Source organism: Bifidobacterium sp. LH_417, from assembly GCF_056357035.1.
On sequence record NZ_JBKEVI010000020.1, the window covers coordinates 1 to 50155 of the forward strand.

Genomic DNA, 50155 nt, shown 5'->3' on the forward strand with positions numbered 1-50155 from the left:
GAACTGGGTTAGGCCACCGGCTTCGGGTGCTGCCCACTTTCATGACTTGACGGGCGGTGTGTACAAGGCCCGGGAACGCATTCACCGCGGCGTTGCTGATCCGCGATTACTAGCGACTCCGCCTTCATGGAGTCGGGTTGCAGACTCCAATCCGAACTGAGACCGGTTTTCAGGGATCCGCTCCATGTCGCCATGTCGCATCCCGCTGTACCGGCCATTGTAGCATGCGTGAAGCCCTGGACGTAAGGGGCATGATGATCTGACGTCATCCCCACCTTCCTCCGAGTTGACCCCGGCGGTCCCCCGTGAGTCCCCAGCCGAACTGCTGGCAACACGGGGCGAGGGTTGCGCTCGTTGCGGGACTTAACCCAACATCTCACGACACGAGCTGACGACGACCATGCACCACCTGTGAACCCGCCCCGAAGGGAAACCCCATCTCTGGAGTCGTCGGGAACATGTCAAGCCCAGGTAAGGTTCTTCGCGTTGCATCGAATTAATCCGCATGCTCCGCCGCTTGTGCGGGCCCCCGTCAATTTCTTTGAGTTTTAGCCTTGCGGCCGTACTCCCCAGGCGGGATGCTTAACGCGTTGGCTCCGACACGGGACCCGTGGAAAGGGCCCCACATCCAGCATCCACCGTTTACGGCGTGGACTACCAGGGTATCTAATCCTGTTCGCTCCCCACGCTTTCGCTCCTCAGCGTCAGTAACGGCCCAGAGACCTGCCTTCGCCATTGGTGTTCCTCCCGATATCTACACATTCCACCGTTACACCGGGAATTCCAGTCTCCCCTACCGCACTCCAGCCCGCCCGTACCCGGCGCAGACCCACCGTTAAGCGATGGGCTTTCACACCGGACGCGACGAACCGCCTACGAGCCCTTTACGCCCAATAATTCCGGATAACGCTTGCACCCTACGTATTACCGCGGCTGCTGGCACGTAGTTAGCCGGTGCTTATTCGACAGGTACACTCAACCCGAAGGCCTTGCTCCCTGCCAAAAGCGGTTTACAACCCGAAGGCCGTCATCCCGCACGCGGCGTCGCTGCATCAGGCTTGCGCCCATTGTGCAATATTCCCCACTGCTGCCTCCCGTAGGAGTCTGGGCCGTATCTCAGTCCCAATGTGGCCGGTCGCCCTCTCAGGCCGGCTACCCGTCGAAGCCACGGTGCGCCATCACCACACCGTCAAGCTGATAGGACGCGACCCCATCCCGTACCGGTAAGACCCTTTCCCAACACACCATGCAGCATGCTGGAGCATCCGGCATTACCACCCGTTTCCAGGAGCTATTCCGGAGTACGAGGCAGGTCGGTCACGCATTACTCACCCGTTCGCCACTCTCACCCGGAAGCAAAGCCCCCAGGATCCCGTTCGACTTGCATGTGTTAAGCACGCCGCCAGCGTTCATCCTGAGCCAGAATCGAACCCTCCACAAAAAAAACTTCATGAAGAGAACCAAACAAATGACTCTCAAAAAGAAAAAAGACGGAACATCCTATAAGGAAGGACGTTCGCACAAAAACCCCGACACCCATCAAACCCCCTCGGGTACTCGCGAAAACGAGCGGGCATCGGACTGGCAATCATTGACTATAAAGAAGTAAGTAGTACAACACACTCTTGAGTTCTCAAACCACCACACACAGCCAACCCCGGAAACCAACCACACAAAGGGGAAGAACCAGAAGCTGACCGGCAGCAAGAGATAAACATACACCACACCGCGCCACACCGCAAACCAGCATCACAAAACCACTCCGGAACCATTGCAAACACAAGCAACCACCGGCGTGTCGAAAACCACACAAACACCCTATGTAACCACCAGCCTACCCAGCCAGACACCACCACACACACCCCAACCACCACAATTCACCCACAACCAACCACACATTCACCGAACACGCCCCCTCCGGCGGGGGCTCCCGGCGAAGCCGGGTGGGGCCACCGGACGACCGCACCGGGCCGCATGCCCGGACCTCGCGACCGGACCACCATCCGACGCGCTCCGCGCGCCACCTCCCGCCCGCAGGAGGAACAAGGCTGACCATGCACACCACGGCACCCAACAACAGCGCATACGAAAAGATCCCCGGTTCCTAAAAAGGAACCTGGGATCTTCAATACGTCACGGCATCATGCCGAAACGACATCACGCCATGGCGATGACGTCACGCAACCACGTTCGGGTCGACCGGGATGCCGGGGCCCATCGTGGAGGTGATGGTCGCCTTGGTGATGTAGCGGCCCTTCACGGTGGACGGCTTGAGACGCTTGACCTCGTCGGCGACGGCGCGGAAGTTCTCATCCAGAGCGGACTCCTCGAAGGAGGCCTTGCCGATCAGGAAGGAGAGGTTGCCGTTCTTGTCGACGCGGAACTCGATCTTACCGGCCTTGATGTCCTTGACGGCCTTGGCGACGTCCATGGTCACGGTGCCGGTCTTCGGGTTCGGCATGAGGCCACGCGGACCGAGCACACGACCGAGGCGGCCGACCTTGCCCATCATGTCCGGGGTGGCGACGACGGAATCGAAGTCGAGGAAGCCGCCCTGCACCTTGGCGATGAGCTCGTCGTCACCGACGATGTCGGCGCCGGCCTCCTGGGCCGCGGTGGCCTGCGGGCCACGGGCGAAGACGAGGACCTTGACGGTCTTACCGGTGCCGTGAGGCAGGCTCACGGTGCCGCGGACCAGCTGGTCGGCCTTGCGCGGGTCGACGTTCAGGCGAAGCACCGCTTCGACGGACTCGTCGAAGTTGCGGGCCGGCATGCTCTTGAGCAGCGCGATGGCCTGGTCGGGGGTGTACAGGTTGTTGCGATCGACCTTCTCGGCCGCCTCAAGGTACTTCTTGGAATGCTTAGCCATCTGTCCTTCTCCTTATCAGTCGGTCACCGTGATGCCCATGGAGCGGGCGGTACCTTCGATGATCTTCATGCCGGCCTCGATGTCACGGGCGGAGAGATCGGCCATCTTGGTCTCGGCGATCTCGCGAACCTGCGCCTTGGTGACGGAGCCGACCTTGTGGGTCAGCGGGTTCTCGGTGCCCTTGTCGATGCCGGCGGCCTTCTTGAGCAGAGCCGCGGCCGGCGGGGTCTTGAGGATGAAGGTGAAGGAACGATCTTCGTAGACGGTGATCTCAACCGGGATCACCTGTCCCATCTTGTCCTGCGTCTGGGCGTTGTACGCCTTGCAGAAGTCCATGATGTTGACGCCGTGCGAACCCAGCGCAGGGCCCAGCGGCGGGGCCGGGTTGGCCTTGCCAGCCTGAATCTGCAGCTTGATCAGCGCGGAGACTTTCTTCTTGGGAGCCATGTTATGGTTCTTCTTTCTATAACGCGGTGCAATCGGTCGCCGTCCGTCCGCGCGCGTCGTCAACGCGATGCGCGACCGTCCGCACGGTCTCCTCCCGCAACTTATATTGCTGTGCTGTGCTAGCGGGTCTCCCCTCCAGACACAAACCATCCCATTATGCGCCGTCGTCGCGACATCATCGACACGCGTCTTCCCTGCGTCGCCGTCACCGCATCCGTCACGCCGCCATCATGTCACCGCCGACACCGCCGACACCGCACGTCGCACGTCGCACGCGAAAGGGCCGCCGGGAGCGCGATGCTCCCGACGGCCCCTGACGTGCGACGGCGGCGTGACGCGCGAACGTCACGTCGTTGCGCCGCTACCGGTCGTCACCGACGTGCGCGACTCACTTCGCGCCTTCGTGCTGGACCTGCGCCTTGCGCACGGACTCCTCGGCGGACGCGATGATGTCCTCCGCGGAGAGCGGCTTGAGACGGCACCACAGTTCGAACGCGATGCCGATGACCAGCATGACGATGCCGGTCCACAGGTTGATCGCGATGCCGTTGGTGTCGGCGCCGTTCATGTTCGGCGCGACGATGCCCACGATCGTGACGATCACGCCGTAGATGATGAACAGGATCGCGATGAGCCGGCGCAGATCGTTGTTACGCGCCGCCTTGACCGCCTGATCCTTCTCGGCTTGAGTCAGCAGGCTCTTGCCTTCGGTCTCTTCTGCCATTGCAAACTCCTTAGAACGTTCCTACGTTGATGGGTCAACCCGAGGGTTTAGAAGAACGGGATGTAGAAGACGAGACCGAGCACGAAGATCACGGTGCCCAGGATCAGCGGCTTCTTGTACCACGGAACCTTCACGGTGGCGACGTCCTTGCCGGCTTCCTTCGCGGCGCGCTTGGCGTCCTCGAGCTCCTCGGCGGAGGCCTCCTTGAAGTACTTGATGCCGTTGGTGCCGAAGGTCAGGCCCTCGAGCTCCTCATCGGACTTCGCCTTGGTGAACGGCGTGATGACCGCCGCCACGATCCAGGTGGCGAGGCAGGAGATGATGGCACCGTACCAGGTCTCGGCGGTGGCGGAGCCGAAGATCGGGTTGCCGGCCGCGACGGACTGCAGGTAGAGGATGTAGGTGACGAGCGGGGCGATGATGCCGCACACGTAGCCGACGGTGCCGGCGACGTTGGAGACGCGCTTCCACACGAGGCCGAGGATGAACACGGCGAACAGCGGGGCGTTGAAGAAGCTGAACAGCGTTTGCAGGTACGTCATGATGTTGCCGAACTGCGACGCGATCCACGCGGTGAACACGGAGATGAACACACCGATGACGGTGATGATGCGGCCCATGTTCAGGTAGTACTTGTCGTTCTGGCCGGGCTTGACGTAGTCCTGCCACAGATCGTAGGTGAACACGGTGTTGAACGAGGAGACGTTCGCGGCCATGCCGGCCATGAAGGAGGCCATCATGCCGGTGATGGCGACGCCGAGGACGCCGTTCGGCAGGTACATCTTGAACAGGTACGGGATGGCTTCGTTGTACTGCAGGACCGGGTGCGCACCGGAGAACAGGTTGCCGACGGTGGCGGCCGCGATCATGCCCGGGATGATGATGATGAGCCAGATGACCATCTTCGGGATGGCGCCAAGGATAGGCGTCATGCGGGCGGCGGTCATGCTCTTCGCGGCGAAGGCGCGCTGCACCTCGGTGAAGTTGGTGGTCCAGTAGCCGAAGCCGAGCACGAAGCCGAGGCCCATGAGGATGGAGAACCAGTCGCCGCCGACCGGGTTGGTCACGTTGCCGAGACCGGTGCCGGCCCAGGCGTGGACAGAGCCCGTCCAGTCCTTCATGCCGTCGAGCTTGGCGGTCAGGCCGCTCCAGCCGCCCACATGGGACAGGCCGATGACGGTGACCGGGATGAGGGCCGCGACGATGACGAAGAACTGCATGACCTCGTTGTAGATGGCGGAGGTCAGACCGCCCAAGGTGATGTAGGCAAGCACGAAGACGGCGGAGACGATGATGGCGGTCCACTGGCTCCAGCCGAGCATGGCCTGAAGAATCAGGGCCATGGCGTACAGGTTGATGCCGGCCTGCAGGATGGTGGACACGGCGAAGCACAGCGACACGATGATGTGCGCGCCCTTGCCGAAGCGCTGGTACATGAACTCAGGCACCGAGCGCACGCCGGAGCCGTAGTAGAACGGCATCATGAAGATGCCGAGGAACACCATGCCCGGCACGGCGCCGATCAGGTAGTAGTGGATGGTCGGCATGCCGATCTGGGCGCCGTTGGCGGCCATGCCCAGGATCTCGGTGGCGCCCAGGTTGGCGGCGCAGAACGCGAGGCCTGCGATCCACGCCGGCATCGAACGACCGGCGAGCAGGAAGTCCTCGGAGGATTTCTGCTGCTTGTGAATCGAATAGCCGATCCACACGATCATGGCGAAGTAGATGATGAGGATAAGCCAATCCACCCAGCTCAGCGACAGGCGAATCGCGGATTCCCCGGCAGCAAGATCAATCATGCCGCTCCCTCTTTCCTAGAGTTGTTCTTCCTCGAACACAGGCACCGGCAGCCGCCGAGGCAACGTCGATGTTTGCGTTATCGGGACGGTAATATAGTCCGATTTACACAAAATACAACTCGTTTCGCACAATTCAACGGCAAAAAGAGAACATTTACTGACAAATCGAAACGGTTCGACACTTCGTCGCCCTATGATTCCGCGGCTCTCCTGCGGCTCTCAGCATTGTGGCGCGCGTAGGCCCGCGCGACTGTGATTCCCCTCACACCCTCCCGCCGGAGGGTGGCGCGCGCGACGGTGTGGCGCGTCGTCGCGGTCGTCGTCCTCATCCTCTCCCGCCGGTGAGGCGGCGCGCAGCGCCGAAGGGTGGTCGGCGATCATGTACCGCCGTCATGCCCAGCCGATACCGGTGACGTCGTTGACGCAGCCACCCCCACCCGGCTCACACCGGGAGCCCCGCCAGCGAGGGCGAAGGGATCGCGGCAGGCTAGACGGGAAGTGGAGCACATGAGGCATGGCCTCCCCATTCTCCTCCCGCTGGCGGGAGGTGGCGCGTAGCGCCGGAGGGTGGCCACGGGCCGGGTAGACCACGGTTTTTGGTGTTCTTCGATTATGATGTGCATGGTCTCGCGCGGTTGTGATTTTCATCTTCCTCCCGCTGGCGGGAGGTGGCGCGTAGCGCCGGAGGGTGGTCAACGGGCTGGAATCCGGTGCGTTCGTCGTTGCTGGGCCGGTCGGTTCGGGCACGTGTGAAGTGCGTGCGGAGTACGGTGTGCACACGCCGCACGCGGCGCGCACGCCCCCATCCCCATGTCTCCTAGCGATTCTGCTCCACAACACGCGCCGGAGAACCTGTTGTGGAGCGGCATTCCGCCGCTTGCCCCGTACAACCCCCCGTTTTCGGCGTTCCCGGCCCGTAAAGTGCGCCACTACTCCCCGCAATCCCGGTTCCTGCTCCTGTTGTGGAGCGGGCCTGCTCCACAACAGCCGCCGGTATCGTTCCCACCGCATGTTGTGGAGCGGACGGACCCTCAAATCGCGCCACAACTCCCACGAACCGCCTTCCGCGGCCGTGTTGTGGCGCACCACCGCGCCACAACACCATCCCCGCACGCCATTGTGGAGCATCGCCGCATTCCCATGGCGCGGACTGGCGCGACTTCATGGAGCATCGCGATCTCATGACACGATCCCCGCACGCCGTTGTGGCATACCACCATCCCCGCGGCTGCCCCACGGCGCGGATCGGCGCAACGAGCGGAGCATCGCTGTCCCCCGCGGTGCGGATCGGTGCGGCGTCGTGGGGCATCTTGGTTCCGTGGCACGTTCCCCGCTCGATGTTGTCGCGATGTTGTCTGGAGCACCCCCGGGGGTGTGGGTCGGCGCAGCGGGTGGAGTCCGAGAACGCCCCTTGGCCCGGAGCCGGCTGTCCGCATCGCTCCAGGCGGTCGTTCCCGGCTCACGAATCCCGGAGGCGATCGGCCGCGTCCGGAATCCGGGACGGCCGGGGGCCGCCAGGAGTCCCGGATTCGGGAGAACGGCCCTATCGTCCGTAATCCGGGACGCTGGGAGAGGCTTCAGCATCCCGGATTACGGACGATGCCGCTTATCTCCGGAATCTGGGACGCTGAGAGCGGCTCAGCATCCCGGATTACGGATGAAGCCGCTCATCTCCGGAATCCGGGACGCTGAACGCAGCCCAGCGTCAGAAATCCCGGACGACACCGTTGTTCTCCGGGATTTGCGACGCCGGAGCGGATATCGACGCGCATCGCCTTGCCGAGGCGGATACGGCGACTCCCTGCCGGGAGGGGAGGCGGAGGCCCCGGACCGCGGGCCGGTCCGACGGGCGGTGCGGAAACCGGATTCCAGAACAGGACGCCACATTGGGTTCCTACGACCCCGGACCGGATCCTCGTCGCGTAACGTCATGGGACCTTCAGGCCCGTTCTCTTCGATGGCGGACAATACGGGACGACGGGGCGAATGCGGGGACGGCCTCCATCGTCCCGACGCCTTGGGCTCGGAACCACCCTCCGGCGCTACGCGCCACCTCCCGCCAGCGGGAGGGGATGGCATGCCGCGATTCCTTTGCCCCCGCCGGCGGGGGGCTCCCGGCGTGAGCCGGGTGGGGGTGGCTGCGTCAACGACGCCACCGGTATCGGCTGGGCGTGACGGCGGTACGCGATCGCCGACCACCCTCCGGCGCTGTGCGCCACCTCCCGCCAGCGGGAGGAAGATACGAATTACAACCGCACGAACCGGTGCCACAAACTCGGCATCACCGGACCTAGCGCCACACCCGCGACCACCCTCCGGCGCTGTGCGCCACCTCCCGCCAGCGGGAGGAAGGAACGGAATCCCCGACATTTCACACCCGCGACCACCCTCCGACGCGAAGCGCCACCTCCCGCCAGCGGGAGGGAGTTAGACAGCAACGACGGCAACAAAAAATCCCCGCGCGAGGCGGGGATTTCTCAAGTCTGCGGACACGCCGGCCCAGAAGAAACGCGGAAGGCGCTCAGTCGCCGAGACTCAGTCGCCGAAACTCAGTCGAGCTTCTGCACCTGGTTGAAGCCAAGCTCCACCGGCGTATCGCGGCCGAAGATGGACACGAGCACGGTGAGCTTCTGCGTGGTCGGCTCGACGTCGGAGACGACGGCGGCCATGGTGGCGAAGGGGCCGTCGGTGACAGTGACCTGATCGCCGATCGCGTAGGAGACTTCGACGGTGCGCTTCTTGGCGGCGGCGGGCTTGTCGCCGGCCTTCTTGAGCGCCTCGGAGGCGATCATCGGGGCCATCATCGCAACGACTTCCTTGCGGGACAGCGGCGCCGGGTCCTTGGTGGGGCCGACGAAGCCGGTCACGCCTTCGGTCTCGCGAACGATGCGGCGGGCGTTCTCGTCAGGCCACATGCGGATGAGCACGTAACCGGGAACACGCACGCGGGTGATGACCTTCTTGCCCTTTTCAGTGTGTTTTTCGACTTCCTCCATCGGCACTTCGATCTGGAAAATCGTGTCTTCGAGGCCGAAGGACTGGATGCGGGATTCGACGTTGGTCTTGACGCGCTTCTCGTAGCCGGAGTACGTGTGCAGCACATACCACTTGCCTTCGAGGGTGCGCAGGGACTTGGAGAACGCTTCGACGGCGGCCTGACCGGCATCGGTGGCTTCGGCCTGCTCGGATTCGTTGGTCTCCTGCTCCTCATCATCGTCGAGGGAAACAGCAGGGGTTTCGATGGAGGCAGCCGGAGCATCGTCAGTCTCGTCGGACTTGTCAGACTCTTCAGCCGTAGCGGTTTCAGCGGCCGCAGCAGCCTCGACCGTATCGTCGGAGGTGATAGCATCGACCGCCTCGGCGGCCTGATCGGATTCCGCGGTCTCGGCAGTCTGCTCGACCGGAGCGGTCTCCGGCAGATCGGGCAGCGCGTCGAGGTTATCGAGATTCACTTCATCACTCATGCGTATTCACCTTCGGGTTCGTTGTCGTTCACGTAAAGACGATCAGCCGAACATCCAGAGCGTGAGCTTGCTCAGACCGAAGTCCATGCCGGTGACGAGAGCCATCAGCAGCAGCACGAAGATGAACACGGCCAGCGACCAGAAGAACAGTTCCTTGGCGGTGGGGGTCACGACCTTGCGAAGCTCATCGATGATCTGCTTGATAAACAGACCGATGCGCATAAAGACGTTCGGCTTTACGGCCTTTTCGCTCTTGCTAGCCTTCGCCATATTCATCCTTCGCTCAGGGTATTCGTAAGATCCTTGGCAGGGAAGGCGGGACTCGAACCCACAACCTACGGTTTTGGAGACCGTTGCGCTACCAATTGCGCCACTTCCCTAGGTGAACAATCACCTTGCGCGGCGTTCCCGAGAGAACGCTTCGCCCGGCGAAAACCGCCAAGCAGATATAGTAGCGGCTCGTCCGGAATCCGTCAATTCGCGATGTCCACATACAGAGAATCCCGTGGGAAAACCACGGGATTCCAACGATGTTACGGCATGTCGCGCACGTCAGCCGCGTGCCGATCACGCGTCACACGCACACCGACCGCACACCAACCGCACACCGATCACGCCTCGACGTACGCCTTCATGCGGCGCATACCCTCGGCGAGCTGGTCGTCCGCCAGCGCGTAGGAGAAGCGCAGGTAGCCGGGCGCACCGAACGCCTCGCCCGGGACTGCGGCGACATGCGCCTCGTCGAGCAGCGCGGCGGCGAACTCGGAGGAGGAGTGCGAGACGGTACCGTTGGGGCCGAGCGGCTTGCCGAGCAGCGCGGTGATGTCGGCGAACGCGTAGAACGCGCCGGTCGGCGTCGGGCAGTTCACGCCTTCGATGTCGTTGAGCGCGGCGACGATCGCCTTGCGACGCACGTCGAACGCCTCGCGCATGCGGTACACGGCGTCGAGCGGGCCGGAGACGGCGGCGATGGCGGCGCGCTGGGAGACGTTCGCCACATTGGAGGTCATATGGCCCTGCAGCTTGGCGGCGGCCTTGGCGACCGGCTCGGGCGCGATGAGCCAGCCGACGCGCCAGCCGGGCATCGCGTAGGTCTTGGCGACGCCGTTGAGCACGATGAGCTGATCGCGCACTTCGGGCACGGCCGCGCCGATGAACGTGGTGTGCGCGTCGTCGTAGTTGAGGTGCTCGTAGATCTCATCGGAGATGACCCACACGTGGTGCTCGATCGCCCACTTCGCGATGCCCTCGATGGTTTCGGGGCTCCACACGGCACCGGTCGGGTTGTTCGGGGAGGTCACGATGATCGCCTTCGTGCGCTCGGTGCGCGCAGCTTCGATCGCCGCGAGGTCCGGCTCGAAGCCGCGGTCGGCACCGGCGAACACCTCGACCGGCTTGCCTCCGGCGAGCTTGACGGCCTCCGGGTAGCTGGTCCAGTACGGCGTGGGGATGATGACCTCGTCGCCTTCGTCGAGCAGGATCTGGAACGTCGAATAGACCGCCTGCTTGCCGCCGTTGGTCACGACGACCTGGTCGGGCGTCACCTCGTAGCCGGAGTCGCGCAGCGTCTTGTCGGCGATGGCGCGACGCAGCTCGGGCAGGCCCGGCGTGGGCGTGTACTTGTAGTTCTTCGGATCGCGGCAGGCGGCCGCCGCCGCATCGACCACATAGTCGGGCGTCGGGAAGTTCGGTTCGCCGGCGCCGAAGCCGATGACATCGAGGCCGGCGGCCTTCATGGCCTTCGCCTTGGAGTCGACGGCGAGCGTGGCGCTCGGGGTCACGTGATTGATACGGTCGGAGAGAGTCTGCCAATCAGCCATAGTCATGGCTCCCACAATAAACCCGAAGGGCGAAAAAGGGAACAGTCCGGCGGATGCCCGACCGATACCGCCGCGGTGTCCGGGTACCCGCCGCAGTGTCCGGGTACCCGCCGGACCGCCCCTCACCTCACACGAGCACGAGATTGTCGCGATGGACGAGCGGGTGCGCGTACTCCTCGCCGAGGATGCGCTTGAGCTGCGTCGTGTTGCGTCCGAGCATCCGCGGCACCTCCTCGGAGTCGTATCCGGCGAGTCCGCGCGCCAGATGCGTGCCGTCCTCCGCGTCGATCCACACCGGATCGCCGGCGGAGAACGCGCCGCGCACCTCGACCGCGCCGGCGGCGAGGAGCGACGCGCGCCCGCCGCGCACGGCCTCCCCCGCGCCGGCGTCGACGATGATCGTGCCGCGCGGCTCGGCGGCGAAGCCGATCCACAGCCGTCGCGTCGACCCGCGACGCTTCACCGGCGCGAACGCGGTGCCTACCGGATCGCCCATCAGCGCCGGTCCCGCGTTGCCCGCGCAGGTGAGCACGGTGGGGATGCCGGAGACGGCCGCGACGCGCGCCGCCTCCAGTTTGGTGACCATGCCGCCGGTGCCGACCTTCGAGCCCGTGCCGCCGACCTTCACCTCGCCGAGCGCGTCCACGACGTTCGGCACGTAGGCGATGCGCTTCGATCCGGGTTCGCTCGGCGGCGCCGTGTACAGGCCGTCCACGTCGGTGAGCAGGACGAGTGCGTCGGCGCGCACGAGGTTCGCGACGAGCGCCGACAGCCGGTCGTTGTCGCCGAAACGGATCTCGTTCGAGGCGAGGGAGTCGTTCTCATTGATGATCGGCACGACGCCCAGATCGAGCAGACGGTCCAGCGTGCGCTGCACATTGCGGTACTGGGTGGCGCGGATCGTGTCTTCCGCGGTGATGAGGATCTGTCCGACGCGCACGCCGAACCGGCCGAACGCCGCCTCGTACTGCGCCATGAGCAGGCCCTGGCCGACGGCCGCGGTCGCCTGCTGCGTGGCGACGTCGGTCGGCCGCGCGTCGAAGCCGAGCGGGCCGAAACCGGCGGCGATGGCACCCGACGAGACGAGCACGACGCGCGCTCCCATGAGCTGTGTCGACGCGAGCGCGCCGACCAGCGCGTTGAGTTTCGTGACGTCGAGATGGCCGTCGGCCTGCGTGAGTGAGCTGGAACCTACCTTGACGACGACGGTTTCCGCTTCGGACACGCGGCGGCGGATCTGGGCCTGTGACGGTGTGGACATGGTTGCCGTTCTACTCGTCCTGTGTTTCGGAATCCTCGCCGCGACCGAAGAGGCTCTTCTCGTCGTGACGGTCGTCGTCGATGGACGGGTCGGCCCAGTGGCCGGCGGCGCGTTCCTTCATCATCGCCTCGCGCACGGCGGCCTTCGCGTCCATCATCGCGTGGTATTCGCGACGGCGTTCCGCGTTGGTGCGGCGACGGGAGCCCGGCTGTTCGGCGTCGAGACGCAGATCCTGGCCACGCGCGCCCAGCGGGGCGCCATCGAGGCGTTCCGCGCCGGCGGCGATGGTCGGATCCCAGTCGAAGTCGACCGCACGGTCGCCCTTGCCGATGCGCACCTCGTCGCCCGGCTTGGCGCCCTTGCGACGCAGCTCGTCCTCGACGCCCAGCTTGGCGAGACGGTCGGCGAGGTAGCCGACGGCCTCGTCGTTGTCGAAGTTGGTCTGCTGCACCCAGCGTTCCGGCTTGCGGCCGGTGACCTCGAACCAGAATTCGCCGAGCTTGTTCTCCTTGCGTTCGACGGTGAAGTCGACCGGGGTGCCGTGCTCGTCGGCGGAACGGCGGCGACGGCCGCGCGTCTCCAGCGGCTTGATGACGACGCGCGTCTCCTCTTCTGCCTGCTCGCGCTTGGCGACCTCGTCGCGCATGTCGGCGACCATGTCGGCCAGGGCGAAATTGAGCTCCTTCAGCCCCTCGTGCGAGGCGGTGGAGATGATGAACACCTTCATGCCCATCTTCTCGAATTCGGGCTTGACGAATTCGGCGAGCTCCTTGGCCTCCGGCACATCGGCCTTGTTGAGGATGATGATGCGCGGACGCTCCGGAATCGGGATCGCACCGAGCGGCAGTTCCAGCGAGCCGGCGTATTCGGCGAGCTCGTGCTCCAGCGCCTCGTAGTCGCTCATCGGGTCGCGACCATCCTCAAGCGTCGCGCAATCGATGACGTGCGCGATGATCTCGGTGCGTTCGATGTGGCGCAGGAACTCGAGGCCCAGGCCCTTGCCCTGGGAGGCGCCCGGAATCAGGCCCGGCACGTCGGCGATCGTGTAGCGCCGGTCGCCGGCGACGACCACGCCGAGATTCGGCACGAGCGTGGTGAACGGGTAGTCGGCGATCTTCGGCTTGGCGGAGCTCATCGCGGCGATGAGGCTCGACTTGCCGGCGGACGGGAAACCCACGAGCGCCACGTCGGCGATGGACTTGAGTTCGAGGATCACGTCGCGTTCCTCGCCGAGCTCGCCGAGCAGGGCGAAGCCGGGGGCACGGCGGGTGCGGTTCGCCAGCGCGATGTTGCCGAGACCGCCGGCGCCGCCTTCCGCGGCGATGAAACGATCGCCCTCATGGCGCAAGTCGGCGAGCTCCTCGCCGGGGTGCTTGGGGGCGCCCTGCGCGCCCTTGGCCGTGAAGATCACGGTGCCGCACGGTACGGGCAGGATCAGATCCTTGCCTTTGACGCCGTCCTTGTTGTCGCCCAGGCCCATCGTGCCGCTGGGCGCCACACGGTGCGGCATGAAACGATAGTCCAGCAGGCTGGTCGCGTTGCGCGTCGCCTCGAAGATGACGGAGCCGCCGTCACCGCCGTTGCCGCCGTTCGGGCCGGCCAACGGCTTGTACTTCTCACGGCGGATGCCGGCCGAGCCGTTGCCGCCGTCACCGCCCTTGACATGGACGGTCACTCGATCCACAAAATCACTCATAACTGTTAACCCTATCCTGACCCTTGGTTCGGGGCCGTTCCTGCTACGCCGGATACTACGCCGGATACTACGCCGGCCGTTACGCCGGATACGAAAAAGCCGCGTCCTTACGGGCGCGGCTTTCCGAAACGCTTGTCGCCGAAATGGCTTGTCGCTCAGGCGGCGATGACGTCGACGACCTTGCGGTCACGACGGACGCCGAACTTGACGGAGCCGTCGGTCAGCGCGAACAGGGTGTGATCCTTGCCCATGCCGACGTTCTGGCCCGGGTGGAAGTTGGTGCCACGCTGGCGAACGATGATGTTGCCGGCGACGACGGCTTCACCGCCGAACTTCTTCACACCGAGGTATTGAGGATTTGAATCGCGACCGTTACGCGAGCTGGAAGCACCCTTCTTATGTGCCATGATCGTTTCCTTTCGGTACTAATTAAGCTTTAACGGAAAACCTGCTGTCAAGAACTCAGGCGATCTCGGTGACCTTGACCATCGTCAGCTTCTGACGGTGACCCTTGCGGCGGGCGACGCCGGTCTTGTTCTTGTACTTCTGGATGCTGATCTTCGGGCCCTTGGCATCGTCCTTCACGACCTCGGCCTTGACGGAGATCTTAGCCAGATCAGCGGCGGCGAGGGTGACGTTCGCACCGTCGACAACGAGCGCGACCGGGAATTCCACGGTATCGCCCTGCTTGGCGTCGAGACGGTTGACGAGGATGACGTCGCCGACCTCGACCTTTTCCTGATGGCCACCGGCCTTCACAATCGCGTACATAATCGTTCCTTTATTGAATTGGCAAGCTTCTTGCCTGACTCACCCGGATATGCCGAGCTCGCGGTCAGACACCAGCAATCAAACGTACACCGACGCGCGGACTAACGCAACCGTGTTCCGTCCGCGTGTCTGTACGAACTGTGTTATAGGGCCGAAGCGGGCGGGCTTACTCCTCACCGCCGGCGGCCACGGCGGCCGCGGCGATCTGGGCGAGCTTGGCCTTCACGTCCGGCGTGGAGCCGGCCGGCTCCGGCGCAGGGGTCGTGCCGCGGCCGTGCTTGTTCGTCTTGACGAACGGGTCACCGCCGCGCAACGCGTACGGATCGTCGTAGTCGGCGTTGACGATCGGCTTGTCGTGCAGGATGAAGCCGCGTCCCTTGCAGGTCGGGCACTCCTCGGAGAACGCCTCCACCAGGCCCTGGCCGATGCGCTTGCGCGTCATCTGCACGAGGCCGAGCGACGTGACCTCCGCCACCTGGTGCTTGGTGCGGTCGCGCGCCAGGCATTCGACGAGGCGGCGCAGCACGAGGTCGCGGTTGGCCGGCATCACCATGTCGACGTAGTCGATCATGATCATGCCGCCGATGTCGCGCAGGCGCAGCTGGCGCGCGATCTCCTCGGAGGCTTCGAGGTTGCATCGGGTGACGGTCTCCTCGAGCGACTTGCCGCGGCCGATGAAGCGGCCGGTGTTCACGTCGATCGTGGTCATCGCCTCGGTGCGGTCGATGACGATCGAGCCGCCGGACGGCAGGTACACCTGACGTTCCATACCCTTGCGGAGCTGCGAGTCGATCTGCCACTTGTCGAACACGTCCTTGCCCTGATGGTCGGCCGGATCCCACTTCTCCAGCTTGTCCTTCAAGTCGGGGGCCATCGTGTCGAGGTACTCCTCGATGCGCTCGTACACCTTGTCGCCCTCCACGATGAGCTTCGTGAAGTCGTCGTTGAAGATGTCGCGCACGACGCGAATCGCCACGTCCGGCTCGCCCTGCAGCAGCTTCGGGCGCTTGCCGTGCCAGAACTCCTCGCGCTTGGCGTTGATGCGCTCCCACTGGCGCACGAGGCTCTCCAGATCCTTGACGATCGCCTCCTCGCTCGCTCCCTCGGCGGCGGTGCGGATGATCACGCCCATGTTCTTCGGCGCGATCTTGGAGACGATGTTCTTGAGGCGGGAGCGTTCGCGCTCCGAAAGCTTGCGGCTCACGCCGGTCATGCCGCCGGACGGCACGAGCACGAGGAAACGGCCGGCGAGCGTGACCTGTGAGGTCAGACGGGCGCCCTTGTGGCCGATCGGGTCCTTGGTGACCTGCACGAGCACCGGATCGCCGGACTTGAACGCGAGTTCGATGCGGCGCGGCTGGCCTTCGAGACGCGTCGCATCCCAGTTGACCTCGCCGGCGTACAGCACGCCGTTGCGCGCCTGCCCGATGTCGACGAACGCGGCCTCCATGCTCGGCAGCACGTTCTGCACGCGGCCGAGGTACACGTTGCCGACGGTCTGCACCTCCTGGATGTCGGACACGTAATGCTCGACGAGCACGTTGTCCTCCACGACGGAGATCTGCGTGTGCTGCTCCTTCTCGCGCACGACCATGAGACGTTCGACGTTCTCGCGGCGCGCGAGGAAGTCCTGTTCCATGAGCTGCGACTGGCGGGAGCGTTCGCGGCGGTTGTCGCGGCGGCGCTGCTTCTTGGCTTCGAGTCGGGTCGAGCCTTCCACGTCGGTGATCTCGTCGATGTACTGCTGCTTGCGGGAGCGGCGCGCGACGATCTGCTCGTCGTCGCCGCCCTTGCCGCGACGGCGGCGACGACGGCGCGTGACCGTCTCCTCCTCGTCGCGGGAGGCGCGCTCGTCGCGGTCCTCATGTTCGTCGGCATCGGCACGTGCGGCGCGCTCGTCGCCGGACGCCTGGTCGGTCTTGTTGCGACGACGGCGACGGCGACGCGTGCGCGTCTCGTCGGCCGTATCGTCGTTCTCCTCCTCGTCGATCGGACGGTAGGCGATGTCGTCGAGTTCGAGGTCCTCCTCGATCTGTTCGACTTCGGCGGCGGCGCGGCGTTCCTGCGCGTTGAGACGGCGGTTGCGGCCGCGGCGCGTGCGCGTCGAGCCGGACTCCTCGTCCTGCGGCTCGACGCCGTCGCGCTCGGCATCACGCGTGTCGGATTCGTCGCGGTCGGCGTCCGCGTCGCCGCCGCGGGCATCGCCGTCGGAGCGGTCGGCACGGTCGGCACGGCGACGGCGGCGCGTGCGACGGCCCTCGCGGGAGCCGCCTTCGCGCTCGTCGTCACGGTCGGTGTCACCGCCGCGATCGTCGCGGGACTCCGCGTCGTCGTCATCGTCGTCGTTCGCGGCCGGCGCGCCGACCGGCAGCACGGGCTCCTGGAACAGCAGGGACGTCATCGGCTTGGCGCGGCGGCCGCCGTTGCGGTCATCGCGATCGTGGATCGGCAGCACGTCGAGCAGCTCCTCGGCGCGTTCCAGCTGATCGTCGTCGTCATCGTCGCGGCGGGCGCGGCGGGAACGGTCGTAGCGCATGTCATCGTCGTCATCGTCGTAGTCGTCGCGGATGGCGCGGCGACGACGCGCACGGGACGGACGCTCGTACTCGTCGTCATCATCGTCGCGCACGGCACGGCGGCGACGCGACGGACGCTCGACGAGCTCGTCGTCATCGTCGTAGCGTGCGCGGCGGCGACGCGACGGACGCTCATCGCCGCGCTCGTCGTCGTCATCGTCGGAAAGACGCGCACGACGGCGCGAGCGGGACGGACGCTCGTCGACGTCGTCGCGTTCGTCGCGGGCGACGCGGCGACGACGCGAGCGCACGGGCGTCTCATCGTCGTCATCGTCGATCCGCGTCACGGGCGACGCGGCATCGTCCGACGGTTGGTCGGCGATCGGCAGCTTCGGCTCCTCGAACATCGGCGAGGAATGGTCCTCGACTTTCAGCTCGAGCGACGCACCGGCGGCGCCGGCACCACGCACCACGCGACGGCCGCCGCGGCGACGACGGGACGGCGTGGAGGACGATTCGGAAGCGGATTCGGGTACGTTGATGTTCAGGGCGCCGACCTCGTCGGCCCCATCGTTGTTCACAGTGGGCACGATGCTCCTCGCCGGCATGCTGCATCATGCCAGCCTTACTCAGGGCTCACTGCGGCTGTCACACCACGCTCTCACCGTGGCCGCGCATCGGTTGCGCCCGCAGAAGCAAATCCAGTCAAAGTCTGTGCGGCTCGGACGGCGGACACCGGCGCTCGCGCGGAGATTCGGGGGGAAAGACCCGATGCGAGGGGATCGACGCCATCTGGCACGTCGGCGGCTTGCAGAACCGCCATCCTTAAGTATGCCACAACTTTGACCGGGCTGCGTTCACCCACGGCCCACGGCTTGGCTCATGGCTCGGACGGACCGACGGCCGAGCCGCCACAGAGCTCAGACGAGCCAGGCGAGGAGGATGTCGGCGAGGAGGGGAAGCTCGGAGGCGGGCAGCTGTTCGTCGTGCTTGTGGGCGAGCAGCGGATCGCCGGCGCCGAGGTTCACCGCGGGGATGCCGAGCTGCGAGAACCGGGCCACATCGGTCCACCCGAGTTTCGCAAGCGGCTCGCGGCCGGTGCGTTCGCGCACCAGATCGGCAAGGGAGACGGCGAGCGGCGCGTCCATGCCCGGACGGGCGGACGGCGACTCGTCCTTCATCTCGATGCCGTAGCCCTCGAACACGCCGCCGGTGGCGACATGCTCGCCGTTGCCGAGTTCGGCACCCGCGTCGGCGCCCATCATGAGGGCCTTCGCCTCGGCCAGCGTCTTGTCCGGGGCGAACCGGTAGTTGACGTGCACGCGGCACTCGTCGGGAATCACGTTCGTGCCCTTGCCGCCGGAGATGAGCGTGGCGTTGAGGCCCTCGCGGTAGACGAGGCCGTCCACCTCCACGTCCGCCGGCTCGTAGGCGGCGAGACGGTTGAGGATGCCGGCCGCCTTGTGGATCGCGTTCTCGCCCATCCACGCGCGGGCGGAGTGCGCTGCCACGCCGTGCGTGACCACGTCGAAGCGGATCGTGCCGTTGCAACCGCCCTCGATGCCGCAGTTGGTCGGCTCGCCGATGATCGCGAAATCGCCTGCGATCCAGTCGGGGTGGCTTTCGACGACCTTCCTCAGGCCGTTCTTCTCGGCGGCGACCTCCTCGTGGTCGTAGAACACGAACGTGAGGTCGGCCTTCGGGGTGGTCTCGGGCGTGGAGCCGTCGAGCGTGGCGGCGAGATGGAGCATGACCGCGTCGGACGCCTTCATATCGGTGGCGCCGCGGCCCCACAGCACACGTTCTCCGGGGTGCGCGGCGGCCACGTCCCCGCGGATGAGCGGATCGCCGGGTTCGAGCCACTTCGGCGGGAAGTTGTCGATGACCGGCACCGTGTCGATGTGCCCGGCGAGAATCACGCGACTCGGCCTGCCGAACGCGGTCGAGGCGACGATCGTATCGCCGTGGCGTCGCACGTCGAGATGCGGGTATTCCTTGAGGAACGCCTCGATGTCGTCGGCGAGCGCGGTCTCGTCGTCGCTGACGGAGTACACGCCCATGATCTGGTCGAGCAGGGATTCGAGCTGTTCGCCGCGCGGCGCGGCGGTGTTCAGGGAAAGCGTCATGCCGACCATCCTAACGGCGGGGCGTGGAATGTGATTCCTCTTACCATTGGGTGAGATTTCACGGCCGCGCGCACGGTTCTGTGCCACACTCTAGATGACGATTCACAAGGAATCACGAGGAATCACGAGGAAAGAGGGTCTTCACGGGTATGCCTGGTCTGTTGAGCGCGATGCAGGGGTTCTGCGTCATCGGCATCGTGATTTTCGTGGGCTATGTGGCGGCGCGCATGCGCATCGGCGGTCCGAGCGCGCAGATGGTGCTCAACCGCTTCTCGTTCTTCGTGTCGAGCCCGTGCCTGATGTTCGCGATCCTGTCGAAGGAGCCGATCTTCGACATCTTCCACCCGTCGATCATCGTGGCGTTCCTGTCGGCCATGCTCGTCGGCGTCGTGTTCCTCATCCTCAACCGCATGTTCTTCCATCTGAAGGCCCCGGATGCGACGATCGGCGCGTTGAACTCGCTGTACCTGAACTCGAACAACATCGGCCTGCCGGTGGCCACGTACATCCTCGGCAACGGCGCGCTCGTCGCCCCGATCCTCGTCATGCAGCAGGCGCTGTTCACGCCGATCGGCCTGACGGTGCTCGACGTGACCACGAAGGGCAAGGTGTCGCTCAAGGAGATCGCAAAGCAGCCGCTGCACCAGCCGCTGCTCATCGGCTCGCTGCTCGGCATCGTGGTCTCGGCGCTGAGCGCGAAGCTCGGCTGGTTCCCGGTGCCGAACTACATCTACGATCCGATCAACATGATCGGCGAGTCGGCGGTGCCGATGATCCTCATGGCGTTCGGCATGTCGCTGCACGGCACGAAGCCGCTGCAGCAGAAGGGCGACCGTCCGGCGATCTTCACGGTGGCGGCGCTGAAGAACATCGTAATGCCGACCATCGCGTTCCTGCTCGCCTACTTCATGATGGGCTTCCGCGGCCCGGAGCTGTACGCGTGCGTCGTGCTCGCCGCCCTGCCGACCGGTCAGAACGTGTACAACTACGCGGCCCGCTACAACGTGGGCCTCACGTTCGCGCGCGACGGCATCCTGATGAGCACGATGACCAGCCCGGTGTTCATCGCGGTCATCGCAGCGTTGCTGAGCTGACTATACGTGCATTACCCCGTGATTGTTACGACGCTGTTGTAAGCAAGGGGGTGTATTCTTACGTCTCGTTCCCCCGGATTGACCATTCGGATTGTCGGGTGGAGTATTCGGGAGACAGGAACAACACAATGGAAGTGAAGAGAAGGTTCCGATTATGAGAACAATCACCCCCCCCCGTCATGCTAACGAGTTGGGTGCCTCCAATCAGGAGCGCCTCAAGAACGCCCTCTCCAAGGGTGGCAAGAGCATTGCCGCGCTGACCGTCGCGGCCGGCCTGTCAATGGCCCCGATGATGCAGACCGCCGCCTTTGCGACGGAGAATCAGGACATGGACGCCGACCTGTACAACCAGTGCGCAGCCGGCGACCGCACCGCGCTCGCCCAGTGCGAGGCCAATGTGAAGGCCGCCAAGCAGGCCCTCGATGAGGCGCGCGGCACCGCCGATCAGACCGCCAAGCAGGCCGCGAACGCCAAGACCGCGCTGGATGGCGCCCAGCAGCGCCTGACCGATGCCGAGCAGGCGAAGGCCGATGCCCAGGCCGCCTACGATGCCGCTCTTCAAGCCAAGAACGAGGCCGAGCAGGCCGCGAATGATGCCTCCGATGCCCAGGCTCAGGCCCATGTGACGCTCAACAATGCTCAGGCCGCCGCCGACGAGGCCGCCGCCAAGCTGGGCACGGCCACCGACGCCTACAACACGGCGAAGGCCGAGTTCGATCAGGCTCAGGATGCCTATGAGGCCGCCGAGCAGGCCGCAAAGTGCGCCAGCGATCTCGCCGCCGCCGCCAAGACGGTCTACGAGACCGCCCAGAAGACGTATGAGGCGCTGCAGGCCGTCGCGGATGGCGTCGACTCGCTGTACAACAAGGCCGTGAAGAACTACGACGCCGCCGTCAGCACTCAGGAGAAAGCCGGCCAGGTCCGCGACAACCTCTACAAAGCGTATCTGACCGCCGTTGAAATCAACCACAACGCGGGCGTCAAGTACAACGAGGCGAAGGCCGCGCTCGAGGCGGCACAGGCCAAGCTCGATGCGCTTGAGGGCGAACAGTCCGCACTCCAGCAGAAGGCCGACGAGGCGAAGGCCGCGCACGAAACGGCGCTCAAGGCCAAGCAGGATGCTACTGACGCGTACACGCAGGCCAAGGCCAAGGCCGATGCCGCCCAGCAGGAGGTCGACGATCTCAACGCGAAGATCGCCGGTCTCAAGTCGCAGATCGAGCAGGCCGGTTCGGTGGACGTCAACGAGCTGAAGAGCCAGTTGGCCGAAGCTCAGGACGAGCTCAAGGTGGCCGACGAGAAGGTCGAGAACGCGAACGCGATGGTCGCCGAGCTTCAGCCTGAATACGACGCGGCCGCCGCGACGCTCGACCAGGCGACCGGACTGTACAACGCCGTCACCGACGCGCAGTCCAAGCTTGACGAGTCGGTTGAAGCCCAGAACAAGATCGACTCGGCCAAGGCCGCATGGGATCAGGCCAAGGTCGATGAGGCCGCCGCCCAGGCCGCTTACGATGCGATTCCGAACGACTTCTTCCACGCCGGCCAGAAGGCCGTCGCCTTGGCGAAGCTGGGCGCGGCAAAGGCCACGACCGCGGCGAACGAAACCGCATACAACGTGGCCAACGGCATCTACGGATCGACCGCTGCCGACAAGGACAACCGTCAGGCCGTTCTGGACAGCGCCACGCAGGAATACAACAACTTCGGCACCACGGTTGAGGATGCCAAGGCTGCTGCCGACGCCGCCGCCGAACAGCTGGCCAACGCGAAGCAGCAGGCCGCCGACGCCGCCGCCCAGCAGACCCAGCTCAAGGAGACCGTCACCTCCCTCGAGCAGCAGATCAAGAACGCGGAGAACATCGACGAGCTCAAGCAGCAGCTCGACGAGGCGGAGACCGCGCTGCCGGGCAAGGAGACCGCGGCCAAGGACGCCAAGACCGCGGCCGACACCGCCAAGCAGCAGCTTGACGATGCCACCACCGCCGAGACCACTGCCAAGCAGGCCTCCGACGCCGCGGCTCAGGCCCTTAACGAATGGAAGATCAAGAACGGTCTCGCCCTGACGCTCGCCAAGGGTGATGTCGCAGCCAAGAAGATCATCGCCAACAGCGCCAAGACCGCGTTCGATGCCACCACCGCGGCCAAGCAGACCGCCCGCAACGCGTGGCTGGCCGCCGAAGGCGCGTACGTGCTCGCCACCGGCAACGTGGTCGCCGCGAAGGCCGCCATGGATGGCCTCGGCGTCGCCAAGGATGCCGCTGACCGTATGGCCGAGGCCGCACGCAAGGTGGCTGAAGAGGCCAAGGGCAAGAGCGACGACCTGCTCGACGCGGCCCAGCGCGCCGAAGCCAAGGCGCAGGCCGCCAAGGCCCTGCGCGACCAGAAGCAGGCCGCGGCCGAGGACGCCAAGCAGGCGCTCGACCAGGCCACCGCCGAGAACGAGGCCGCGCAGCAGACCCTCGCCGAGGCCCAGGCCGCGTGGGAGGCCGCCCGCGACAAGTCCGCCGAGCTGACCCAGGCCTACTCCAAGGCCGTCGCCGCGTACAACGCCGCGCAGCTCGCCCTCGCCAGGGCGCAGGGTGCCTACACGGACGCCGAGTACCAGATGGGTGTCGCACAGACCAACTACGACGCCGCCCTCGAGGCTGACGAACAGGCCCAGCAGGCGTTGGCCGACGCTCAGGCCGCCTACGATGCCGCCGTGCGCGACTACGACACCTGCAAGGCCGTCGTGGACGCCTACGACAAGGCTCAGCAGGACAAGAACAACCAGTCCTCGAACAAGTCCGAAGCGACCGACACGACCACCAAGAGCAACACCGAGTCCAACGCGGAAACGCTCGCCCAGACCGGCGACGCCTCCGAGTCTCTGGCTCTTGCCATCGCTGTCGCCAGCGCAGCGATGGGTGCCGTCGCCTTCACCGGTTCCCGCGCCGCTCGCAAGCGCTACTGAGCACTGACGCTGGGTGACGATGCCACGTTCTTATCGTGCTACCGTCACCCAGCCGGCATGAACGAATACGAGGCCGTGTGTTGGCAATCATCACGATTCCCAGCACACGGCCTCTTGTCATCCCATACTCACGTCTTATGCGACCGTATAGGACCAACCGACTCCTCTACTGCGCGCGGTTCGCCGCGGCGAGGGCCTTGAGGCGTGCGGCGAAGCGCGGCCAGTCGGTCTTCATCGCGGTGAGCAGGCGGCGGTTCGGCACGTCGTCGATCGGCACCCATGCGATGCCGAGGCTTTCATCGTCGTTCGCCTTGGGCTCCACGCGATGCCCCGGTTTCTCGAACGCGAAGACGGTGGTGTACGCCCACGGCCCGTGGTCCTCGCGGTAGGAGCCGACCACCTCGATGTCCTCGGGGGTGATGTTCGCCTCCTCGTAGCTTTCGCGCAGCGCGCCCTCGATCGGCGATTCGCCGTCCGCGGTCGCACCGCCCGGAATGCCCCACGTGCCGCCTTCCGCAGACCATGTCGCACGATGCTGCATGACGACATGCGTCACCTCGCCGCTTGCCTCGTCACGGCGGGCGAGCAGCACGCCGGACGCGCCGTTGGTGCCCCAATGCTTGCGTCCGCACGCACAGTCCACCCAGCCGTCGCCCGGCTGGTGCACGTTCTCCTTCGGCGGGATCTCGTTGCCGTCCTTGTCGAGCACACCCGGCAGGTCCTCGCCGCGCGCCACGTTCCACAGGTCGGTCCACTCGACGCCAAGCTCGCCGACGAGACGCCTCAGCAGCGGCAGGCTGATGCCGATGATGCCGTGCGGGTCACCGTCGATCGAGTCGATGAACGCGCCGCCGAAGCCTTCGAGCGTGAACGATCCGGCGACCTCCAGCGGCTCGCCGGTCGCGATGTAGCGTTCGATGTCGCGGTCGGTGAACGCGCCGAAGCGCACGGTCGCGTGGCTGGCGCCGCGCGCGACACGGCCGGTCGCGAAGTCGATCACGCAGTGCCCGGTCCACAGCTCCCCGGTCGTCCCGCTCATGCGCCGCAGCCGTTCGCGCGCCACCTCGACGCTGTGCGGCTTGCCGTAGCATTCGCCGTCGAGCAGGAACATCGAATCGCAGCCGACGATCAACGGGCCGACGGTCGCGCGCGTGAGTCCCGGCTGCATGGCGATGATGTTGGATATCGGTTCGGTGACGGTCGGCATGTCCACGCCGGAGAAGTCGCGCGTCGTGGCGATCGCGTCACGCGAATAGTCGATGGACTCGGGGTCGGCGGCTTCGGCGCGCGCGGCCGCGTCGTCCGCGTCGTCGCGCACGCCGTCCGCACGCAACGGGTACGCGATGACGCGCTCCCCCGTCGCGGCGGCGGCCGTCGCGGCGACGTCGCGGTAGGCGCAATGCACGGCTTCGGCCTTCGCGCCGGCGAGGATCGTCACGCGCTGTTCGATGGTGAGATCGTCGACGGCGACGCCGGCCTCGCGGGCCGCCGCCTCGAGCGCGGCCGGCTCGTCGACGTGCGAGACGCGGATCGTCGGGCACACGCCCGCCGCGTACAGCACGTCGCGGCGCGGCTTCGACTTCGAGGCGAGAATCAGCGGAATGGACATACATACCTTTCCGCTCCCGCTGGCGGGAGCTGTCGAACCAAGTGAGACTGAGGGTGGCCGCGACGGACTACCGACGTTCGACTTCGACGCCGGCGGTGTTGATGGGCAGGTGGAGGACACGCCAATGACCGGAGGCGAGCTGCTCGGCGGCGATCTCGTCGATGGCCTCGCGCGCGTCGCCGTAGTGCAGGACGAGCACGCACGGGCCGGCACCGGAGACGGCGGCCGCATAGCCCTTGGACCGGAACAGGCGAATCAGCTCGGTGGACGGCGGCATGAGCCCGCCGCGGTACGGCTGGTGCAGACGATCCTGCGTGGCGGTGAACAGCAGCGCGTTCGCCTCATGGCTGGCGTCGGAGCCCTCCGCCCCGGCGGCCCCGCCGGTCGTGGCGAGCAAGGACGGGTTCATCGCGGCGGGCAGCAGGCCCACGCGCGAGACGTTGTACACGGCGTCCTTGTACGGCAGTTCGGCGGGCAGCGCCTGACGGGCCTTCTCGGTGGACAGCTCGTAGTCGGGCACGAACACGGCGGCGGTGATCGCCTCGTCGACCGGGTAGTTGACCGTGTGGAAGCCGCCGTGCAGCGGATCGCCGCCGGGGATGGCGACCGAGCCGACGCCCTCCGCGGTTTCGAAGTCCCAGGAGACGGTGAGGCCGCCGAACACGGCGGGCGCCACGTTGTCCGGATGACCTTCGATCTGCGCGGCCATGTCGAAGATGGCCGGGCGGTTGAGCTCGCCGGGCTGCGCGAACGCGGCGGCCGCGGCGATGCCGGCGACGATCGCCTCGGCGGACGAGCCCATGCCGCGGGCCTGCGGGATGTTGTTCGTCGCCTCGAGCGTGAAGCCGAGACGGCCGAGGCCGAACGTGGCGCATGCGCGGCGGAACGTGGAGACGACGAGATGCGTCTCGTCGCGCGGCAGCGTGTCCTCGCCTTCGCCGTGGATGATAACGTGGGCGACGCCGTCGCTCGGATCGTCGTTCAGCGTGAACGTGAGCTCGTCGTGGTAGTCGAGCGCGAGACCGACCGTGTCGAAGCCGGAGCCGAGGTTGGCGCTGGTCGCCGGCACGCGCACGCGCACCTGATTGCAGATGGGGTTCATGATGCCTCTATGGTCAGTCGAGAACGCGCAGGATGGACGGCGTGCCGGTGACGAAGTCAAGCTGCTGGACGGCCTTGACGGTCTCGCGCAGCGTCACCTCGTCGGTCAGATGGGTGACGAGGCGCAGCTGCTGGACTTCGCCGTCGTAGCCCGGGGCCTTGAGCGAGGGCTTCAGATCCTGGTTGACGCCGTTGATGGAGACGCCGTTCCTCGCGAATTCGGTGGCGATGGCGGCGAGCACGCCCGGCTTGTCGTGGATGAGGAAGCGCACGGCGAACGCGGCCTTCGTCGCGTTGATCGGCGCCTTCTTCAGATCCTTGTACAGCGGGATGGACGGACCGGTGCAGCCGGCGGCGATGTGGCGGGCGACGGTGACGACGTCGCCGACGACGGCGGAGGCGGTCGGCGCGCCGCCGGCACCGCGACCGTAGAACATAAGATCATCGGCGGCCTCGGCCTTGACGAACACGGCGTTGAACGAGCCATGCACGGAGGCGAGCGGATGGTTCTCGTCAATGAGCGCCGGGTAGACGCGTGCGGAGACGCCGGCCTCGCCGTTCTCGACGACGGCGAGCAGCTTGATGACCTTGTGCTCGGCAGTGGCGGCGGCGATGTCGTCGGCGGTGATCTTCGTGATGCCCTCGACGGACACGTCGTCGATGGTGACGGAGGTGTGGAAGCCGAGCGTGGCCATGATGGCGGCCTTGTTGGCCGCGTCGTAGCCTTCGATGTCGCCGGTCGGGTCGGCCTCGGCATAGCCCTTGGCCTGCGCGTCCTTGAGGACGTCGTCGAACTGGAGGCCCTTGACGGTCATCTCGTCGAGGATGTAGTTGGTAGTGCCGTTGACGATGCCGAGCATGCTCGTCACCTTGTCGCCGACGAGGGATTCGCGCAGCGGGCGCAGGAACGGGATCGCGCCGCCCACGGCCGCCTCGAAGTAGATATCGACGCCCTTGGCCTCGGCAGCCGCGTAGATCTCGGGGCCGTACTTGGCGAGCAGCGCCTTGTTCGCGGTGACGACGGACGCGCCGGATTCGATGGCGGCGAGCACGAACGTGCGGGCCACGGTGGTGCCGCCGATCAGCTCGATGACGATGTCGGAGTTCGTGGCGACGCTCATCGTGTCGGTGGTGACGATCGACTGGTCGATCCACGGGAACTTCTCGGTCTCCTTCGGGTCGAGGCAGGCGACGCCGGTCAGTTCGATGGGGCGGCCGATGCGGGCGGCGAGCTCGTCCTTCTGCTCGACGATGAGACGTGCGGTCTGCGAGCCCACGGTGCCGGCCCCCAGCAGTCCGACGCGGATGGGGGTTGCGTTCTGATCAGCCACGGAAATTCCCTTCTGATGGACGGCTATCTTTCCGTCTATCCTACGGAACCTTTTCGACACGCCCGGAGGAAACCTTCTTTGCACATATTCCGGCAAACGATTGCCGAAAACGGGAGGCGACACGCCCGTAGCCGTCGCGGTCGCAGCGCCGACGACGACGGGCGCGCATTTACGTATACGGTCTTAACGAATTGCTTGTGACGCATGTCCGACATGGCGTACCATTGCCGGTGAAGCGGTGCTGCCCGAGAAGCAGGGAGCCACGGCCAACGAGGGCCGGAGCGATGCGGCGAAGACGACGCAGACGGGAACCCACCCCACCGCCGACGATCCTCGCAATGAGGGAGGTATGAAGTAATGAAAGCCTATATCCAGCGACTCGGCCGCGCGTTGATGCTGCCGGTCGCATGCCTGCCTGCGGCGGCGCTCTTCCTGGGAATCGGCTATTGGATCGACCCGAGCGGATGGGGCGGCAACAACGTCATCGCCGCCTACCTGTGCAAGACCGGCTCGGCCATCCTCGACAACCTCGGCCTGCTGTTCGCGGTCGGCGTGGCGGTCGGCATGGCCCGCGAGCGCGACGGCGCGTCCGCCCTGTCCGGTCTGGTCGGATTCATGACGGTCACGACGATCATGGGCTCCGCCTCGGCGTTCCTCGGCTTCGACGCCGAGAATCCGCCGGCGGCGTTCGCCCCGGGCGCCATCGGCAACAAGAACGTGTTCTTCGGCATCATGGTCGGCTGCGTGGCCGGCGCGCTGTACAACAGGTTCCATAAGACGAAGCTGCCGGACTTCCTCGCGTTCTTCTCCGGACGCCGCTGCGTGCCGATTCTGACGGCCGCGCTGATGAGCGTCGTGTCGCTGCTGCTGCTGTTCGTGTGGCCGCTCATCTACAACGGCCTGGTCTCCTTCGGCGAGGCGATCATGGGCATGGGCGCGGTCGGCGCCGGCATCTACGCGTTCTTCAACCGTCTGCTCATCCCCACCGGCCTGCATCACGCGCTCAACAACGTGTTCTGGTTCAACCTGGCCGGCATCGACGACATCACCAAGTTCTGGAGCGGCACGGGCGGTCTTGACGGCAAGACCGCGGCCGTGGTCGCGACCGGCGGCTTCCACCCGTGGGGCGAATACGTGACCGGCATGTACCAGGCCGGTTTCTTCCCGATCATGATGTTCGGTCTGCCGGCCGGCGCGTTCGCGATCTACAAGAACGCGAAGCCGCAGAACAAGAAGGCCGTCGGCTCGCTGATGCTGGCGGGCGGTCTGGCCGCCTTCCTGACCGGCGTGACCGAGCCGCTCGAGTTCTCCTTCATGTTCGCCGCGTTCCCGCTGTACGTGGTGCACGCGCTGCTCACCGCGCTGTCGGTGTTCATCGCCGCCTCGTTCCAGTGGATCGCCGGGTTCAACTTCTCCGCCGGTTTCATCGACTGGTTCCTGTCGCTCAACGTGCCGCGCGCCCACATGCCGGTGATGCTGCTCGTGCAGGGTCTCGTGTTCGCGGTCATCTACTACTTCGTGTTCGATTTCATGATCAGGAAGTTCGACCTGAAGACCCCGGGCCGTGGTGACGACGACGAGGCCATCTCCTCCTCCGCGCTCGAGGATTCGGCTCCCGCGGCCGCTGCCGCCAAGGCCGGCGATAAGGAGGCGACGCTCGCCGCGAAGCTCTACGAGCTGCTCGGCGGCAAGGCGAACGTGGTCGACATCGAGAACTGCGTGACCCGTCTGCGCATGGGCGTCGAAGACACCTCCAAGGTGGATGTGGACGCGATCCGCAAGCTCGTGCCCGGCGTCAAGGTGATGGACGACAAGAACATCCAGGTGGTGGTCGGCACGCAGGTGCAGGCCGTGGCCGACGCGATGGAGGAGATCCACCGCAAGGCGTGACCGTCCGGCGCGCATCGTGCGCCATGAAGGCCGTTCCTTCCCTGAAAGGGCGGCCTTCGTGGCGTACGATGGTGTGCAACGTATCCGCGTCCCATCGTCAAGGAGGATTTCCATGGGATTGTTCTCGAACCTGTTCCATAAGCCCGAAGCCGCGAAGGATCCCGACTCCCCCGCCCCGATCACGATCGTCGCGCCAGTGGACGGCGTCATCAAGCCGGTCGAGGAAGTGCCCGACGAGACGTTCGCCGCGAAGATTCTCGGTGACGGGTTCGGTGTGACGCCATCCTCCGGCACCGTCGTCGCGCCGGTTTCGGGCACGGTGACGACGATCGCGGACGCGAAGCATGCGGTGGGCATCACCACGCCGGGCGGCGTCGAGGTGCTGGTCCACATCGGCGTGGACACGGTGCAGCTCAAGGGCGCGCCGTTCGACCTGCTCGTCGCGGCCGGTCAGACCGTCACCGCGGGCAAGCCGATCGAACGCGTCGACGTGGAGGCGGTGAAGGCGGCCGGCAAACCGACCGACGTGATCGTCGTGTTCACGAATCCCGAATCAATCGCCTCGCTCGACGTCGACACCGTCGGCCACACCGTCGCCGCCGGTCAGAAGCTCGGTACGATGACGACGAAGTGACCGGATTGCCGGACGTTCTACGACAATGGGCCTCCCTCGGGGAGGCCCATTGCTATGCTCACTCGCTCACGTCGAGGGCGAGCAGATCGTCGATGGTCTGGCGGCGCAGCATCACGTGCGCGCCACTCTCCCCCACGCCGACGACCGCCGGAATCAACGCCTGGTTGTAGTTCGACGCCATCGTGCGGCCGTACGCACCGGTGACCGGCACGGCGAGGACGTCCCCGCGCTTCAGGTCGGCGGGAAGCCGCACCTCGTGCACGACGATGTCGCCGGACTCGCAGTGCATGCCGACGACGCGCGCGAGCATCGTCTCGTCGGAACCCTTGCGGTTGGCGAGACGGGCCGTGTAGTCGGCGCCGTACAGGGCGGGACGGATGTTGTCGCTCATGCCGCCGTCGACGGACACGTACACGCGTTCGTCGATCGGTTCGCCGGCGGAGTCCTTCGCGTCGGACAGATGCACGGGCTTGATGGTGCCGACCCGGTAGAGGGTCACGCCGGCGGGCGCGACGATCCAACGACCCGGCTCGAAGCTGATCGCCGGAGCCGGCATGCCGAGCGCGCGGTTGATCGCGGTGACCGCTTCGGCGAGGCGCGTGAGCTCGCGGCGCACGTCCATCGAATCCTCGCCGTCCGTGTACGCGACGGAGTAGCCGCCGCCCAGATCGACCTCCGGCAGCGTGTACGCGTCGGTCGCGTAGAACGTCTTCCGCAGGAGCATCATGCGCTTGGCGGCCTGGATGAACGCGTCCGCATCGTGGATGTTCGAGCCGATGTGCGAGTGGATGCCGACCAGTTCGAGCGTGTCCTGATGGGCGAGGATGTCCTTGAGCACGGCGAGCGCCGGGCCGTCGGCCACGGTGCTCATCGCCGCGGCGAGCGCCTTGTCGGTCTCGGAGACCTGCTCGTGGCTCAAGTCGTACGGGTACTTCACGTCGTACTGGAGTTCGCGCGTCTTCTCCGCACCGTCCGCAGCAACCGGACCAACACCCTCTCCGCTCCCGCTGGCGTCCGCAGCAACCGGACCAACACCCTCTCCGCTCCCGCTGGCGTCCGCAGCAACCGGATCAACACCCTCTCCGCTCCCGCTGGCGGGAGCTGTCCGCGCAGCGGACTGAGGGTGGTCCTCCTGCACAAGCCGCGCGTTGGTCACGGCCGGGGTCGCCGCGGACGGCTCGGCGGCGAGCGTGTCGAGCACGCCGAGCACGCCCGCGTCCGCGCCGGCGGGCAGCAGCGGCACGCCGAACTTCTGATCCTCGTGTGCGGTGGAGATGTACTCGTGACCGCCTGCGTGGATGCCGGCGGTGACGCGCAGCATCACCTTGGCGCGTTTGCCGAGCTTTTCGGCGATGGCGGCGATGCGCGCCGGCTCGTCGGGCGAGTCGACGACGATCTTCGCGAAGCCCTCCTCAATGGCGAGCGCGATCTCCTCGTCGGACTTGTTGTTGCCGTGGAGCACGAGGCGACGTCCGGGGGCACCGGCGGCGAGCGCGATCTTCATCTCGCCCATCGAGCAGGTGTCGACGAGCATGCCCGCTTCGGTGACGATGCGCACGATCTCCTTGGAGAGGAACGCCTTGCCGGCGAAGCTCACGTGCGTGGTGGACGTGTGGAACGCGTCCGCGGCGGCCTTGACGAAGTGGCGGGCGCGGTCGCGCACCTCGTCGGTGTCGATGAGGTAGAGCGGCGAGCCGAACTCGTCGAGCAGGGATGCGGCGGTGCGCCCGTGGAAGGTGAGCGCGCCGGTTTCGGGGTCGACGGCCGAGGCGGCCGGCCAGATCGGGGTGATGGCCATGGCGATCACATCTTTTCCGGGGCGGAGACGCCGAGCAGGTCGAGGCCGGAGGCGATGACCGCCTGAACGGCGTCGTTGAGCTTGAGTCGGGCGGCGGCACGGGCCGGTTCGGGGGCCTTGGCGATGCGCAGGGCCTCACGTTCGGTTTCGGTGCCGCGCTCCTCGAGTCCGGTGAGGTCCATCGGGACGACACGCTCCACGTTGTACCACTTGTGGTAGGTGGCGGCGAGATCCTCGAGGTAGCGGGCGACGCGGTGCGGGGCGCGCTTGTCGCCGGCCTCCTTGACGACGGCCGGCCACTGGGCGAGCGCGGCGAGCACCTCGCCGTCGGCCTCGGTGTCGAGCAGGCCGAGGTCGGCGCCTTGCGTGGTGATGTTCGAGGCGGCCGCGTTGCGGTCCACGTTGCAGGAGCGCGCGTGCGCGTACTGCACGTAGTACACCGGGTTGTCGTTGGAGTGGGAGGCGAGCAGGTTGAGATCGATGTCGACCGGCGAGTTGTAGTCGGTGCGCGCGAGCGAGTAGCGGGAGGCGTCCACGCCGATCGCGTCGACGAGGTCGTCGATGGTGACGACGTTGCCGGCGCGCTTGGACATGCGCACGGCCTTGCCGTCCTTCATCACGTTGACGAGCTGGCCGATGAGGATCTGCATGTTCTCGCCCGGCTTGTCGCCGAACGCCTCGCACATGGCCATCATGCGGCCGATGTAGCCGTGGTGGTCGGCGCCGAGCATGTAGATCGCCACGTCGGCCGGGTCCTGCGCGCGGTGGCGCTTGTTCCAGTAGTAGGCGATGTCGGCGGCGAAGTACGCGAATTCGCCGTTGGACTTGATGATGACGCGGTCCTTGTCGTCGCCGTGCTTGGTGGACGCGAACCAGGTGGCGCCGTCCTTCTCGTAGATGTCGCCGCGGCCGCGCAGCTCGGCGATCGCGCGCTCCACTTCGCCGTCCTGGTAGAGGCTGTTCTCATGGAACCACACGTCGAAGTCGACGTGGAAGTCCTTCATCGACTTGCGGATCTCGTCGAACATCATCGGCACGGCGCGCTTGCGGAACTCCTCGCGCAGCTCGGAGTCGGATTCGCCGATCGGCTCGCCGTCCGCGTTGAGGCCCTGATCCTCGTGCCGCAGCGCGGTCAGCTCGACGCCGTCGGCCTTGGCCTCGGCCTCGACGCGGCGGGCGATCTCGTCGATGTACGCGCCCCTGTAGCCGTCGAACGGGGTCTCGGTCTGGTAGCCCTGTGCGCCGAGGTCGTTATCGTGCGCCCAGGCGGCGACGAGGGACTTGGCGAAGCGGTTGATCTGCTCGCCGTGGTCGTTGAAGTAGTATTCGCGCACGACCTTCGCGCCGTTGGCCTCAAGCACGCGGGCCATCGAATCGCCGGTGGCGGCCCAGCGGGTGCCGCCGATGTGGATCGGACCGGTCGGGTTGGCGGAGACGAACTCGAGGTTCAGAGTCTCGCCGCCGAGGTGGTCGTTGCGGCCGAACGCGGAGACGCCGGAGCCGGTGCGCGGCGCGGCGAGCACCGCGTCGACGACGGCCGCCGCGGAGGCGGAGTCGAGGGTGATGTTGATGAAGCCGGGGCCGGCGACCTCCACCTTGGCGACGCCGTCGGCGGCGGTGAGCTCGGCGGCGAACAGGTCGGCCAGATCGCGCGGCTTCATGCCGGCCTTCTTGGCGAGCTGCATCGCGGCGTTCGACGCCCAGTCGCCGTGCGCACGGTCCTTCGGACGCATGACGGCGAATTTGGCGACCGGCGGGATGAGATCTTCGGTGAGCTGACCGGCCTTTCCGGCGGCGACAAGCTCGTGGGCAATACGCGAAATGAGTTCGCTCAACGCTTCAGGATTCATTCTTCCAAGAATACCGAGCACGCCGACTTAGCGATGATCACCCGTCCGCCGCCGAACCGCGGCGGCCACCCCCCGGTCAGCGTCGAATCTCCCTCGGTCAGCGTCGATGCCGCTCCAACAGGTGGTAGCCGCCGTAGCACAGCGCGACGAACGGCACCATGTAGTAGAGCGTCGACCGCTGGGTGTCGTCGAGCGCGACCAACACCAACGCGCCGATGCACATGACGATCGCCACCCACGGCAATACCGGGAATCCGGGCGCACGGTAGCCGAGCTCATCCACCGTATGCCCGTCACGCCGCCACTCACGCCGGAACCGCAGGTGGCACACGCACACCGAGAACCACACGACCAACGTCGCCAGTCCCGAAACCGCAACCAGCACGAGATACACGGTGGACGCGGCGACCACGGACGACAGCAGCGCGAGCAGCGAGCCGGCCATCGAGAACAGCACCGCCCACACGGGCACGCCGCGGAAGTTCGTCTTCGCGAACCGCGCGGGGATGAGCCGCTCCTTCGCGAGCGACCAGACCATGCGCGAGCACACGTACAGGCCGGAGTTCGCGGCGGACAGCACGGCCGTGAGCACGACGAAGTTCATCACGTCGCCGGCGAACGGCATGCCGATCGACTGGAAGACGAGCACGAACGGACTGGTCTCCACGCCCGCCTGGTGCCACGGGATCAGCGCGGACATCACGAGGATCGAGCCGATGAAGAAGATCGCCAGGCGCAGCACCGTCGTGTGCACGGCCTTCGGGATCGCCGTGCTCGGATCCTTCGTCTCGCCGGCCGCGACGCCCACCACCTCGGTGCCGGAGAACGCGAACACGACGGTGAGCAGCGTGGAGAGCACGGGCGCGAAGCCGTTCGGGAACCAGCCGTCGGCGACGAAATTGCCGAACAGCGGCGCGTGCGTGGCACCGGCGATCGGAATCGCGCCGAAGATCGCAAGCAGACCGATCACGATGAACGCGACGATCGCGAACACCTTGATCGACGCGAACCAGAACTCCGCTTCACCATAGAGGCGTACGGAAAGGATATTGAGGGCGAACACGACGGCGATGAACACCGCCGACCACACCCATGCAGGACTGTCCGGGAACCAGCGTTGCATGAGCAGGCCCGCCGCCGTGAACTCGCTGGCGAGCGCCACCGCCCAGTTGAGCCAGTAGAGCACGGCGATCACGAACGCGGTGCCGGGGCCAATGAAGCGCTTCGCGTACATGTGGAAGCTGCCCGCGTACGGCATCGCGACGGACAGTTCGCCGAGCGAGACCATCACGCAGTAGACGAGCACGGAGCCGACCGCGTACGCGAGGATCGCGCCGAGCGGTCCGGCCTGATGAATCGTGTATCCGGACGAGACGAACAGGCCGGTGCCGATCACGCCACCGAGCGAGATCATCGTCAGGTGGCGTGACTCCATCTTGCGTTCGAGGCCGCTGTGTGGGGAATCGGTCTGCGCGCCGGTCTCCGTGTCTTGGTTGTCGTCGAAATTGCCGGCGTGGGCCATGCTGGGACTCCTTGCATCATCCGTATCAGTCGTCATGCGGCGACTACCGTATGATACCAACGCCCGCAACAGGCGTCACGGTTCGGTCACAGCACGGCGATCGCGTCGATCTCGACGAGCGCGCCCTTGGGGATGTCGTTGCCGCCGAACGCGACGCGCGCGGGCTTCACGGAGCCGATGAACACCTCGGCGTAGCGGGCGTCCACCTCCTTGAAGTCCTCCACGTTCTTCAGGTAGATGGTGGCGCGGCACACGTGCTCGATGCCGGTGCCGGCCGTGTCGAGGATGTGCTTGATGTTCTTGAGGGCCTGTGCGGCCTGCTCGCCCGCGGTATCGCCCGCCAGTTCGCCGGTGGCCGGATCGATGCCCAGCTGGCCGGACACGAACACGAATCCGTTGGCCTTGACCGCCTGGCTGTACGCACCCAGCGCCGCCGGCGCCTCGGAGGTCGCGACCGCTTCCATCTTTTCGCTCATCTTGTGCTCCTCTCGGTTGCTTGATGCATGGCTTGTTGCATGGCTTGTTGCATGGCCTGTTGCATGGCCTGTTCGCCCGATACCGCACGAGCGATTACCCAGCAGTGTAGTGAGCACGCGTGTCGTGGGCGGACGTGGTGCCCGTCATGCGGTCATGCCAGCGGATGCGCCCACGGCGTGGAATCGACCCGATTGCGAGCGTGGGCGCCGCCGCGCATGTCACGTCCGTCGACGCGCACCGCATGACGGTCGACCACGCGGCCGAGGCGTCGCGCGCTGTCGCCCAGCACACCGCTCGCACCGAGGCGCAGACACCGGTTCGCCTCCCGGTAGTCGCCGCTCACGCCCGCGTAGATGGGCATGCCGTCGCGTGCCGCCCGCCTGGCGACGGCCGGGTCGAGCCGGTTGCCGCGCATGACGACGAAGCTGGCGCCACGCGGCCATGTGATCCGCGGATGTCCGGCCGGGCTCACGCATTTGCCGACGAGCCAGTCGGGGTGCGCGCGATGGATGATTCGGATGGCGGTATCGTCCGTGGACATGATCATCACACGGGATGCGAAGTCGCGGCGTTCCACCTGGCGCATGACGGCGCCGGTGACGCGCGGCGCATGACGGTCGTCGGTTTTGAGATGCAGCAGCAGACCGAGATGGTCGTTGGTGTGCTGTGCGGCGAGTATGGCCTGTTCGAGCGTGGGAATGTGAAAGGATTCGCCGTTCTGGCGCATCGGCATGCGTTGCAGCTCGCGTGTGTGCATCGATGCGACGGGCACGTTCCGGCCGTCCGCGGAGAGCCTTCCGGTGCGTTGGTCGTGGAAGACGACGGGTGTGCCGTCCGCGTCGAGGCGAATGTCGATCTCGGCGTAGTCGGCGCCGCGCGCGCCGGCGTTCGCGATGGCGTGGAGCGAGTTCTCGGGCGCGGAATCGTCGCCTCGATGGGCGATGGCGAGCGGACGGACCGTCCACGAGTCACGCCATGTGTCGCGGCGACGCGGGGCCGCCATGACCGCGCCGACGACGACCAACGCGAGTGATACGACCAGTATGACGAGATGTGCGATCGCACGACGACGAACCGGACGAACGGGCGGCAGTGCTTCCGGCGATGCGTCGCCCGCGGGCATGTTCCTCTTCCTCATTCCGGTCACCTCCAGTCGATTCGGACTGGATTCATTATGGTCCCGGAGGATGGGCGATAGGCGCGGTTTCATGGTGCAATCATGGTTATCTCAGGGATTAATCAGGGTTCCCGCACCACCCCTCATCCCGCCCGCTGGCGGGACGCGTCTTTCCCGGGCGGCACGTACCTCTCATCCCTCCCGCCGGCGGGAGGTGTCCTTCCCTGGCGGCACGTACCTCTCATCCCTCCCGCCAGCGGGAGGTGGCGCGCAGCGCCGGAGGGTGGCTCGGAGACCACCCCCACCCGACTCCGCCGGGAGCCCCCGCCAGCGGGGGCCAAGGTGGCGAAGAAGCCGGAGGTAGGGCACCGCACCGGAGACCCCGGCTCTGTCTCCTCCCGCTGGCAGGAGGTGGCGCGCAGCGCCGGAGGGTGGTCCCCGGAATACGAAAAGGGCTTCGGGAAAACCCGAAGCCCTCGATATCGCGGATAAGGCGAGATTCGAACTCGCGGAGGGGTTCGCCCTCACACGCTTTCGAGGCGTGCTCCTTAGACCGCTCGGACACTTATCCATTCGTCGCGTGAAAACGCAACCTGTTCATTATAAGCATGTTCGTCCGATATGCAAATCACAGCGCGTCGCATGAATCGCGCACACGCACCCCAACTCGCCGCACGACGCAACAGCCGAACCTACAGCTCCTGCTCGTGAACCGACGCGTTGACCCACTGGCTCTGCTTGACGTCGTATCCGGAAAAGATGCCGATGTCAAGCATGCAGTCACGGTAGTCGCGTCCGTGCGCGATCGTGATGTAGTTGTCGTCGACCATACGGTTATGCGTCGGATCGAGACCGATCCACCGTCCGTTGTGGTAGATCTCCACCCACGCATGCGTCGCGCCCTCGCCGCCCAGCAGGCCGGCGATGTAGCGCGCGATGAGGCCGCAGTGGCGCGCGACCGACAGCATCACATGCGCATAGTCCTGACACACGCCCTTGCGCTGTTCCAACGCCTGCTCGGCGGTCGTGCGGATCGTCGTGGAGCCGGGCGTATAGACGAACGCGCGGAACACCTCGTCCATGATCTCGCGCGCCTTGTCGATCGGCGAGGCGCTGTCCGGCAAGGCGGCGAGACGCTTGCGGCAGATCGCCGTCAGCGCCTCGACCGCCGGACCAGGAATCGTCAGCGCGGAGTCGAAGCGGTAGAGCGGCTTGTAGATCTCCGGCTTGATATGCGCGTTGTCGACGAACGCGATGCCCGTCACCTTGTAGTTGAACACGTCATGCGGCTCGGGGATGTACCCGGTCTTCACGACCGAATCGAACGAGTCGATGGTGGTCTCCAACTCCACGTCCGGTTCGATGTCGATCTCCACGTCCACGACCTGCTGGCGCGGGCCGGTGGCGGGGATGCACCGCAACTGGAACCGGTGGTCGGTGACCGGTGAGCTGAAGCTGAGCTTCATCTCATAATCAAACACCAGTTTTTTCATGCTTCAGGCTCCGGGAAAGTGGACGGCAAAGGACGACATACTGTCTTCCAACTTTACCAGTGTGACGCATGTCACGGCCGGCGCGCGTCCATGTTCATCGAACTCAACGAACTGCCGTCCTTGATGTCGCCGTGGATGGAACGACGGCCGAAATCACTGAGGAACTCCTGCAGACGGCCGTTCAACTCCGGGTATCCGCGCTGCGGCAGCTGCCCGAGCAGCCAGCTCACGCCCTCCGCGAAGCACTGCGGCAACGGCATGCCGTCAAGCGCATGCGCGTAGGTCTCCAGCTTCCTGAGCGGCGCCTCCATCTCCGCCATCGGCATGCCGAAACGCGTGTACAGGTCGATGCGCTCGATGTACTTGCCGATGAAGATGAACGCCTTGAGCGTCATGTCCGCCGCCGAGTTCTCGATGCCGCCCCAGAAGGCGAGCATGTCGTCGGCGATGTCGCGCTGCGTGTAGATGTCCTCCGCACTGGCGGAACGATCCGCGGCGTCGGTGATGTTCGTCATCGCGAGTTCCACGTACTGCAGCAGACGCGACGTGAGTTCCGGACGCAGGATGACCGCGTTGTTGAACGCGGCCACGATGGCGGAACGCACCGAATCCGGATTCGTGCCGTCGTAGAGGAACGAGTGGATGAACGAGTCGAAGTCCTCGAAATCCTCCGGCAGATCGAGCGCGCGGGCGAACGGGCGGAACGCGTCCGGATTCTCATCCATCACGCGGTCGTAGAACGGGAAGAACTGCACGAGCGTGGTGAACGCGCGCTCCGTGTAGCGGCCCAGCCAGTACAGGTTGTCCGCCTTGGAGGCGGTGACGAGCTGCAGGGAATGCTTGCGCGCGTGCGGCATGAGGTTCACCGATTCGATATCCGCGCTGCGGGCGAAATCCTTGCTGCCATCCTCGGGCGCGAGCACCCACGTATCCTTGAAGCCGCCGCCCTGCGAGGAATTGACGATCATCTGACCGGGCACCGACGAGTAGCGGGTCAGACCGGAATACCACACATGCGTGTTCTGGCCGGTCACGACGAACGCACGCAGATCACACTTGCGCGGACTCCGCTCCCCCGTAGCCGGATCGACCACGTCGATGTCGCGGAACTGGATGATCTCCTGCGCGATGAACCGGCGCGGATCGGTCTTGATCCTGTCGGCCAGCTCCTCGCGCTTCGCCTTGTCGAGATCACGGCCGAAGACCACGCCGTAACCGCCAGCCTCGGCCACGTCCTTGATGACGAGTTCTCCCATGCGGTCGAGGACCTCCTTGCGGTCCTTCTCGAACATCGGCATGTAGGTGGGCGCGTTGTGCAGGATCGGTTCCTCGTTCAGGTAGTACTTGATCATGCGCGGCACGAAGTAGTAGATGGCCTTGTCGTCGGCCGCGCCGTTGCCGGGCGCGTTGACGATCGCCACGTTGCCGGCGCGGTAGGCGGACAGCAGTCCCGGCACGCCGATCACCGAATCCGGGTTGAACGCGAACGGGTCGAGGAAGTCGTCGGCGAGGCGGCGGTAGACGACGCCCACGCGATGACGATTGCCCGCATAATCCAAGAAGAACAGCTTGTTCTCGACGACCTCGAGATCCTCGGGGAAAGCGAGCGTCGCACCGGTCTGCTCGGCCAGATACGCGTGCTCGAAGAACGCGGAGTTGTAGCGCCCCGGCGTGAGCACCACGGCGATGCCTTCGGTGGAGACGAAATCCATCGACTTGCGCAGCAGACGCGGGTAGTCGCGGTTGTCGCGCACGTGCACTTCGCGGAACAGGCGCGGATTCGTGCGCCGTTCGATGTCACGCGCGAACAGCGGGTAACTCGCGCCCGACGGGATGCGCAGATTGTCCTCCAGCACCCACCAACGACCATCCTCGCCCTGCACGAGGTCCTCGCCGGCGATGTGCGCGAACACGCCGCCGGGAGGCGTCACGCCGTTGACCTGCGGATAGTAGCCGGCGGACGTGTACACGAACTCCTCGGGCACGACGCCGTCGTGGATGATGCGCTTCTCCGAATAGATGTCTTTCAGGTAGGCGTTGAGCGCGTTGACGCGCTGCTTGAGACCAGCCTCCAGCTCGTCGAACTCGTCCGATTCGATGACGCGCGGAATCGGATCGTAGGGGAACAGACGATCCTTGTAGACGCCGTTCTTATACACGCCGAAGCGCACGCCGTTGCGGCTCAGTTCGCGGTTGATCTCCTCACGCCGCGCCACCAGTTCCGCCGCAAGCCTGCTCGCCGCCGATTCAATCATCGTGCCACTTTCCTTGTGATGGGTCTATCGTTACGTACCCGACTCACCGTAGGGAACACCGGTTTCAGCAAACGCGCGCCAATGTTACGAACACGTCACTTCGCCGCGCCGCGTTTTGCCGCGCCGCGCTGGTTCCGCACTGGTTTCGCGGCCGTCGCTGCCCAGCCGGCCATCGCAGTCCCAGCGGCCGGCCTCACGGCATCCCAGATTCGCGGCACTGCCAAAGCGGCTTCTCGCATTATGGTGTGCATAGACCGTGCGCGGTGATTCTCATAATCCTCCCGCTGGCGGGAGGTGGCGCGTAGCGTCGGAGGGTGGTTCAGCTCAGCCGAGAATGGGGGTACACGACTATAGAGGTTTCCTTTTCTTTGGCGCTATGCCGCGATTCCCTCCCCCATCGCCGCGCGACCGTATACTCGAAGGCTATGACGGCTATGACACGACTGCGCATCGACCTGGCATATGACGGCGGCGACTTCTACGGATGGGCCACGCAACCGAACATCCGCACCGTGCAGGGCACCATCGAGGCGGCGCTGCACAAGCTGCTGCGCGTACCTGAGCACGATCCGGACGAGCCGCTGCGCCTCGTCGTCGCCGGACGCACCGACACGGGCGTCCACGCGAGTCACCAGGTCTGTCATCTCGACATCACCGAGACGACGTTGCAACGCGCTGTCGGCCACATGAAGGTGCCGGCGGTCACCGCACTCGAACACCGGCTGCAACGACTCCTGCCGACGGACATCGCGATTCATCGCGTGTCCGTCGCGCCGGACGGTTTCGACGCACGGTTCTCCGCGCTGGAACGCACGTACGTCTACCGGATCGCCGATCGGTCGAGCGAGGTCGATCCGCGACTGCGCGGCTGCGTGCTGCACATCGACGACGCGCTCGACCTGGACGCGATGAACCGGGCGGCGGCGATGACGCTCGGACTGCATGATTTCGGTTCGTTCGCGACGCCGAATCCGGGTGGCACGACGATCCGCGAGGTGAAGCGCGCGTACTGGACGCGCGTACCGTCGCGCCCGTTGGTGCCGGCGCACGATGCCGCGGCGGCGATGACCGGAACCGGATTCGCGGGAACGAACGGGACGACGGGAACGAACGGAACGATGACGGATGCGTCGGGAATGACGGAAACAGCGAACGGCACCGGTGCCTCCGCTGCGACTGGAATCGATGATGTCGACGTGATGCGCGGATATGTGACGCCGACGCTGGAATCAGGGCTCGTATGCTTCACGATTGTGGCCGACGCGTTCGCACGCAACATGGTGCGTTCGCTCGTCAACGCGTGCGTGGCGGTGGGAATCGGCAAACGCGACCTCGACTGGTTCGCGGGGAAGATGGCCGTGCCGAAGCGCGAGGGATCGACGGGTCCGATCGCGCCGCAGGGACTGACGCTGGAGCACGTCGCCTACCCGGCCGACAGCGAGCTCGCCTCCCGTGCCGAGGCGATCCGCGCCGTGCGGACGCTGCCGTAGGTACTGGGAATACTGCTGGTAGATACTGCCGGATAACTGGCGTTCTGGCCTGCGACGCGGCTACCGGCGCGGCGTCTCCGTCCCCGTGGTCGCACTCCGGTACTCCGCTCCGCGACCACCCTCCGCCGTCCCCGTGACCACCCTCCGGCGCTACGCGCCACCTCCCGCCAGCGGGAGGACGTGGGTGAGGTGACCGAAACAGAGTGAAACACCCATGCCAGCTCTCGCCAGTACCACGTGACCACCCTCCGCCGTCCCCGTGACCACCCTCCGGCGCTACGCGCCACCTCCCGCCAGCGGGAGGAAGTGGGGAACGGGAGGAAGTGGTGAACGGGGCGGATACGCGAAAGGGGTCGGGAACCCGGATGGATTCCCGACCCCTTAACGTCGAGTCAGCTGACGCTATATGCTAGCGACTCACTCGGCCTGCTCGGCCGGAGCCTCGGTGGCCTCGGCAGCGGTCTCGGCCGGAGCCTCAGCAACCGGAGCCTCGGTCTCGGCGGACTTGGCGGCGGCTTCGGCTTCCTTCACGACGGCCTGCTTCTTGCTCACCGGCTCGGTGACGAGCTCGATGATGGCGGCGGGCGCGTTGTCGCCCTTGCGCGGGGCGATCTTCACGATGCGGGTGTAGCCACCCTCACGCTGCTCCATCTGCTCGGCGATCTGGGTGAACAGCACGTGCACGACGGACTTGTTGCGGATGACGCGCATCACGCGACGGCGGGAGTGCAGATCACCGCGCTTGGCGAAGGTGATCAGGCGCTCGGCCAGCGGACGAAGGCGCTTGGCCTTCGGCAGCGTGGTGACGATGCGGCCGTTCTGGAACAGGCTGGTGGCCATGTTCGCGAGCATCAGACGCTCGTGCGCCGGGCTGGAGGCCAGACGCGGGCCCTTCTTAGGTGTGGGCATAGTAACTCCTTATGTCAGGCCGGTTCAGGTGGGCAGTGGCCCGAACATCCGAACCGGTCGGACGGTTGGTCGAATTCGGCTAACGGGTTCTCACTCGTCTTCAGGCGAGAAGAAGGTGCCGCCTTCGAGATTGTTGGCATCGAAGCCACCCAGCGGGGAGGCCTTCAGGGACATGCCCAGAGACTGGAGCTTCTCCTTGACCTCATCGATGGACTTCATGCCGAAATTGCGGATATCGAGCAGATCCTGCTCAGTGTGGGAGACCAGCTCGCCGATGGTGTGGATGCCCTCGCGCTTGAGGCAGTTGTAGCTGCGCTGCGTGAGGTTGAGATCCTCGATCGGCACGGCGAGTTCGGGGTTGGACTCCTCCGCCACCGGGGCGGGGCCGACCTCGACGCCTTCGGCCTGGGTGTTGAGCTCACGGCACAGGCCGAGCAGCTCCACCAGGGTGGAACCGGCGGAAGCCACCGCGTCACGCGGGGAGATGGCCGGCTTGGTCTCCACGTCCAGGATGAGCTTATCGAAGTCCGTGCGCTGTTCCACACGGGTCGCCTCGACCTTGTAGCTCACCTTGAGCACCGGGGAGTAGATGGAATCGACCGGGATACGACCGATTTCGTCATTGTCCTGCTTGTTCATCGCAGCCGGCACGTAGCCACGGCCACGCTCGACGGTGAACTCGATCTCGAGCTCGCCGTCCTCGGCGAGGGTGGCGATGTGCATGTCCGGGTTCGCGATGGTCACGCCCGCCGGCGGGGTGATGTCACCGGCGGTGACCTCGCCCTTGCCGCTCTTGCGCAGGTACATCACGACAGGCTCGTCGTACTCGCTGGTGAGCACGATGCCCTTGATGTTGAGCAGGATCTCAGTCACGTCCTCCTGGACGCCCGGCAGAGTGGTGAACTCGTGCAGGGCACCGGAGATACGCACCGAAGTCACAGCGGCTCCCGGAATCGAGCTCAGCAGGGTGCGGCGCAGCGAGTTGCCAAGCGTGTAGCCGAAGCCCGGTTCGAGCGGCTCGATGGTGAAGCGGGAGCGCTGGGTGTTCAGCGATTCCTCGGTAAGAGTCGGACGCTGTGCAATAAGCACTGTGGTATCCTTTCAGCTTTTGGCCGGTGGTGCACTCACCGGACCAACAGCGGGTTGGATGAATATTGTCTAGTAGTGCTCAGACGCGACGACGCTTCGGAGGACGAACGCCGTTGTGCGCTTGCGGGGTGACGTCGGTGATGGAACCGACCTCGAGACCAGCGGACTGCAGGGAACGGATGGCGGTTTCACGACCGGAACCCGGGCCCTTGACGAACACATCGACCTTCTTGACACCGTGCTCCATCGCCTTGCGGGCGGCGGACTCGGCGGCCATGCCAGCAGCGTACGGCGTGGACTTACGGGAGCCCTTGAAGCCGACGTCGCCACCGGACGCCCAGGACACAACCGCGCCGGACGGATCGGTGATCGAGATGATCGTGTTGTTGAAAGTGGACTTGATGTGAGCCTGGCCCACCGGGATCGACTTGCGATCGCGGCGACGAGCGGGCTTACGAGCGGCTTGCTTAGGCGCTGCCATTGACCCTCGTTTCCTAGTAACGAATTTGTTTGCTTGGGGTTGCGGCGCAGGCGATGGGTGTTGCCCCGTGGCCCGTGCCAATGCCACCTACTACTTGGTGGCCTTCTTCTTTCCGGCGACCGTGCGCTTCGGGCCCTTGCGGGTGCGGGCGTTGGTCTTGGTGCGCTGGCCGCGCACAGGAAGTCCCCTGCGGTGACGCTGGCCCTGGTAGCAGTTGATCTGAATCTTGCGACGGATGTCCGCGTCGATCTCACGACGCAGATCGCCCTCGATCTTGTAGTTGGCCTCGAGGTAGTCACGCAGCGTGATCAGCTGCTCGTCGGTCAGATCCTTGACGCGAATGTCCGGGTTGATACCGGTCGCGGCAAGCGTTTCCTTCGCACGAGTGCGACCCACACCGAAGATGTAGGTGAGGGCGATCTCGATGCGCTTCTCATTGGGGATGTCGACTCCGGCAAGACGTGCCATTGCGATTCCTTCTGGTTGACGTAGGTCTTGCACCCACTCGTCCGGTTCTCCGGCACGGGCCTACGTACCCGTGGTTCAGTGTCGTTCCCTTGCGGGAAGCACTGTGAGTGAGCGCCTGATTTTCAATTGTGCCGCTGGAGAATCTGCTCTCAGCCCTGACGCTGCTTGTGGCGCGGGTTGGTGCAGATCACCATGACGCGGCCGTGACGACGGATCACGCGGCAGTTCTCGCAGATCCTCTTCACACTAGGGCTGACCTTCATGGTTATCCTTTGCTTGTACCTTACTTGTAACGGTACGTAATGCGACCGCGGTTGAGATCGTACGGGCTCATCTCGAGCACGACGCGGTCCTGCGGGAGGATGCGGATGTAGTTCTTCCGCATCTTTCCGGAAATGGTGGCCAGCACGATGTGCTTGTTTTCGAGTTCAACGCGGAACATCGCGTTGGGCAGCGCTTCGACCACCCTACCTTCGACTTCAATCACACCGTCTTTTGCCATGAGCTCCCGGCTTCCGTTTCGTTGGTTGCATTACATTGACGTATCCGAAGACACACCAAGTTACTAGAATAGCGAAGAGCCGGACGAAATAGACACTCGGCGTGTCATTTCGTCCGGCTCTTCAGTCGTATGGTATATGCGCGCGTTACGTGCGTCGCGCGTCGCTTATCGCGTTACGCACGATGCCCGCGCGCGTCACGCTCAGCGGGCGTCGAGCGCGGCGACGATGTTCTTCTGGATTTCGTCGATCTCGCCGACACCGTCGATGGCGACCAGCTGGCCACGGGACTGGTAGGTGTCCAGCAGCGGGGCGGTCTCCTTCGCGTAGGTGGCGAGACGCTTGGCGATGGCCTCCGGGTTGTCGTCGGTGCGGCCCTGCTCCTCGGCGCGCTTGGCGATGCGCTGCATGAGGACGTCGTGATCGGCGTCGAGCGCGACGACCGCGTCGAGCGGAGTGCCGAGTTCGGCGAGGATGGCGTCCAGCGCCTCGACCTGGGAGGCGTTGCGCGGGTAGCCGTCGAGAATCCAGCCGTTCTTGGCATCGTCCTGGGCGAGACGATCCTTGACGATCGAGTTGGTCAGCTCATCCGGCACGAGTTCGCCCTTGTCGGTGTACGCGATGACCTTGAGACCCAGCTCGGTCTTGCCCTTGATGTTGGCACGGAAGATGTCGCCGGTGGAGATGGCGGGGATGCCGTAGTGCTCGGCGAGCAGCGCGGCCTGGGTGCCCTTGCCGACGCCCTGCGGGCCCATGATGAGAAGACGCATGTCGTGCTCCTGTCTCGTATGTTGCGGTTGATGGTTGGCGGGGCGTCACCCTCCTGACGAGGAAGACGCCCCTGAAGAAGGACTCCCGGGAAGGACTCCCGGGAAGGACTCAGCCTTCCTTGTGGTCGATGTCCTCGAGCAGGAATCCGGCGTACTGGAACTGCTCGGTCTGAGCCTTGGCCTGGCGCAGGGTGTCGAGGCCGACGCCCGCGATGATCAGGATCGTCGTGCCGCCGAACGGCAGCTGCGTGTTGAGGCCGAGGGCCATGATGAGGACGGTCGGGATGAGCGCGACGAACAGCAGGTAGACGGCGCCCACCGTGTTGAGTCGGTTCATCACGTAGCTCAGGTAACGGCTGGTGGCGTTGCCGGCGCGGATGCCGGGGATGAAGCCGCCGTACTGCTTCATGTTGTCGGCGGTCTCGTCCGGGTTGAACGTGATCTCCGTGTAGAAGAAGCAGAAGAACACGATCATCAGCGCGTACAGCGCGATGTACCACACGCTGGTGGTGTCCGCCAGGTTGGCGTTAATCCACTTGACCCAGCTCTGGTCGGACTTGCCGAACTGCGCGATGAGCGTCGGAATCGCGAGGATCGACGAGGCGAAGATCGGCGGGATGACGCCGGACATGTTGATCTTGAGCGGCAGGTAGGTGGAGGAGCCGCCGTACATCTTACGGCCGATCATGCGGCGCGTGTACTGCACCGGGATGCGGCGCTGGCACAGTTCGACGAAGTCGACGAAGATGAGGATGACGACGAGCACGGACACGACGATGGCGAACTTGGTCCAGTCGCCGTCGCTACCGTTGGTGCCCCAGCCGATCTCCCACAGCTGCGGCAGGAAGCCGGAGCAGATGGACATGAAGATGAGCACGGACATGCCCTGACCGATGCCCTTGTCGGTGATGAGCTCGGCCATCCACATGATCAGACCAGTGCCGCCGGTCATGACGAGCACCATGACGATGAGGTTCCACACGGAGCCGTCCGGGATGACCTGGGAGCAGGCGTAGTTGAACAGCGCGCCGGAGCGGGCGGTGACGAGGATCGTGGTGGACTGCAGCACGGCCAGACCGATGGTGAGGTATCGGGTGTACTGCGTCAGCTTCGCCTCGCCGGACTGTCCTTCCTTATGCAGGGCCTCGAAGCGAGGGATGACGACGCGCAGCAGCTGCACGACGATGGACGCGGTGATGTACGGCATGACACCCAGTGCGAAGATCGACAACTGGAGCATGGCACCGCCGGAGAACAGGTTCACCAGTCCGATGAAGTTCTCCTGGCTGCCCTGCAGGGTGGCCACGCACTTCTGCACGACGGTGTAGTCCACTCCCGGCGTCGGGATGAACGAACCGATACGATAGATGATGATGATGAAGAGGACGAAGAGAATCTTCTTCCTCAGTTCCTTCGTCTTCAGGGCCTGGATTAACGTCCTCACCTGGAATCCTCCCATGCGCCCCAAGGCGCTACAACTATGCTCATGTGTTCGTATTATTTTGAACGCTAACGCACGAGCATATCGTATCGTGCCTACTTAGCGCTAACAAGATCCCCCGTAGTGGAGTATGCATTGCCGTGCGGCTCCGATTTCCGCGTCCCCTCCCGCTGGCGGGAGGTGACGTGCAGCGCCGGAAGGCGGCCACGAGCCGTGCGGCATCGGGCCACGCGGCTACAATTCCATCTTCCCTCCCGCTGGCGGGAGGTGGCACGCGCGAGCCGCCTTCGTATTCCCCTCCCGCTGGCGGGAGGTGGCGCACAGCGCCGGAGGGTGGTGCCGGGTGCGGGATGTCGGGGATCCCGTTTCTTTATACCGGGGCACGGATTATACGCCCCTGTATCCGTTTGCCGCCGTTGCCGGCCTGCGGGGACGTACGCCTCGGCGGGAACAAGCCGAGCATTCCTTGTGGTGCCGCCCGTCGGACCGGCACGCGGTCCGGGGTCACCGCTTCTCCTCCTCGGTGGGGAGTCTCCGTACCCGCCCGGCGGGACGATACGCGTCGGCATACGCCCCGGCGTCACAAATCCCGGAGAACCGCCCCATCATCCCGAACCCGGGACACTGATCCACGGGGGCATGTCCCGGATTCCGGAGAACAATGGCTTCGTCCGTAATCCGGGATGCTGAGCCGCTCCCAGCGTCCCAGATTCCGGAGATGAGCGGCATCATCCGTAATCCGGGATGCTGAGTCTTTCCCAGTGTCCCGGATTCCGGACGATAGGGCCGTTTTCCCGAATCCGGGACTCCGGGCGGCGGGGGCGTCCCGGATTCCGGACGAGGCCGATCGCCTCCGGGATCTGTGACGCCGGGAACGGCCGCCTAGAGCGATGCGGCGGCCGGCTCCGGGCCAAGGGGCGTTCTCGGACTCCACCCGCTGCGCCGATCCACGCCCCGGGGGGGGTGCCGCAACATTATGCGGGGAGCGTGTCGTGGGACCATGATGCCCCACGACGCCGCACCGGTCCGCACCGCGGGGGACCGCGATGCTCCGCTCGTTGCGCTGATCCGTGCCATGGAGCAGCTGCTGGGATGGTGGTATGCCGCGACGGCGTGCGGGGATCATGTTGCGGGGATGGTGGCGCTCCACAACGGCATATGGGGATGGTGTTGTGGCGCGGTGGTGTGCCACAACTGGGTTGCGGGAGGCGGTTCGTGGGAGTTGTGGCGCGATTTGAGGGCCCGGCTGCTCCACGACTCGCGGTGGGAACGATACCGGCGGCTGTTGTGGAGCAGGCCCGCTCCACAACAGGGGCGGAACCCGGGATTGCGGGGAGTTGTGGCGCACTTTACGGGCCGGGAACGTCGAAAACAGGGGTTTGTACGGGGGTTGCTGCGGTATGCTGCTCCACAACAGGCTCTCCGGCACGTGTCGTGGAGCAGGCCCGGCCGGAACACGGGGCACAGGGTGCCACGCGCCGCGCGCGTCCGCCGCACACACACCGAAAACGGCTGGTCCACGCCCGAAAACGGCTGGCCCACGCCTGGAACGGCTGGCCCACGAAACCGACCGGCCCACGCCTGGAACAACCGGCTCAGCAGTGACGAACGCACCGGATTCCGGCCCGCGACCGCCCTCCGGTGCTGATTGCCATCTCCCGCCAGCGGGAGGGAGGTGAAAATCACAACCGTGCGAAGCCATACACACCATAATGCGAAGAACACCAAAACCGTGGTCTACCCGGCCCGCGACCACCCTCCGGCGCCATGCGCCACCTCCCGCCAGCGGGAGGGGAATAGTGGTACATCTGCGACATACAGCGGTGGCGAACACATCGGATTCCGGCCCGCGACCGCCCTCCAGCGCTGATTGTCACCTCCCGCCAGCGGGAGGGAGGTGAAAATCACAACCGCGCGAGGCTATACACACCATAATGCGAAGAACACCAAAACCGTGGTCTACCCGGCCCGCGACCACCCTCCGGCGCTGCGCGCCACCTCCCGCCAGCGGGAGGAGAATAGGGAGGCCATGCCTCATGTGTTCTACTTCCCGTCTAGCCTGCCACGGTTTCTTCGCCCCCGCTGGCGGGGGCTCCCGGTGTGAGCCGGGTGGGGGTGGTTCCGCCGGCAGGGGATCGGTGGATACGAAGACTGCAGCAGCATGGACAGGCATCACTCCCCATGGGTCCACCCTCCGGTGCTACGCGCCACCTCCCGCCAGCGGGAGGAAGATACAGGGGACGACTCGAACACACAACCTCCCGCCAGCGGGAGGGGGTGTTCCTATGTTTTTGTCAACTTGTGGCCGGGGTGATGTATCGGGTTAGGGGTTGTGCGTGGTGGGCGTGCTTCGCCGTCCGGCCGGGGGTTTGCCGGTCGGGTCCGGG

36 protein-coding genes, 2 tRNA genes and 1 rRNA gene are annotated in these 50155 nt (G+C 65.5%); 5 read left to right on the plus strand and 34 right to left on the minus strand.

Features of this window, described 5'->3' with window-relative positions:
- From AC1AYR_RS09995 to dapE, 15 genes are all read right to left on the minus strand, one after another.
- Positions 1-1441, minus strand: a 16S ribosomal RNA gene (locus tag AC1AYR_RS09995); the annotation flags it as partial.
- A 735-nt stretch (positions 1442-2176) separates the two neighbouring features.
- On the minus strand, positions 2177-2869 hold the full coding sequence (rplA, locus tag AC1AYR_RS10000; RefSeq protein WP_476512495.1) for a 50S ribosomal protein L1: 693 nt from the start codon (positions 2867-2869) through the stop codon (positions 2177-2179).
- A gap of 15 nt (positions 2870-2884) precedes the next feature.
- On the minus strand, positions 2885-3316 hold the full coding sequence (gene rplK, locus AC1AYR_RS10005; RefSeq protein WP_034527117.1) for a 50S ribosomal protein L11: 432 nt from the start codon (positions 3314-3316) through the stop codon (positions 2885-2887).
- 388 nt (positions 3317-3704) lie between these two features.
- Positions 3705-4040: a hypothetical protein gene (locus AC1AYR_RS10010; RefSeq protein ID WP_476512494.1), complete on the minus strand. Its 336-nt coding sequence runs from the start codon at positions 4038-4040 to the stop codon at positions 3705-3707.
- Positions 4041-4087: 47 nt separating this feature from the next.
- Positions 4088-5839 carry a sodium:solute symporter family protein gene (locus AC1AYR_RS10015; RefSeq protein ID WP_476512493.1) on the minus strand — a complete coding sequence of 584 codons (1752 nt, stop codon included), beginning with the start codon at positions 5837-5839 and terminating at the stop codon, positions 4088-4090.
- A gap of 2549 nt (positions 5840-8388) precedes the next feature.
- The gene (gene nusG, locus AC1AYR_RS10020) at positions 8389-9303 is read right to left on the minus strand and encodes a transcription termination/antitermination protein NusG (protein ID WP_034527111.1); all 915 of its coding nucleotides are present in this window, start codon (positions 9301-9303) and stop codon (positions 8389-8391) included.
- Between the two features lie 42 nt (positions 9304-9345).
- Positions 9346-9573, minus strand: a complete 228-nt coding sequence (secE, locus tag AC1AYR_RS10025) for a preprotein translocase subunit SecE (protein WP_034527108.1) — start codon at positions 9571-9573, stop codon at positions 9346-9348.
- 34 nt (positions 9574-9607) lie between these two features.
- A tRNA-Trp gene (locus AC1AYR_RS10030) sits at positions 9608-9683 on the minus strand.
- A gap of 231 nt (positions 9684-9914) precedes the next feature.
- The gene (locus AC1AYR_RS10035; protein ID WP_476512497.1) at positions 9915-11123 is read right to left on the minus strand and encodes a pyridoxal phosphate-dependent aminotransferase; all 1209 of its coding nucleotides are present in this window, start codon (positions 11121-11123) and stop codon (positions 9915-9917) included.
- A gap of 127 nt (positions 11124-11250) precedes the next feature.
- The gene (gene proB / locus AC1AYR_RS10040; RefSeq protein ID WP_101621734.1) at positions 11251-12384 is read right to left on the minus strand and encodes a glutamate 5-kinase; all 1134 of its coding nucleotides are present in this window, start codon (positions 12382-12384) and stop codon (positions 11251-11253) included.
- A 10-nt stretch (positions 12385-12394) separates the two neighbouring features.
- Entirely contained in the window at positions 12395-14080 is a 1686-nt protein-coding gene (gene obgE, locus AC1AYR_RS10045; RefSeq protein WP_476512492.1) for a GTPase ObgE, read from the minus strand.
- 155 nt (positions 14081-14235) lie between these two features.
- Positions 14236-14487 carry a 50S ribosomal protein L27 gene (gene rpmA / locus AC1AYR_RS10050; RefSeq protein WP_034527102.1) on the minus strand — a complete coding sequence of 84 codons (252 nt, stop codon included), beginning with the start codon at positions 14485-14487 and terminating at the stop codon, positions 14236-14238.
- A 55-nt stretch (positions 14488-14542) separates the two neighbouring features.
- The gene (gene rplU / locus AC1AYR_RS10055) at positions 14543-14851 is read right to left on the minus strand and encodes a 50S ribosomal protein L21 (RefSeq protein WP_034527101.1); all 309 of its coding nucleotides are present in this window, start codon (positions 14849-14851) and stop codon (positions 14543-14545) included.
- A gap of 166 nt (positions 14852-15017) precedes the next feature.
- A complete protein-coding gene (locus AC1AYR_RS10060; RefSeq protein ID WP_101621736.1) occupies positions 15018-17975 on the minus strand; it encodes an Rne/Rng family ribonuclease in 2958 nt (985 codons plus the stop codon).
- 312 nt (positions 17976-18287) lie between these two features.
- The gene (gene dapE, locus AC1AYR_RS10065; protein WP_101621778.1) at positions 18288-19493 is read right to left on the minus strand and encodes a succinyl-diaminopimelate desuccinylase; all 1206 of its coding nucleotides are present in this window, start codon (positions 19491-19493) and stop codon (positions 18288-18290) included.
- A 149-nt stretch (positions 19494-19642) separates the two neighbouring features.
- Here dapE and AC1AYR_RS10070 point away from each other — a divergent pair, with 149 nt between their 5' ends.
- Positions 19643-20587 (plus strand): AEC family transporter, encoded by a 945-nt coding sequence (locus AC1AYR_RS10070; RefSeq protein ID WP_476512491.1) that lies wholly within the window; start codon positions 19643-19645, stop codon positions 20585-20587.
- 190 nt (positions 20588-20777) lie between these two features.
- On the plus strand, positions 20778-23543 hold the full coding sequence (locus AC1AYR_RS10075) for a coiled-coil domain-containing protein (protein WP_476512490.1): 2766 nt from the start codon (positions 20778-20780) through the stop codon (positions 23541-23543).
- 166 nt (positions 23544-23709) lie between these two features.
- Here the strand turns inward: AC1AYR_RS10075 and AC1AYR_RS10080 are convergent, their stop codons facing one another.
- The 3 genes from AC1AYR_RS10080 to AC1AYR_RS10090 form a co-directional block, all read right to left on the minus strand.
- Positions 23710-25152: a Maf family protein gene (locus AC1AYR_RS10080; RefSeq protein ID WP_476512489.1), complete on the minus strand. Its 1443-nt coding sequence runs from the start codon at positions 25150-25152 to the stop codon at positions 23710-23712.
- Positions 25153-25219: 67 nt separating this feature from the next.
- On the minus strand, positions 25220-26254 hold the full coding sequence (locus AC1AYR_RS10085) for a homoserine kinase (protein WP_476512488.1): 1035 nt from the start codon (positions 26252-26254) through the stop codon (positions 25220-25222).
- Positions 26255-26267: 13 nt separating this feature from the next.
- On the minus strand, positions 26268-27584 hold the full coding sequence (locus tag AC1AYR_RS10090) for a homoserine dehydrogenase (protein ID WP_476512487.1): 1317 nt from the start codon (positions 27582-27584) through the stop codon (positions 26268-26270).
- Positions 27585-27941: 357 nt separating this feature from the next.
- On the opposite strand from AC1AYR_RS10090, the gene nagE reads away from it, so the two are divergent.
- Together nagE and AC1AYR_RS10100 are read left to right on the plus strand one after the other, a co-directional pair.
- Positions 27942-29474, plus strand: coding sequence for an N-acetylglucosamine-specific PTS transporter subunit IIBC (nagE, locus tag AC1AYR_RS10095; protein ID WP_476512486.1), 1533 nt, complete (start codon positions 27942-27944; stop codon positions 29472-29474).
- 112 nt (positions 29475-29586) lie between these two features.
- The gene (locus AC1AYR_RS10100; protein WP_476512485.1) at positions 29587-30108 is read left to right on the plus strand and encodes a PTS sugar transporter subunit IIA; all 522 of its coding nucleotides are present in this window, start codon (positions 29587-29589) and stop codon (positions 30106-30108) included.
- 58 nt (positions 30109-30166) lie between these two features.
- Here the strand turns inward: AC1AYR_RS10100 and AC1AYR_RS10105 are convergent, their stop codons facing one another.
- The 8 genes from AC1AYR_RS10105 to AC1AYR_RS10140 all read right to left on the minus strand — a co-directional run bounded on the left by AC1AYR_RS10105 (position 30167) and on the right by AC1AYR_RS10140 (position 40620).
- A complete protein-coding gene (locus tag AC1AYR_RS10105) occupies positions 30167-31906 on the minus strand; it encodes a diaminopimelate decarboxylase family protein (protein WP_476512484.1) in 1740 nt (579 codons plus the stop codon).
- A gap of 5 nt (positions 31907-31911) precedes the next feature.
- A complete protein-coding gene (gene argS, locus AC1AYR_RS10110) occupies positions 31912-33756 on the minus strand; it encodes an arginine--tRNA ligase (protein WP_476512483.1) in 1845 nt (614 codons plus the stop codon).
- A 97-nt stretch (positions 33757-33853) separates the two neighbouring features.
- Entirely contained in the window at positions 33854-35278 is a 1425-nt protein-coding gene (locus tag AC1AYR_RS10115) for an amino acid permease (RefSeq protein WP_476512496.1), read from the minus strand.
- A gap of 86 nt (positions 35279-35364) precedes the next feature.
- On the minus strand, positions 35365-35754 hold the full coding sequence (locus AC1AYR_RS10120) for a Rid family detoxifying hydrolase (RefSeq protein ID WP_150383651.1): 390 nt from the start codon (positions 35752-35754) through the stop codon (positions 35365-35367).
- A gap of 152 nt (positions 35755-35906) precedes the next feature.
- Entirely contained in the window at positions 35907-36893 is a 987-nt protein-coding gene (locus AC1AYR_RS10125) for a glycerophosphodiester phosphodiesterase family protein (protein ID WP_476512482.1), read from the minus strand.
- Between the two features lie 464 nt (positions 36894-37357).
- Positions 37358-37443, minus strand: a tRNA-Ser gene (locus AC1AYR_RS10130).
- 121 nt (positions 37444-37564) lie between these two features.
- Entirely contained in the window at positions 37565-38365 is an 801-nt protein-coding gene (locus AC1AYR_RS10135) for a transglutaminase family protein (protein ID WP_476512481.1), read from the minus strand.
- 71 nt (positions 38366-38436) lie between these two features.
- Positions 38437-40620: a circularly permuted type 2 ATP-grasp protein gene (locus AC1AYR_RS10140; protein WP_476512480.1), complete on the minus strand. Its 2184-nt coding sequence runs from the start codon at positions 40618-40620 to the stop codon at positions 38437-38439.
- Between the two features lie 425 nt (positions 40621-41045).
- Here AC1AYR_RS10140 and AC1AYR_RS10145 point away from each other — a divergent pair, with 425 nt between their 5' ends.
- Entirely contained in the window at positions 41046-42110 is a 1065-nt protein-coding gene (locus AC1AYR_RS10145; RefSeq protein ID WP_476512479.1) for a tRNA pseudouridine synthase A, read from the plus strand.
- A 417-nt stretch (positions 42111-42527) separates the two neighbouring features.
- Here the strand turns inward: AC1AYR_RS10145 and rplQ are convergent, their stop codons facing one another.
- The 8 genes from rplQ to secY all read right to left on the minus strand — a co-directional run bounded on the left by rplQ (position 42528) and on the right by secY (position 47771).
- A complete protein-coding gene (rplQ, locus tag AC1AYR_RS10150) occupies positions 42528-43019 on the minus strand; it encodes a 50S ribosomal protein L17 (protein ID WP_476512478.1) in 492 nt (163 codons plus the stop codon).
- A 90-nt stretch (positions 43020-43109) separates the two neighbouring features.
- On the minus strand, positions 43110-44108 hold the full coding sequence (locus AC1AYR_RS10155; protein ID WP_476512477.1) for a DNA-directed RNA polymerase subunit alpha: 999 nt from the start codon (positions 44106-44108) through the stop codon (positions 43110-43112).
- 79 nt (positions 44109-44187) lie between these two features.
- Positions 44188-44589 carry a 30S ribosomal protein S11 gene (rpsK, locus tag AC1AYR_RS10160; protein WP_034527262.1) on the minus strand — a complete coding sequence of 134 codons (402 nt, stop codon included), beginning with the start codon at positions 44587-44589 and terminating at the stop codon, positions 44188-44190.
- A 90-nt stretch (positions 44590-44679) separates the two neighbouring features.
- Positions 44680-45057 (minus strand): 30S ribosomal protein S13, encoded by a 378-nt coding sequence (gene rpsM, locus AC1AYR_RS10165; RefSeq protein ID WP_034527264.1) that lies wholly within the window; start codon positions 45055-45057, stop codon positions 44680-44682.
- A 149-nt stretch (positions 45058-45206) separates the two neighbouring features.
- Positions 45207-45320, minus strand: a complete 114-nt coding sequence (gene rpmJ / locus AC1AYR_RS10170; RefSeq protein WP_003814578.1) for a 50S ribosomal protein L36 — start codon at positions 45318-45320, stop codon at positions 45207-45209.
- A 20-nt stretch (positions 45321-45340) separates the two neighbouring features.
- Complete coding sequence (gene infA, locus AC1AYR_RS10175) at positions 45341-45559, minus strand: translation initiation factor IF-1 (RefSeq protein ID WP_004268611.1); 219 nt, start codon at positions 45557-45559, stop codon at positions 45341-45343.
- Between the two features lie 201 nt (positions 45560-45760).
- Entirely contained in the window at positions 45761-46327 is a 567-nt protein-coding gene (locus AC1AYR_RS10180) for an adenylate kinase (protein ID WP_476512476.1), read from the minus strand.
- A gap of 109 nt (positions 46328-46436) precedes the next feature.
- Positions 46437-47771: a preprotein translocase subunit SecY gene (gene secY, locus AC1AYR_RS10185; RefSeq protein ID WP_476512475.1), complete on the minus strand. Its 1335-nt coding sequence runs from the start codon at positions 47769-47771 to the stop codon at positions 46437-46439.
- Between the last annotated feature and the right edge of the window lie 2384 nt (positions 47772-50155).

Bases quoted from the DNA above. Each gene is read 5' to 3' on its own strand.
- rplA (WP_476512495.1), bottom strand. From the start codon at position 2,869: ATGGCTAAGCATTCCAAGAAGTACCTTGAGGCGGCCGAGAAGGTCGAT.
- rplK (WP_034527117.1), bottom strand. From the start codon at position 3,316: ATGGCTCCCAAGAAGAAAGTCTCCGCGCTGATCAAGCTGCAGATTCAG.
- AC1AYR_RS10010 (WP_476512494.1), bottom strand. From the start codon at position 4,040: ATGGCAGAAGAGACCGAAGGCAAGAGCCTGCTGACTCAAGCCGAGAAG.
- AC1AYR_RS10015 (WP_476512493.1), bottom strand. From the start codon at position 5,839: ATGATTGATCTTGCTGCCGGGGAATCCGCGATTCGCCTGTCGCTGAGC.
- nusG (WP_034527111.1), bottom strand. From the start codon at position 9,303: ATGAGTGATGAAGTGAATCTCGATAACCTCGACGCGCTGCCCGATCTG.
- secE (WP_034527108.1), bottom strand. From the start codon at position 9,573: ATGGCGAAGGCTAGCAAGAGCGAAAAGGCCGTAAAGCCGAACGTCTTT.
- AC1AYR_RS10035 (WP_476512497.1), bottom strand. From the start codon at position 11,123: ATGGCTGATTGGCAGACTCTCTCCGACCGTATCAATCACGTGACCCCG.
- proB (WP_101621734.1), bottom strand. From the start codon at position 12,384: ATGTCCACACCGTCACAGGCCCAGATCCGCCGCCGCGTGTCCGAAGCG.
- obgE (WP_476512492.1), bottom strand. From the start codon at position 14,080: ATGAGTGATTTTGTGGATCGAGTGACCGTCCATGTCAAGGGCGGTGAC.
- rpmA (WP_034527102.1), bottom strand. From the start codon at position 14,487: ATGGCACATAAGAAGGGTGCTTCCAGCTCGCGTAACGGTCGCGATTCA.
- rplU (WP_034527101.1), bottom strand. From the start codon at position 14,851: ATGTACGCGATTGTGAAGGCCGGTGGCCATCAGGAAAAGGTCGAGGTC.
- AC1AYR_RS10060 (WP_101621736.1), bottom strand. From the start codon at position 17,975: ATGCCGGCGAGGAGCATCGTGCCCACTGTGAACAACGATGGGGCCGAC.
- dapE (WP_101621778.1), bottom strand. From the start codon at position 19,493: ATGACGCTTTCCCTGAACACCGCCGCGCCGCGCGGCGAACAGCTCGAA.
- AC1AYR_RS10070 (WP_476512491.1), top strand. From the start codon at position 19,643: ATGCCTGGTCTGTTGAGCGCGATGCAGGGGTTCTGCGTCATCGGCATC.
- AC1AYR_RS10080 (WP_476512489.1), bottom strand. From the start codon at position 25,152: ATGTCCATTCCGCTGATTCTCGCCTCGAAGTCGAAGCCGCGCCGCGAC.
- AC1AYR_RS10085 (WP_476512488.1), bottom strand. From the start codon at position 26,254: ATGAACCCCATCTGCAATCAGGTGCGCGTGCGCGTGCCGGCGACCAGC.
- nagE (WP_476512486.1), top strand. From the start codon at position 27,942: ATGAAAGCCTATATCCAGCGACTCGGCCGCGCGTTGATGCTGCCGGTC.
- AC1AYR_RS10100 (WP_476512485.1), top strand. From the start codon at position 29,587: ATGGGATTGTTCTCGAACCTGTTCCATAAGCCCGAAGCCGCGAAGGAT.
- AC1AYR_RS10105 (WP_476512484.1), bottom strand. From the start codon at position 31,906: ATGGCCATCACCCCGATCTGGCCGGCCGCCTCGGCCGTCGACCCCGAA.
- argS (WP_476512483.1), bottom strand. From the start codon at position 33,756: ATGAATCCTGAAGCGTTGAGCGAACTCATTTCGCGTATTGCCCACGAG.
- AC1AYR_RS10115 (WP_476512496.1), bottom strand. From the start codon at position 35,278: ATGGCCCACGCCGGCAATTTCGACGACAACCAAGACACGGAGACCGGC.
- AC1AYR_RS10120 (WP_150383651.1), bottom strand. From the start codon at position 35,754: ATGAGCGAAAAGATGGAAGCGGTCGCGACCTCCGAGGCGCCGGCGGCG.
- AC1AYR_RS10125 (WP_476512482.1), bottom strand. From the start codon at position 36,893: ATGAGGAAGAGGAACATGCCCGCGGGCGACGCATCGCCGGAAGCACTG.
- AC1AYR_RS10135 (WP_476512481.1), bottom strand. From the start codon at position 38,365: ATGAAAAAACTGGTGTTTGATTATGAGATGAAGCTCAGCTTCAGCTCA.
- AC1AYR_RS10140 (WP_476512480.1), bottom strand. From the start codon at position 40,620: ATGATTGAATCGGCGGCGAGCAGGCTTGCGGCGGAACTGGTGGCGCGG.
- AC1AYR_RS10145 (WP_476512479.1), top strand. From the start codon at position 41,046: ATGACGGCTATGACACGACTGCGCATCGACCTGGCATATGACGGCGGC.
- rplQ (WP_476512478.1), bottom strand. From the start codon at position 43,019: ATGCCCACACCTAAGAAGGGCCCGCGTCTGGCCTCCAGCCCGGCGCAC.
- rpsK (WP_034527262.1), bottom strand. From the start codon at position 44,589: ATGGCAGCGCCTAAGCAAGCCGCTCGTAAGCCCGCTCGTCGCCGCGAT.
- rpsM (WP_034527264.1), bottom strand. From the start codon at position 45,057: ATGGCACGTCTTGCCGGAGTCGACATCCCCAATGAGAAGCGCATCGAG.
- rpmJ (WP_003814578.1), bottom strand. From the start codon at position 45,320: ATGAAGGTCAGCCCTAGTGTGAAGAGGATCTGCGAGAACTGCCGCGTG.
- infA (WP_004268611.1), bottom strand. From the start codon at position 45,559: ATGGCAAAAGACGGTGTGATTGAAGTCGAAGGTAGGGTGGTCGAAGCG.
- AC1AYR_RS10180 (WP_476512476.1), bottom strand. From the start codon at position 46,327: ATGCGTCTTCTCATCATGGGCCCGCAGGGCGTCGGCAAGGGCACCCAG.